This window comes from Nocardiopsis suaedae, assembly GCF_027706745.1.
Lineage (GTDB): Bacteria > Actinomycetota > Actinomycetes > Streptosporangiales > Streptosporangiaceae > Nocardiopsis_A > Nocardiopsis_A suaedae.
Genome location: NZ_JAQFWP010000049.1, coordinates 1 through 53,172 on the forward strand (window position 1 = coordinate 1; position 53,172 = coordinate 53,172).

Genomic DNA, 53,172 nt, shown 5'->3' on the forward strand with positions numbered 1-53,172 from the left:
CCCGGCAAGCAGGCCCGGGGAACCGCCCCGCTCACGCCGTCGCCGCCAACCACCCGACCACGCACACGCCCCACGTCCGACAGCGCTGCCGGAAGTGCCGCTGACCTTCGTCGTCGCCGCTGCTCTCCACCTGGCGCCCTGGAGGCCAGTCGCCGGGCCGGAGACCGTAAGCGGGGGACCTGCTCAGCCGCCGCCCGCACGGACCGTGAGAAGCCTGCCGCCCGGCTGGCAGCGCTGGGGAACCACCCCGCTCTTGCCGTCACCACCGCCCCCGGACACGCCCGCGGCCCGCTCCTTGTGGTGGCGGTGCACCACGGGGAGCGGGCCGTGACGGTCGTGTCCGGGGACTGCCCGTGCCCCGTCCTGCCGTGCGGCCGGGACGGTCCCGGGCGGTCCGGGGTCCCTCGGAAGGGCTCGGGGACCGGAAGGGGCCGCGGCTACTTGGCGCCCGCGGTGGCGGGCTCCTTGTCGTCGTCGCCCTTGCCGTCCGCCTTCCCGGCCTCGTCCGCCTTCTTGGCGGCCTTGGCGGCCTTGGCGTCCCCGGCGCGCTCGGACTCCCACTGCTCGCGCGTCGGCGGCACCGGGCGCGGCTCCTTGCGGCCCAGACCGGCCTTCTTCATGACCCCGGCGACGACCGCCAGCACGACGCTGGCGCCCAGGCCGACCGCGGTCCAGACGATGATGTCCCCGCCGAGGATGATGGCGGCGCCGGCCACGGTCCACGCCGCGATCCAGGAGATGGTGAGGAACCACGCGGCGACGGTGTTGCCGTGGTCCTCGTGCTCCTCGTGGTGTGCGTCGGCCATCAGGGCTCCTTCTGTGCTGCCGGTGCGCCCGCCGGTCGGGCGCGGTCGCGGTCGGGATCGTCGTTGTCGGGGGCGCCGTCCCCGGCGGACGCACCGCCCTGGGCCGGGTCGGCGGTGGGGTCCTCTCCGTGGTCCAGCGACCGCCACAGGTCGGCGGGGTCGGCCGGGCCGTTCCGGGAGGTCGCGGCGGAGGCGCCGTGGCGATCGTACCTGCTGCCCATGGCGGGCCAGGCAGGCCCCCGCCACGCGGCGGCGCCCCCGGCGGCCAGCAGGACGGCCCCGCCGAACGCGGCCAGGGCCGGCCAGCCCCACTCCACGTGCAGGCCGCCCAGCTCCCCCTGTGCGGTGGTGGCCTGGAGGGCGGCGGCGGCCAGGGCGGACCCGCGGGTCCCGGTCCACACGCCCGCCAGGGCCCCGGCCCCGAAGAGGACCATCAGGACACCCGCGGCGGTGCGCGCCCGGCCGCGGGTGGCGATCAGGGCGGCGACCGCGGCGAGCCCGGCCCAGCCCATGGCCGCCACGGCCGGGGCGGCGGTGGCGCCGTCCACCTGGACGGGGGCGGCGGCCAGCGGGCCGGACACCTCCACGTCGCCGCTGGCCCAGGTCTGCCCGGCGGCGGTGATCAGGGCGGCGGCGCCGACCGCGGTGGCGGCCAGGGCGGAGGTGTACTCGCGCTTGGCGCGCGCCCGGTCCGTGCCGGTCACGGCCCGCCCTCCACCGGCAGGGCACCGGCGTCGAAGCAGGTGCGGTCGCCGGTGTGGCAGGCGGCGCCGGTCTGGTCCACCTGGACCAGCAGCGTGTCCCCGTCGCAGTCGAGGGCGACCGAGACGACCCGCTGCACGTTGCCGGAGGTGGCGCCCTTGACCCAGTACTCGCCGCGGCTGCGCGACCAGTAGGTGGCGCTGCGGGTGGTCAGGGTGCGGTGCAGGGCCTCGTCGTCCATCCACGCGAGCATGAGCACCTCGCCGGTGTCGTGCTGCTGCACGACGGCCGGGAGGAGGCCGTCGGGGGTGCGCTTGAGGCGGGCGGCGACCTCGGGGGCGAGCCCGCTGGCGGGCGCGCCTGCCGGGCCGCCCTCGGATGGGCGGGCGGTCATGGTGACAGCCTATGTGCGGGTCGGCGCCTCCCGCGGCCGGGGCGGCCTTAGGGCGTGTTGTGTTGATCATGCTCTGCCGAGCACGGCCGCCGACGGTCGGGGCGCTTCAGGTCACAGAGGGCGGGCCGGGCCCACCGTCGTGGTGGTGGCGCTGAACCGGGCGGACGGAGATCACACCACGCCCAAGGAGGCGATCCTGCCCTGAGCCGTCATGTTCCTTGCCGGAGCAGCCGGACAGGAGCCGCTCCACTCCGGCGGAGCACGTCACCGCCCCTCCCCCGCTCTCCGCCCCGACACGGGCGGCGCCACCGCGGGCGACCGGCACGGCCCGCACACCGCGGACCCACGCCTGCGCAGTGAGAATGGCCATGCGGCGGGCCGAGGGCGTGCGGCGAGTATCGTCGGTGGCGTTCCGCAGGACCCGAGAAGGAGCCGTGTGACCGCGCAGTTGCTCTCCGCCGACCTCGCGGGCGTGCCCGCGGCGCTCAACGCGCTCGCCGACCGCCTGGCCCGCAAGGACCCCTATGAGGCGCTGCCCGCGCTGGTGGACGACGAGCCCGCGGGGATACTGCTGCTGGGCACGGGGTCGGCGCGGCACGCGTGCGAGGCGGCGGCGCACCGGCTGCGGCGGGCCGGGCTCGGGGCGACGGCCGAGCACCCCTCGGCCGAGGGGTCGCTTCCGGCGGGCCCGGCGACTCTGGTGGTCGCGGTCGCGGTCGGGGGCGGCCTGCGGGAGCTGTGCACGGCGCTGGACCGGTACGTCGCGGACTCGGCGATCATCGTGATCACCGACGACACCACCTCCCCGGCCGCCCGCTACGCCGACATCCTGGTGCCGCTGAGCGGCGAGCCGGACAAGAGCGGCCTGAACTGCCGGGGCCACCGGCTCGCACTGGCGCAGCTGCTGCACCTGGGGCACCGGCTGGGGGCGCGGCCGCTGGGCGGATCGGCCGACCTGGTGCCGACCCTGAGGCGGGCGTCCAACGCCTCGGCCGACCTGCTGGAGCGGGCCCGCGCGTGGGTCCCGGAGGCGGCGTCCGTGCTGGACGGCGGGGGGCCGGTGCACACGGCGGCCCCGGCGGAGCGGGAGGCCTCGGCCGAGCAGGCGAGCCTGGTCCTGCGCCAGGGGCCGGTGCTGGCGTCGTTCGCGTTCGAGACGGCCGAGTGGTCGCACACCGGCCGGTACCTGGCGGCGGTGAGCGACTACCGGGCGCTGCTGTTCGCCGGGTCGCACTACGACGAGCGGTTCTCCGAGCACCTGCTGCAGCTGCGGGGCCGGTTCGTGGCGGTGGGCGGCCGGGTGGAGGGCGCGGCGGCGACCGTGCGGTACCTGGGCGACACCGACCCGGACGTGGCGCTGCTGACCGAGCCGCTGGTCGCCGAGATCCTCGCGGCCCACTGGTGGGCGGCCCGGGGCGTGTGACGACGGTGGGACCCTGCCGCCCCGGTGGCGGCCCCGACCGGTGGTCCGCCCCGGGGCGTGACCCCGTCGGTCACCGTCGGCGGGCGGGGGCCGGTCACGGATCCGAGGGCGGACCGGGTGCGGCCCAGGAGCATCAGGACGGCGCCGAGCCGGGCAGACAGGGCCTGCACCGGTCGCGCCCTCCGGGCAGGCGCGGCCGGGCATGGCCGGCCGCCGCCCCGCTCCGCCTCCCCTCCCTGCGCGCCCGGTGGCCCCGGCCGGCCGCCGCCTCAGGCCGAGCTGCGGACCCAGGAGGCGTACAGGTCGGCGTAGACCCCTTCCTGCTCGGCGAGGTGCTTGTGCGGGCCGCGCTGGACGACCTCGCCCGCGTCGAACACCAGGACCTCGTCGGCGGCCTCCGCGGTCGACATCCGGTGCGCGATGGCCACCGACGTGCGCCCGGCGGTGATCCGGTCCAGGGCCCGCTGGATGCGGGTCTCGGTGTGCGGGTCGACCGCCGAGGTGGCCTCGTCCAGCACCAGCAGGTCGGGGTCGGCGACGAAGGCCCGCACCAGCGCCACGAGCTGGCGCTCCCCCGCCGACAGGGACTCGCCGCGCTGCCCGACCGGGGTGTCCAGGCCGTGCGCCAGGCCCGCCAGCCAGTCGCCCAGGCCCAGGTCGGCCACGGCCCGCTCCAGGTCGGCGTCGGTGGCCCCGGGCCGGGCGAAGCGGATGTTGTCGGCCAGGGTGCCGTCGAACAGGAAGCCCTCCTGGGGCACCATCACGACCCGGCTGCGCAGCGAGGAGAAGGCGACCTCCCGCAGGTCGGCCCCGTCCAGCCGGACCCGCCCCCCGGAGGGGTCCATCAGGCGGGTGAGGAGCTTGACGAAGGTGGTCTTGCCCGACCCGGTCTCGCCCACCACGGCGACCCTGGTGCCCGGGGCGATCTCCAGGTCCACGCCGTCGAGCACGGTGGGCCCGCCCGGGTAGGCGTAGGAGACCCGGTCGAAGCGGACCCCGACCGGCCCACGGGGCAGCTCCCGCCCGCCGTCGCCCGGGTCGGCGACGTCGGGCTCGGTGTCGAGCACGCCCAGTACGCGGCGCCACCCGGCGATGGCGTTCTGCGCCTCGTTGAAGATCTCCGTGGCCATCATCATCGGCTGCACGAACAGGGTGACCAGGAACAGGAAGGCGACGAGCTGGCCGGGCGTGATGTGGCCGCCCACGCCCAGCAGCACGCCGGTGACGACCACGGCGGCGTTGCCGACGGCGGCGACGAGCTCGGCGAACGGCGAGACCGACATGGACAGCCGCTGCGCCTTCACCTGCGCCCTGCGGGTGGCCAGCACGCGCTCGTCGATGCGGCGGGCGGTGCGGTCCTCGGTGCCGTGGGCGCGGATGACGGCGGCGCCGACCACGGTCTCGCCGATGACGCCGAGCATGTCGCCGGTGCGCTCGCGCACCGTCAGGTAGGCCTTGGACAGCAGCCGCTGCAGCCAGCGGGCGCCGAACAGCAGCGGCAGGAAGCACACCCACACCACCAGGGTGAGCTGCCAGGAGTAGACGGCCATCAGCACGGTGGCCACCAGCAGCTGGCCCGAGCTGACGATGAGCAGGATGCCGCCCCACTGCATGAAGGTGCTGATCTGGTCGACGTCGGAGGTGACGCGGGAGACCAGGGCGCCCTTGCGCTCGCTGTTCTGGGTGAGCACCGACAGGTCGTGCACGTGCCGGAAGGCCTTGCGGCGCAGCGTGGCCAGGCCCGACTCGGTGGCCCGGTACAGGCGCACGTTCATCACGTAGGAGCACGCGGTGGTGAGGGCCAGCACGGCGGCGCTCACGGCGACGGCCAGGACGGTGAAGTCCAGGTCGGGGCCGCCCTCCACGGCGATGCCGTTGTCGATGGTCTGCTGGACGGCCAGCGGCACCACGACCTTCCCGGCGGTGGCCACGAGGGCGAACGCCACGGTCCAGCCCAGGCCGCGGGTGAACTCCGGGGACAGGGCCAGGCCGCGGCGGATGGTGGCGATGGCGCCGAGGCTGGAGCGGCTCAGCGCCGGGGCGGCCGGATCGGCGCTCGGCGCCCCCTCCTCGGCCGGGCGGTCGCGGGTGGCGGCGGGCGCGCTCATCGCAGGGCCTCCTCTTCGGCGGCGGGGCCGCCCTCGGCGGACGGGTCGGCGGCGCCGGCGGCCGCGGCCCGTTCGGCGGCCGCGCGCTCCTCGGCGGCCGCGCGCTCCTCGGCGGCCGCGCGCTCCTCGGCGGCGCGTTCGTAGGCGGTGACCAGGCGCTCGTAGCCGGGCGAGCGGAGCAGCAGCTCGGTGTGCGGCCCCCGGTCGGCGACGGTGCCGTCCTCCATGTAGACGACCTCGTCGGCGAGTTCGATGGTGGCCCTGCGGTAGGCGACGACGACCACGGTGGCGGCCAGGTCGGTCTCCCGGAGCCCGGCGAGGATCTGCGCCTCCACCTGCGGGTCGACGGCGGAGGTGGCGTCGTCCAGGACGAGCAGGCGGGGGCGGCGCACGACGGCGCGGGCCAGGGCCAGGCGCTGGCGCTGGCCTCCGGAGAGGCTGGCGCCGCGCTCGCCCAGGCGGGTGTCGAGGCCGTCGGGCAGGGCGGCGACGAAGGAGTCGGCGCGGGCCAGGCGCAGGGCGGCCCACACGTCGGCGTCGGTGGCGCCGGTGTCCAGCGCCACGTTGTCGCGGACGGTGTCCTCGAAGACGAAGGTGGACTGGGGTACCAGGGCGGCCGCGGCGGGGATCTGGCCGGGGGCCAGGTCGCGCACGTCGGTGCCGTCGTAGGCGACGGTGCCGGTGTCGGGGTCGACCAGCCGCAGCAGCAGGGTGGTCAGGGTGGACTTGCCCGAGCCGGTGGCGCCGACGACGGCGACGGTGCGGCCGGGGGCGATGTCCAGGTCGACGCCGTGCAGGACGGTGGTGCGCCCGCCCCGGCCGCCGTCCGCGGCGGCGGTGGCGGCCGCGGGGGCGGCGGCGCGGGCCGCGTCGTCGGCCAGGTCGCGGTCGGCGCCGCCGTCCTCGTAGGAGAAGTCCAGGCCGCGCACGCTCACCCCGATGCCGCCCTCGCCGTCGAGGCGGGCCGTGCCGTGCTCCATGGCGCCGTCGGCGCCGAGCACGGTGGAGACGCGATCCCAGCCGACGACGCTGCGGGGCATGTCGCCCAGCAGCCACCCGAAGGACCGGATGGGCAGCGCCAGCAGGGTGAACAGGTAGGACATCTGCACCAGGTCGCCGACGGCGATGGCGTCGGAGGACAGCCGCCAGGCGCCGACCAGCAGCACGCCGAGGACCCCGAGGTTGGGCAGGGCCTCCATGACGGGGTCGAACAGGCCGCGCATGCGGCCCACCCGGATCTGGGCGTCGCGCAGCCGGTGGGCGGCGGCGGTGAAGCGCTCGGTCTCGGTGTCCTCCCGGCCCAGGGTCTTGACGACCAGGGCGCCGTCGAAGGACTCGTGGGCGACCTCGCTGACCTCGGCGCGCAGGGCCTGGGCGCGGGTGGCCACGGGGGCGGCCTTGCGCTGGAAGACCACGTTGACGGCGAAGAGCAGCGGGAAGACGACGAACCCGACCAGGGCGAGCACGGGGTCGGTGAAGACCATCGCGACGGCGGCGATGACCAGCATGAACAGGCTGCCGACGACCATGGGCAGGGGGGCGAGCGGCTGCCAGGCGGCCTCGACGTCGGCGTTGGCGTTGGACAGCAGCTGCCCGGCGGGGTGGCGGTGGTGCCAGGCCAGGGGCAGGCGCAGGTACTTGCGGGCGACCCGGCGCCGGTAGCGGGCCTGCATGCGGAACTGCATGAGCCCGGCGTACAGGCGGCGCAGGCCCAGGCCGACGGCCTTGAGCACGCCGACGGCCAGCAGGGCGGCCGCGGCGGCGGTCAGGGCGGCGGCGGTGGTGCGCCCGTCCTGGAAGGCGGGCAGGATGACCTGGTCGGTGACGCGGCCGAGGACTTCTGCGGAGGCGACGGTGACGGCGGCGTGCAGGGAGGCGCCGAAGACCGCGACGAGGAAGACGGCGGGTTCGGTGCGCATGGCCACCCACAGCACCCGCAGGCCGCGGACGAAGATCCGCCGATCGCGGCTCCCGGGGGCGCCGCGGGTTCCGCCCGCCCCGTCGCCGTTCGCGGTTGACTGCGCCATGCGGCCCCCTGTTCGTCCACGGTGTCCGTCGGCTCTCGGTCGCGTCGCGCCGGTGGGCGCCCGCAAAAAGCACATGCCATCCGATCAGGGGACGGCATGTGCCGGACCAACCTACTGTGCGGCGAGGCACCGAGAGTATCGATTCTGTTCAGCACCGCCCGGATGCGGCCTATTCCACCCGATGGCGGTGACAATGCGTGGCCCCGCTCCTCGGAGGCCGGTGCGCGGGCACGGCCGCCGAAGGTTCCACCGCTCCGCGGACACCATCCGAGGGGCGGGGCCCTCGGCGGGCCCGGCCGCCCCGTGGGCGTCCGACTCCCCCTCCGCACACCGAGGCGGGCCCGGGCGCCGCTGTCGCGCCCGGGCCCGCCCGCCCCTCCCGGGGCGGCCCTGCTAGTCGGTCAGGCCGAGCTCCTGGCAGGCTCCGCCGGTGACGAGGGCCCGGAAGGTGATCGGGCCGACGATCCCGTCGGCGTCGATCCCCACGATCCCCTGGAATTCGCGCACGGCCCCCTCGGTGGCCGGGCCGTAGTACCCGTCGACCGCCAGGTCGTAGCCGTATCCCGCGGCCAGTGCGTACTGCACGGCCCGCACGAGGTCGCCGGGCTCGGACTGCGTCCCCGGGCCCACCTCGCCGAAGTCGGCGCGCGCGTGCTCCCACGTGGCGGTGTCGAACTCGCCGCTCCGCGGGACGTCCGCGGACGACTGGTACTCCTCGACCGCCGCCGTGAAGTCCTCGCCGTAGACGTCGTCCACCGCGTCGGAGTCGTAGGCGCCGAGGCCGTTGAGCACGTGCTTGGCGTACCCGACCTCCCAGCGCCCGTCACCGGGCTTGAGGACGGTCCACTCGCACGCCTCCACCCGCTGCTCGACCTCGGGCGGCGTATGCGGCCCGTCGGCGAGCGCGGCCGGTGCGGCGGCCAGGCCCGTGCCGAGCACCAGCGCCCCCGAGGCGGCCACCGCGGCGATCCTGTTCCCCATGGACATGAGAGAGCCCCCCTTGTTCTCTCCGGGTCACGTCCGTTCACTCCGGGGAGATGGGAACCGCGGGACGCGGGTTCGGGTGCAGGCGGTAAACATCTCTCGACCGCCAGTGTTCGTATGCTTTGCTCCGTGCAGGTCAACCGGAACGCGGGGGTGCGCGTCGCCCCTCCCCTCGCCGCGAACGCACGGTGAACGGCGGCGTTCGGTCCAGGGAATTCCTCGCCCGGACTCCGCCGAGCGGCGCACGGCGCCCCGGAACGGCACCAGACTCGTAAGGGTGTCCGACACGTCTTCCCCCACTTTCGGTCCTCCCGCGGCCGCGCCCTCTCCGCCGCGCGCGTCGCTTCTCGACGGCTTTCGCGATTCCGCCGCCCGGACCGCGCTGCGGTGGGCGCGCTCCCTCTCCGAGAAGGCGAGGGCGTCCGCCCTGTCCACCACCGACCCGCACGGGCCGCCCGCCGGGGCGGGCAAGGCGTCCGGCGCCGACGCCCCGCCGCCCCGGTTCCCGGCCACGCACCTGCTCCTTCTGGCCGCCGCGGAGCGGGTCGACGACGCCCGCGGCGACATGGGGCGCATCGCCGCGAACGCCGCGGAGGAGACGGCGCGCGGCCGACGGGCCGCGCGGCGCCTGGCGTCGGTCCTGGCGGCCGCCGAGCGCCCGCGTCTGACGGAGGTCGCCCTGCGCCACCTCCCCGACCTGCCGGAGCACTACACCGCCTCCCTGGGCGGGGCCGTGGCGGCGCGCAAGGCCCGGCTGATGTTCGAGCAGGGACGCCTGTCCGACGCCATCGACGCCGTGGAGCCCTATACCGGCGGGCACGAGGTGTGCGCGCGGATGCACGACCGGCTGCTGGGCGAGCGCCGCGCCCTCGGGCCGCTGCCGGAGCCGCCCGCCCGGGACGACGCGGGGTTCGAACCGGTCCCGGGGCGCGTACTGCACGTGGTGTCCAACGCGCTGCCCTACACCGGCGCCGGGTACACGGTGCGCACGCACCGGATCGTCACCGCGCAGAAGGACGCCGGGCTGGAGCCGAGCGTGGTCACCTTCCCCGGGTGGCCGCTGGACCGGCCCGGGGTGGAGGAGAGCGCGGAGCTGGACGGGGTGGGCCACCACCGGCTGCACCCGGGCGTGGAGCTGCCGGGCGGGCTCGCCGCGCAGATCGAGGCGGGGGTCGACGGTGTGGCGGCGCTGGCGCGGCGGCTGCGCCCGGCGGTGCTGCACGCCGCCACCGACCACCGGAACGGCTCCATCGCCGCGGCGGCGGCCGCCCGGCTGGGGCTGCCGTTCGTATACGAGGTGCGGGGCTTCCGGGAGGAGAGCTGGCTGTCGGGGGCCGTGCCGCAGGCGCAGGGCAGTGAGCGGCACCGGGCGGTGGTCGAGCGCGAGTCGGCGCTCATGCGCACCGCCGACGCGGTGGTGACGCTCTCGGAGACCATGCGCGAGGAGATCGTGGCGCGCGGGGCCGACCCCGCGCGGATCGTGCTGGCGCCGAACGCGGTGGAGCCGTGGCTGCTGGACGCCCGGCCCGACGGGGCGGGCTTCCGGCGCGAGCACGGCCTGGAGGACGACGACTTCGTGGTGGGGTCGGTCTCCAGCGTGGTGGGCTACGAGGGGTTCACCGTGCTCGCCGAGGCGGTGGCGCTGTTGCGCGGGCGCGGGGTGCCCGCGCGGATGCTGCTGGTCGGCGACGGCGAGGCGCTGGGCGGGGTGCGGGCGGCGGTCCGCCGCCTGGGCATCGGCGAGGCGTGCGTCCTGCCCGGCCGCGTGGACCCGGCCGACGCGCTGCGGGCGCACGCGGCGCTGGACGCCTTCGCCGCCCCGCGTGCGGACGACCGGGTGTGCCGCCTGGTGACGCCGCTCAAGCCGGTGGAGGCGATGGCGCTGGGCACCCCCGTCGTGGCGAGCGACCTTCCGGCGCTGCGCGAGCTGCTGGGCGGCGGTGGGGCGGGCCTGATGGTGGAGCCGGGGGACGCGGAGGCGCTGGCGGACGCGCTGGAGCGGCTGCACGGTGACCCCGGCCTGCGGTCCGAGCTCTCCGCGGCGGGCCGTGAAGAGGTGACCGCCAACCGGACGTGGCCCCGCGTGGCGGAGGTGTACCGGGGGCTGTACGCGCGCCTGGGGGCGGTGTAAGGGCCCCTGTGCCGTTGACCTTGGATGAGGAAGGCTGGAACCGGCCCCCTGACGTTTCGGGTTCTCACGGTGCGGGCGAGTGGGGCGGTCGAACAGGCGGGCGGCCCGGCCCGCCCCTCGGCGATGATCTCGACGGAAGTGCTGTCATTCCGGCGGTTTTGACAGCACCCTTGTCGAGATCATCGCCGGGCGGCGGCGCGCCTCAGCCGACGGGGCGGACCGGGTGGCCCTGCCTGGCCAGTTCGGCCTTCACGTCCCCGATGGTGAAGTCCCCGAAGTGGAACACCGACGCCGCCAGCACCGCGTCGGCGCCCGCGTCGACCGCCGGCGGGAAGTGGGGCACCTCGCCCGCCCCTCCGCTGGCGATGACCGGGATGTCCACGCGCGCACGCACGGCGCGGATCAGGTCCAGGTCGAACCCGGCCTTCGTCCCGTCGGCGTCCATCGAGTTCAGCAGGATCTCCCCGGCGCCCAGCTCCGCAGCGCGCTCGGTCCACTCCACCGCGTCGATGCCGGTCCCCCGGCGCCCGCCGTGCGTGGTGACCTCGAACCCGCTGGGCAGCGGCGCCTCCGGGGCGCCCTCGGCACGGCGCACGTCCGCCGACAGCACCAGCACCTGGTTGCCGAACCGCTCGGCGATCTCCCGGATCAGGTCCGGCCGGGCGATCGCCGCCGTGTTCACGCCCACCTTGTCGGCCCCGGCGCGCAGCAGCCGGTCGACGTCGTCGGGGGTGCGCACGCCCCCGCCCACCGTCAGCGGGATGAAGACCTGCTCGGCGGTGCGGCGCACCACGTCGTAGGTGGTCTCCCGGTCGCCGCTGGAGGCGGTGACGTCCAGGAAGGTCAGCTCGTCGGCCCCGGCCGCGTCGTAGCGGGCCGCCAGCTCCACCGGGTCCCCGGCGTCGCGCAGGTTCTGGAAGTTCACGCCCTTGACCACGCGCCCGGCGTCCACGTCCAGGCACGGGATGACGCGCACGGCGAGGGTCACGACCGCTTCACCGCCTCAAGGGCCTCCTGCAGGGTGAACGCCCCCTCGTACAGCGCGGTCCCCATGATGGCGCCCTCCACCCCTTCGGGCACCAGGGACGCGATGGCCTCGAGGTCGGCCAGGGCGGACACGCCGCCGCTGGCCACGACCGGCTTGTCGGTGCGCGCGCACACCGCGCTGAGCAGCTCCAGGTTGGGGCCCTTGAGGGTGCCGTCCTTGTTGACGTCGGTCACGACGTAGCGGGCGCACCCCTCGGCCTCCAGGCGGTCCAGGGTGGCGTACAGGTCGCCGCCGTCGCGGGTCCACCCGCGCGCGGCCAGGGTGGTGCCGCGCACGTCGAGGCCGATGGCGATGCGGTCGCCGTGCTCGGCGATGATGCGCGCGCACCAGTCCGGGTTCTCCAGGGCGGCGGTGCCGATGTTGACCCGCGTGCACCCGGTGGCCAGGGCCGCGGCCAGCGACGCGTCGTCGCGGATGCCGCCGGACAGCTCGACCTGCACGTCCAGGCGCCCCACGATCGAGGACAGCAGCTCGCGGTTGTGCCCGCGGCCGAAGGCGGCGTCCAGGTCGACCAGGTGGATCCACTCGGCGCCGGCCTCCTGCCAGGCGCGGGCGGCCTCCAGCGGGTCGCCGTACCGCCCGCCGGACCCGGCCTTGCCCTGGACGAGCTGGACCGCGGTCCCGTCGGCCACGTCCACGGCCGGGAGGAGTTCGAGGGTGGAGGACATCGGTTGGCAGACCCTGCTTTCCGGTTTCGGTCCGCTGCGCGGATCGGGGACGGGTTCGGCGGCGCCGCTCACAGCGACGCCACCCAGTTGGCCAGCACCTTGGCCCCGGCGTCGCCGGACTTCTCGGGGTGGAACTGGGTGGCCCACAGCGGGCCGTTCTCCACCGCGGCCACGAACGGGCGGCCGTGGGTCGACCAGGTCACCCGGGGCGCGGCGATGTGCTCCGAGGTCGCCTCCAGCGTCCAGTCCAGCACGCCGTAGGAGTGCACGAAGTAGAAGCGCTCCTCGGGGCCGACCCCGGCGAACAGGCGGCTGCCCCCGGGGGCGTCGACGGTGTTCCAGCCCATGTGCGGGATGACGGGGGCTTGCAGGCGCTCCACGGTTCCGGGCCACTCGCCGCAGCCTTCGGTGGCCACCCCGTGCTCCACGCCGCGGTCGAAGAGGACCTGCATGCCCACGCAGATGCCGAGCACGGGGCGGCCCCCGGCCAGGCGCTTGCCGATGACCTGGTGGCCGTGGACCGAGCGCAGGCCCGCCATGCAGGCGGCGAACGCGCCGACGCCGGGGACGAGCAGGCCGTCGGCCTCCATCGCGGCATGGGGGTCGGCGGTGACCTCCACGTCGGCGCCGGCGCGCTCGACGGCGCGCTGGGCGGACCGGAGGTTGCCGGATCCGTAGTCGAGGATGACGACGCGAGGCTGCACGGTCGACCGCGCCTTTCTTGGTTCGGCGGTGGAGGGGTGGGCGGGGCGGGCGGGGTTCACGGGCTCAGGGGGCTCAGCCCCCGAAGTACCCCAGGCGGAGCACCCCGGAGGCGACGGCCAGCACGGTGCAGACGCCCAGCGCCACGGACAGCGCGCGCTGCTGCTTCCAGGTGGCGATCGCTCCCCCGGCGAGCAGCCCGCCGAGCCCGATGAGCAGCACGCCCCACAGGTCCTGCATCAGAGGGCGCCCTTGGTGGAGGGCACGCCGCTGACGCGCGGGTCCTTCTCGCAGGCGAAGCGCAGGGCGCGGGCCAGGGCCTTGAACTGGCACTCCACGATGTGGTGGGCGTTGCGGCCGTAGGGCACGTGGACGTGCATGGCCACACGCGCCTGGGCGACGAACGACTCGAAGATGTGCCGGGTCATGGTGGTGTCGTAGTCGCGGCCGATCACCGGGGCCATGCCCTCGGGCTCGCTGTGCACCAGGTAGGGGCGGCCGGACACGTCGACGGTGACCTCGGCCAGGGCCTCGTCGAGCGGCACCTTGGCGTCGGCGAAGCGGCGGATGCCCGCCTTGTCCCCGAGGGCCTCGCGGAAGGCGGCGCCCAGGGCCAGGGCGGTGTCCTCCATGGTGTGGTGGGAGTCGATGTGCAGGTCGCCCTCGGTGCGCACGGTCAGGTCGAACAGGCCGTGCTTGGCGAGCTGGTCGAGCATGTGGTCGTAGAACCCGACGCCGGTGGAGACGTCGGACACGCCGGTCCCGTCGAGGTCGATCTCGACGCTGACCTTGGTCTCCTTGGTGGCGCGTTCGATGCGGCCGATGCGGCTCATGGTGGTGGGACTCTCCTGGTCTCGGGCCTGGTCACGGGCCTGGTATCGGGGCGGCCGGCGTCGGCGGTCAGGCCGTCACCCGCAGCAACGCCTCCCGGAAGGCGGACATTTCCTCGGGGGTGCCGATGGTGGCGCGCAGCCAGCGCGGCGGGCCGACCTCGCGGATGAGCACGCCGCGCTCCAGCATTCCGCGGAACACCGCGCCGCGGTCCTCGAACTCCCCGAACAGCACGAAGTTGGCGTCGGAGTCGGCGACGGCGAAGCCCTGGGCGCGCAGCCACCCGACGAGGGCGTCGCGCTCCTCGCGCAGCTGTTTGACCCCGGCCAGCAGCTCGTCGGAGAACTCCAGGGCGGTGAGGGCGACGGCCTGGGTGACCGCGGACAGGTGGTAGGGCAGCCGCACCAGCTGCAGCGCCTGCACCACGGCCGGGTGCGCGGCCAGGTAGCCCAGGCGGGCGCCGGCCAGGGCGAACGCCTTGGACATGGTGCGCGAGACGATCAGCCGCGGGTGGTCGGGCAGCAGCGTCAGCGCGCTGGGGGTGCCCTCGCGGCGGAACTCGGCGTAGGCCTCGTCCACGACGACCATGCCGGGCGCGGCGGCGGCCAGGCGGGCGACGGTCTCCAGCGGCAGGGCGGTGCCGGTGGGGTTGTTGGGCGAGGTCAGGAAGAGCACGTCGGGGCGGTGCTCGGCGATGAGCTCCTCGGCCCGGTCGGGGTCGATGCCGAAGTCGGGGCCGCGCTCGGCGGTGATCCAGCGGGTGCCGGTGACCTCGGTGATGACCGGGTGCATGGAGTAGGACGGCTCGAAGCCCATGGCGGTGCGCCCGGGGCCGCCGAAGACCTGCAGGATCTGCTGCAGGACCTCGTTGGAGCCGTTGGCCGCCCACACCCGGTCGGCGTCCAGGCCGTGGCCGAGGTAGCGGGCGAGCGCCCCGCGCAGCCGGACGGCGTCGCGGTCGGGGTAGCGGTTGAGGCCGCGGGCGGCGTCGGAGACGGCGCTGCCGAGGGCCTCGACCAGGCGCTCCGAGGGCGGGAAGGGGTTCTCGTTGGTGTTCAGGGCGACCGGCACGTCCAGCTGGGGGGCGCCGTAGGGGGCGCGCCCGCGCAGGTCGTCGCGGATCGGCAGGTCGTCGGGGCCGAAGTCGCTCACGGTGTCAGGTGTCCCGTCCGGGGAGTCGGTGCGGCGGTGCGGTGGGGTGTGGGCCCTCAGGCGCCGGTGCGGCCGACGCGCGCGGTGACGGCCTCGCCGTGCGCGGGCAGGTCCTCGGCCTCGGCGAGGGCGACGACGTGCCCGGCGACCTCGGCCAGGGCGTCGCGGTCGTAGTCGACCACGTGGATGCCGCGCAGGAAGGTCTGCACGCTCAGGCCGGAGGAGTGGCAGGCGCACCCGCCGGTGGGCAGCACGTGGTTGGACCCGGCGAGGTAGTCGCCCAGGGACACCGGTGCGTGGGGGCCGACGAAGACCGCGCCGGCGTTGCGGACCCGGTCGGCGGTGGCGCGCGGGTCGCGGACCATGATCTCCAGGTGCTCGGCGGCGTAGGCGTCGACCACGCGCAGGCCGTGCTCGATGTCGTCGACGAGCACGGTGCCCGACTGGGGGCCGGTGAGCGCCTGGGTGATGCGGTCGGAGTGCTTGGTGGCGGCCACCCGGCGCTCCAGCTCGGCGTCGACGGCGTCGGCGAGCCCGGTGGAGGGGGTGACCAGGACCGAGGCGGCGACGGTGTCGTGCTCGGCCTGGCTGATCAGGTCGGCGGCGACGTACCCGGGGTCGGCGGTGTCGTCGGCCAGGACGGCGATCTCGGTGGGCCCGGCCTCGGCGTCGATGCCGATGGTGCCCTTGAGCAGGCGCTTGGCGGCGGCCACCCAGATGTTGCCGGGGCCGGTGACCATGTCGGCGCGGGCGCACTCGCCGGCGCCGTAGGCGAACATGGCCACGGCCTGGGCGCCGCCGACGGCGTAGACCTCGTCGACGCCGAGCAGGGCGCAGGCGGCCAGGACGGTGGGGTGCGGCAGGCCGCCGAACTCGGCCTGCGGCGGGGAGGCGACGGCCAGCGAGGCCACCCCGGCCTCCTGGGCGGGCACGGTGTTCATCACGACGCTGGAGGGGTAGACCGCGCGGCCGCCCGGCACGTACAGGCCGACGCGGCCGACCGGCACCCAGCGCTCGGTGACGGTGCCGCCGGGGGCGACGCGGGTGGTGGTGTCGGTGCGGCGCTGGTCGCGGTGGACCAGGCGGGCGCGGCGGATGGACTCCTCCAGGGCGGCGCGCACCGACGGGTCGAGGGTGCGCAGCGCGGCGGCGATCTCCTCCTCGGGCACCTTGACGCCGGTGAGGCGGACCCCGTCGAAGCGCTCGGCGAGCTCGATCAGCGCGTCGGTGCCGCGATGACGGACGTCCTCGACGATGGGGCGGACCTTGGCCACGGCCGCCTCGACGTCGGTCTCGGCGCGGGGCAGCAGGTCGCGCGGGTCGCCGGTGGTGCCTCGGAGGTCGATTCGGGAGATCACGGCCCCATTCTAGGGGCCGGGCGCCGCACGCGCCCCGGGAGCGCCCTGGTCGAGCGGGGTGACCGCGGTCACGGGCCGCCCGGTCCGACCCGCCGGGTCCAGGCGCGCGAGCCCCTTCCCCTTTCGTCCGCCGCACCCGTTCGCCCCCTGTTCGACACCGTTCAGGCAAGCCTCACCATAAAAGCGCACAATAAGCCTGGCCTAACTTTGGGAGGGCTAACCTAATGATTCGCAAGAAAGGCTTCCCTGTGTGGCGAAAATTGCCGCGTATTTGTTCGACCCGGCTTTTGGCGAGCGTTATCGTGGAGGCATGGCTTCCACACCGCAGAGCACCGAGCACGGCCTTTCCAAGTTCCACCGCCTCCTGCTGGACCAGGTGCGGCACGAATTCACCGCCTCGCACCAGTACGTGGCGCTGGCGGCCTGGTTCGACGACCGCCACCTGCCCCAGCTCGCGCGGATCTTCTACCGCCAGTCGCTGGAGGAGCGCGACCACGCGATGATGATCGTGCGCTACCTGCTCGACCGGGACGTCCCCACCTCCATCCCCCGGGTCGACGAAATCCAGAACGATTTCGACGCCCCGCGCGACCTGGTGGCCCTGGCGCTGGCCCAGGAGCAGCGCGTGACCGAGCAGTTCCACGTGCTCCAGCGGGTCGCCCGCGAGGAGAACGACTACACCGGCGAGCAGTTCCTCCAGTGGTTCCTCTCCGAGCAGGTGGAGGAGGAGCACAAGATGTCGACCATCCTGGCGGTGCTGGACCGCGCCGCGGGCGGGTCGATGTTCGAGGTGGAGACCTGGCTGGCGCGCGAGATGCCCGACGAGACGGGGGGCGACGCCGACGCCCCGGAGACGGCGGGGCCGGCGCTGACCGTGTGACGGGCGCCGCCGCGGCGCCCACGGGGGCGCGCGCCGCGGCGGCACTAGGCTGGCCGCGTGAGCGGCAAGGGGACCCCGGCGACGATCGCGGCGAGCCGGGCGAAGATCGAGACGACACTGCACACCTACACGGCCTCGGGCGACGGCGGCTCCTCCTACGGCGAGGAGGCCGCCGACGCGCTCGGCGTCCCGCGCGAGCGCGTGTTCAAGACGCTGGTGGCCGAGGTCGACGGGGTGCTGACGGTGGGCGTGGTGCCGGTGTCGGCCACGCTGGACCTGAAGGCGCTGGCCGCGTCGGCGGGCGGGAAGAAGGCCGTGATGGCCGACCCGAAGGACGCCGAGCGCGCCACCGGGTACGTGCGCGGGGGCATCAGCCCGCTGGGCCAGCGCAAGAGGCTGCGCACGGTGGTGGACGCGTCGGTGGGCGACCACGAGACGGTGTACGTCTCGGCGGGCCGCCGGGGCCTGCAGATGGAATTGTCCCCGAGGGACTTGCTGGACCTGACCCGCGGGACGACCGGCCCCATCGCCGCGTACTAGGAGGGCGAGTCCGCCGCCTTGCCGGGGGGGCAGCCACCGTCCGCCCGTTCATCCTGAACCCGAGCCGCTGCGGCGGCGCAGCAGGTGCCCCGCTCACGGAACCGGCCGTCCGGCGGGCTGCCGGGGTATGGGGCGACGGCGAGAGCGGAGCGGTTCTCCGGCCCTGCCTGCCGCCCGTCGGGCCCTTCGCCGTCCAGGCGGACGGCGCGGCCGGGAGGCGTGTGGCCGCTCGCGGGGCACATTCCAGGCATATCGGGAACAGCACACCCGTTCGCTCGTCCAGCCCGGTGAGGGAACCGTCCCGGGGCAGATCATGTGGTGAAACCACCGCCCTCGGCCCCCGGGGCACCACCCCCTCCCACCGTCGCCGCCCTCAGCGGTGACCGCGCACACGCCGGGTGGCCGACAACGCTGCAGGCAGGCCCGCCCGACTTCATCGTCCGCCGTACCTCGCACCCGTCGGCGCGGTTCGGCGACGAGCGGCCGCCGACCTGTCCTCGCCGCCCTGCCGTCCGATTCGTACTCCGGGCGACTCATCTCCCCCAGGGTGTCTAGCGCAGGGTACTTTTCACCGGACCGTCGCCGTCTTACGGTGGTCTGCATCACATAAAAGGCGGGACGCGTCAGGGAGGCACGATGGTCCCGGCGGTCGTGCTCGGCACGGTCATGCTCCACGTGCTGACCGCGCTCTGCCTCCTGCTCTCACGCTGGGGATACGCCCGCGCCCGCTCCGCCGGGCCCCGGCTCCCCGCCGTCGACGCCGACGAACTCGAGCCCACCGACCTCGGCATGCTCGCGGGCGGCCGGACCCGGCTGGGCGAGGTGGCCCTCGCCGAGCTGTACCTGTCCGCCAAGGTGATCGCACGCGGAAACGGCGCGGTGTCACCACCCGAGCAGCCCCCTTCCGGCACGGCCCCGCTCCCCCGCCCGCCGTCCCCCTTCGGACGGATCATGGGGGCCTCTCTGGAGCCCGGCCGCTGCATCCCGGCCGAACGGCTGGTCGAGTCCGCGACGCGCGGGGACGCGACCACGGCGGTCCTATGGCGCCTGCGCCGCCTCGGCCTGTTCTCCGCACCGGAATCGCTGCGGCGGGTCCGGCGGCTGCGCCGCGCCGCCTGGGCCGTCCACGCGGGCGTGGGTGCGGGCGCGGCCGTGCTCGGCGCCGTACTGCTCCTGGCGGGCATGCGGCCGGGGCCCGACCCCGTGCACGCGCTGTTCCCGGCGGCCTTCGCCCTGCTGCTGATGGCCTACCCGTTCTTGCTGCACGTGGCCCGGCGACTGCTGGGCGGGCTGCCCGGCGCGGTGGCGTGCGGCGCGGGAGCGGCCGCGCTCGCGCTGGCCGCCGCCCCGCTGCCGCGCGTGGCGGTCGCCGCCCCGGTGCTGTGCGGGTGCTGGTTCGGGGTCCACTGGGTGTACCGGGCGACCGGGGGCCGCTTGGGCCCGCGCACGCTCGCGGGGGACGCTCTGCTGGCCGAGGCCCGGGCGGCGGGGGCGGCCCCGGGCCCCGTCGGCGCGCTGCGCACGACCGCTCTGGAGGGCTTTCCCGAGTTGCGTCGGCGATGCCCGGGGAACGGTGCGCCACCGCGGCCCCGGGAAGAGGCCCTCGTCCGCTCCTTCGCCGTCGCCTGCGGGCGCGGGCTGGGCCGTGTGGACACGGGCCTGGGCGGGGACTTCGCGGGCGACGGCGGCCGCGGCATGTGGCGCGGCGACGGAGACGCCCTCAAGGTCGAGCGGCACCGCCGCTGGTAGCCGTCTGCGGAACGCCTGCCGTGGAGGCCCATGGGTACGGCGGCGCCTCAGTCCGCGTCTTCTCCCCGCGCATCGGCCCCCGGACCACGGGACGCGGGGGCACACCCCCGGGCGGGCCTACTGTGAGGCCTTCTCGGTCTCCTCCGGATCGGCGGCCGGGGCGGCGTCGGCCTCTCCTGACCGCTCGGCCGCCGCGGATTCGACGGGGACGTCCCCGCGCCACGTGCTCACCGCGTCGAACAGGCCGTACTGCAGCACCGCCACGAAAGGCCAGATGACCAGGGCCGCGGTGGCGTCCAGACGGAGGCGGTCGGTGATCACGTCTCGGGGCTCGGCGGCGGCGAGGGCCCGGGCGAAGGCGTCCCCCTCCAGCAGCACCCCCGTGCGCCACATCAGCACGGCGCCCAGCGCCGCGCCCACCACCAGGCCGAGCAGGCACACCATGCGCACGTCCAGCGGCGGACGGCCCTGGCCCGCCCGGCGGCGGGCCATCCGGTACTGGACGAGGAAGGCGCCGTACCCGGTGGCCATCCCCGCCCCGGCGGCGATGAGGGCGTAGTGGCCCTGCACCGCGAACGCGGTCTCGCTGACCGGGTAGGGCAGGGGCTGCCCGTCGAGGCCGACGGTGACCTCCGGCCTCGGCGCCAGCCACCACCACAGCACGCCCAAGGGGACCCCCAGGAGCGCGACCGCCCCGAGCACCGTGCCGCCCGCGGCCAACCGCCCTCGCACCATCCGGGCGCCCCCTTCCGTTTCCGCTCACACGAATCTATCCCGCTGCGCGGGCCGGAAAACCAGTGGTCCGCCTCAGGGGCGCCGGTGACAATGAGCGCATGGACACCACTTGCGACGGACGACCCGCGCTCGCCGGCCCCGGGGCCTGCCGCCCGGCGCCTCCCCCGGTGTGGGCCGACGAGACCACGATGCTCAGCGCCTTCCTGGACCGGCACCGCGCGTCGGTGCGCCGTGCCTGTGCCGGGCTGTCACCCGCCGCGTCCGCCGCCGCCCCGGTGCCGGGCTCGCCGCATCTGACGGTGCGCGGCGTGGTGTCCCACCTGACGTGGTCGGAGCACCACTGGTTCGAGGCGGTCCTGCTCGGCCGCCCGGAGCGGGTGGCCGACCCGCCGGAGGGGGCGCCCGCGGCCGGGCCCGGCGCCGTCCGGCGGCCCGCCCCCGGTTCGGGGCTCGCGGACCTCATCGCCGGTTATGAGGCGCAGTGCGAGCGTTCCCGGACGGTCACCGCCCGTCTGGAGCCCCGGTCGGGCGCGCGCCGGTCCCGGGTGGGCGAACCGCCGGTGACCCTGCGCTGGGTGCTGATCCACATGGTGGAGGAGACCGCGGCCCATGTCGGCCAATTGGAGATGCTGCGGGGGCTGGTCGAGGCGGACCCCCTTCGCCGCCTCCCCTGACACGGAGCCGCGTCCTCGTGACGCGGTGCCGCGCCCTCGGGAGCGCTGGCACCTTCGCCGGTCGTGGCCGCCGTCCCGCCTGCGGCCTTCGGCCGTCCACCGACGGGCGGGCCGCCGGTCAGGGCGCTCAGAGCGGGCCGGGCCCGCCCCAAGCGTCGTGCCGACCGCGCTGAAACGGGCCGAGGGAAAAGACACCTCACTTCAGCCCTGGGCCGACCCCGGAGAGGTGTCCTCCGGAGACACGGCCGCGGGGCGGGGGCGCACCCGTGCGGCCCCGCCCCGCTCATCCGGACTCGGGGACCCCCGCCCCCGTGCGGACTACTCCTCCTCGTCCTCGTCCGACTCCTCCGCGGGCGCGGTCTCGTCCTCGGCGAGGATCCGGTACAGCTCGCGCCGGGTCTCCGACAGCATCCGCTTCGCGCGCTCCTGCTGTTCGGGGGTGCCGACCTGGGCCACCTGGGCGGCCGCGGCCATCAGCTGGTACGCCAGCGACTGCACCTCCATCTGGCCGGAGTGCGCGTCCTCGAACTCCTCGGCCGCCGCCTGCCACGGCGGGGTCAGGTCCGCGCCGCGCTCGTCCACGTACGCGCGGCCCTCCTCGGTCAGCTCGAAGGGGCGCCGCCGACCGCCGCCCTCGGTATCGACCGGGCGGACCAGCCCCTCGTCCTCCAGCTGCTGGAGCATCGGGTACACCGACCCGGGGCTGGGCCGCCAGGTGCCGGAGCTGCGCTCCTTGCCCTCGCGGATGATCTCGTAGCCGCTCAGCGGCCCCTCGGCCAGCAGCAGCAGGATGCCCGTGCGCACGTCGCCCCGGCGGGCCCGCTGGCCGCGGCGGCCGCCGCGCCCTCCGCCGAACGGGCCGCCCGGCCCGCCCGGCCCGCCGTACCCGAAGGGTGGGCCCCACGGGCCCGCGGGCGGCGCGGGCGGCCCCGGGGGGACCGACGGCATGTGCGGCCCGTGGCCTCCGCCGAAGGGGCCTTCGGGCGGGCGCCGGCCTCCCCTCCCGTGGCCGTGGGGGCGCCCTTCGCCCATCTTCATCCAGTGCTCGAGCGCCCGCCGGGGGTCGCGCCCGCCCCACGGCGCGGAGCGTTCACCGCCCTGGTCGAAGCGGTCGGCGCGCGGGCGCTCGGCCCGCGGATCACGCGCGTTCTCGTCGTCGCGGCCGCCCCAGGGCCACGGCATCGCCATCGCGGTCATGGTGTCCTCCTCGTTCCGGGACCGGAGAGCGCACCCGACCGGTCCCGATAGGTGATTTTCTATCTTGATAGATAACGATATATCGGTACTGATCGCTTGGCAACCATCATGGGTGTGACGCAAGACACACCCCTTGGGGCGGAGGGGTCCGGACACGACGAAGGCCCCGCCCTCCCCGAAGGGAGGGCGGGGCCCGATCGCGCGCGCCCCGGGCGGGGCCGGGGGCTAGGGTGTGTCCATTGGAGGCTTTTCGATCAGCGAGCGGCCGTCGCCCCTACTGCTTCGGCTTCGCCATGGTGGCGCAGCCGGCGCAGTAGGGGCGTGGTCGCGAGCCGAGAATGATCCAAGAAACACCCCCTAGACGCCGCCCAGGCAGTTGGAGCCCAGCAGCGCCTTCAGCTCGCCCATCAGCTCCGGCGACGGGCTCACCCGCAGCCCCTCGTCCAGCGCGAACACCGTCGTGCGGGGGCCGTTGTGCACCTGCAGGTGCACCTGGGTCTGGCCCTTGTTGCGGGACAGGATGTCGCGGAACTCGGAGATGGTGCCCTTCTGCACCCGGGACATCGGCATCGACACGACCACCGGCTGCTCCTTGCCCACCTGCGACAGGTCCGGCTGGATGACCTCCATCGCGATCAGCTTGGGCACGTCCTCGCGCCGGTCCAGCCGCCCCTTGATGAACAGCACCGCGTCCTCGGCCAGCACGTGCGAGCACAGCTGGTAGGTGTTGGGGAAGATCATGCAGTCGACGGCGCCGCCCAGGTCCTCCAGCTGGGCCATCGCCCAGCTGTTGCCCTGCTTGGTGATCTTGCGGGTGAGGCCCGACAGCAGTCCGCCCACCGTCATCATGGTGCCGTCGGGCCGGTCGGCCAGGTCGGCCACCGAGCAGTCGGCGTTGGAGGCCAGCAGGTTCTCCAGCCCCAGCAGCGGGTGGTCGGACACGTACAGGCCCAGCATCTCCCGCTCGAAGGCCAGCAGCGTGGTCTTGTCCCACTCGCCCTCGGGGATGTCCGGCACCACCTGGATGCCCGACTCCGGCTCGGCGATGCCGCCGAACAGCGAGTCCTGCCCGGCCGCCTCCGCGCGCTTGTGCCCGATGATGGCGTCGATGGCCTGCTCGTGCACGAGCACCAGGCCCTTGCGCGGCTCACCGAACTCGTCGAACCCGCCGGCCTTGATCAGCGACTCCACCACGCGCTTGTTGCAGACCTGCTGGGGCACCTTGTCCAGGAAGTCGGCGAAGGAGGTGAAGCGCCCCTTCTCCTTGCGCGCCTTGACGATGCCCTCGACGACGTTGGTGCCGACGTTGCGCACCGCCGACAGGCCGAAGCGGATCTCGCTCTCTCCGCGCGGGGTGAACGTGGCGTCGGACTCGTTGACGTCCGGCGGCAGCACGTTGATGCCCATGCGGCGGCACTCGTTCAGGTAGAGCGCGCTCTTGTCCTTGTCGTCGCCGACCGAGGTGAGCACCGCCGCCATGTACTCGGCCGGGTAGTTCGCCTTGAGGTAGGCGGTCCAGTACGACACCAGGCCGTAGGCGGCCGAGTGCGCCTTGTTGAAGGCGTAGTCGGAGAAGGGGACGAGGATGTCCCAGAGGGTCTTGATCGCCTCGTCGGAGTAGCCGTTCTTCTTCATCCCCTCGCTGAACGGCTTGAACTCGCGGTCGAGGACCTCCTTCTTCTTCTTGCCCATGGCGCGGCGGAGCAGGTCCGCTTCGCCGAGCGTGTACCCCGCGAGCTTCTGGGCGATCTGCATGACCTGCTCCTGATACACGATCAGGCCGTAGGTCGTGCCGAGGATCTCTTCGAGCGCGTCGGCCAGCTCCGGGTGGATCGGGGTGATCTCCTGCTGGCCGTTCTTGCGCAGGGCGTAGTTGATGTGCGAGTTGGCGCCCATGGGGCCGGGCCGGTACAGGGCGCCGACGGCGGAGATGTCCTCGAAGTGGTCGGGCTTCATCTGCCGCAGCAGCGCGCGCATGGGGCCGCCGTCGAACTGGAAGACCGCCAGGGTGTCGCCGCGCTGGAGCAGCTCGAACGTGGGTTCGTCGTCCAGGGTCAGGTCGAGCAGCTCGACCTTCTCCCCCCGGTTGGCCTCGATGTTCTTGATGCAGTCGTCCATGATGGTCAGGTTGCGCAGCCCGAGGAAGTCCATCTTCATCAGGCCGAGCGTCTCGCAGGTCGGGTAGTCGAACTGCGTGATGATGACCCCGTCGGAGTCGCGCATCATGACCGGGATGTGGTCGGTGATGGTCTCCGAGCTCATGATGACGCCCGCGGCGTGCACACCGGTCTGCCGGATCAGCCCTTCGAGGCCTTGGGCCAGGTCCATGACCTGCTTGACCTCGACGTCCTCCTCGTAGAGCTTGCGCAGCTCGCCCGCCTCGTTGTACCGGCCGTGGTTCTCGTCGAAGATGCCGGTCAGCGGGATGTCCTTGCCCATGACCGCCGGGGGGAACGCCTTGGAGACGCGGTCGCCCAGCGCGTAGGGGAAGCCCAGGACGCGCGAGGCGTCCTTGATGGCGGCCTTGGCCTTAATGGTGCCGAAGGTCGCGATCATGGCGACCTTGTCCTCGCCGTACTTCTCGGTGACGTACCGGATGACGTCGCCGCGCCGGCGCTCGTCGAAGTCGATGTCGATGTCGGGCGGGGACTCGCGCTCGGGGTTGAGGAACCGCTCGAAGATCAGGCTGTGCGGGATGGGGTCGAGGTCGGTGATGCCGAGCGCGTAGGCCAGCAGCGACCCCGCGGCCGACCCCCGGCCCGGGCCGACGGCGATGCCGTTCTCCTTGGCCCAGTTGATGAAGTCGGCGACCACGAGGAAGTAGGACGGGTAGCGCTTCTGGACGATGACGTCGATCTCGTACTCGGCCTGCTCGACGTAGCCGTCGGGGATGCCCTTGGGGAAGCGCCGCTCCAGCCCCAGCATGACCTCCTTGCGGAAGAAGCTCTCCTCGGTCTCGCCCTCGGGCCAGGGGAGCTTGGGCATCAGGTCGTAGTAGTCGAACATCCCGTCGGTTTCGACCATCTCGGCGATGGCCAGGGTGTTCTTGCACCCCTCCAGCCAGGCCTCGGAGGTGTCGACCGCCCGCATCTGCTCGGCGGTCTTCAGGTAGTAGCCGGAGCCGCCGAACCGGAACCGGTTCTCGTCGGAGAGCTTGGAGCCGGTCTGGATGCACAGCAGCGCGTCGTGGGCGTCGCGCTCGTTCTCGTAGGTGTAGTGCGAGTCGTTGGTGACGACGAACCGCAGGTCGAGCTGCTTGGCGATGGTCAGCAGGCCCTCGCGGACGCGGCGCTCGATGTCGAGGCCGTGGTCCATCAGCTCGACGAAGAAGTTCTCCGGCCCGAAGATGTCCCGGTAGTCCGAGGCGGCCTGCAGCGCCTCGTCGAACTGGCCCAGCCGCAGGCGGGTCTGCACGGCGCCGGAGGGGCAGCCGGTGGTGGCGATGATGCCGCCGGCGTGCTCGGAGATCAGCTCCTTGTCCATGCGGGGCTTGCGGAAGAAGCCCTCGGTGGAGGCGCGGGAGTTGAGCTTGAAGAGGTTGTGCAGCCCTTCCTTGTTCCGCGCCCACATGGTCATGTGGTTGAAGGCGCCGCCGCCGGAGACGTCGTCGCTCTTCTGGCTGGGATCGCCCCAGCGGACCGGCTTCTTGTGGTACCGCGACTCCGGTGCGACGTAGGCCTCCACGCCGATCACCGGGGTGATCCCCGCCGCCTGCGCCTGTGTGTAGAAGTCGTAGGCGCCGTGCATGTTCCCGTGGTCGGTCATGGCGACCGCGGGCATCTTCTCCTGCTGGGCGACCTCGAAGAGGTTCTTCAGCTTCGCCGCACCGTCCAGCATCGAGTACTCGGTGTGGACGTGCAGGTGGACGAAGGGATCGGCCATGGCGCGGGGTTCCCCTCAAGCGAGTCGGTGGGACGGCGGACGACTCCTGAGCCTACGGCCATCACACGGGTGCCGGGGCGCCTCCGCGCCGCGTCGGCGGTGTCCCGAGGGACACACCTTCCGGGGGCGCGGCGGTGTCCCCGGCCCGACCTGGGCGGGCGCCCGCGGGGCGGCCCGGGCGGATCGCCGGGCGGTCGGACCGGTTCTCCCGTTCCGGTCCCCCTCGACCTCGCGCTCCCCCCGAGGTTACGCCGGGACCGGGGCGCCCCCCGCGCTCCGGAAGGCACAGCAGCGGGCCGACCGGTGCCCCGCTTCCGGACCCCGACCGGGCGGCAGGCCGGGTCGACTCCCATCGATAACAGGTTTCAGCAATCGATCTCCAGAGCCCATCTAGCCTTCCCCTCAACCGGAATGCAGACTGAAACCTGTTCTGCATACCCAGGGAGGCGTGATGAGGACGCACGACCGGCTCTACATCGGGGGAGAGTGGACCGCGCCCGCCGGCGGCGGGGTGCTGGAGGTCGCCAGCCCGCATGACGGCACGGCCGTCGGGTCGGCCCCCGAAGGCACCCCCGCCGACATCGTCCTGGCCGTGGACGCCGCCCGCCGGGCCGCCGACTCCGGGCCCTGGCAGCGGACCTCCCCCGCCGAGCGGGCCGCGGCGCTCGGGCGGCTGGCCGAGGCGTTCGGCCGGCGCACCGGCGACCTCGCCGCGCTCATCACCGCGGAGATGGGCAGCCCCCTGTCCTTCTCCCAGCTCGCCCAGGCCCCGCTCGCCCACTCGGTGCTGGAGTACTACGCGGGGCTGGCCGACCAGGTCGACTGGCACCAGATACGGCCGGGCCTGCTCGGGCCGGTCCACGTCGAGCGCGAGCCCGCAGGGGTGGCCGCCGCGATCGTGCCGTGGAACGTACCGCAGTTCCTGATCGCCGCCAAGATCGCCCCGGCGCTGCTGGCCGGGTGCGCGGTGGTGGTCAAACCCGCGCCGGAGACGCCCCTGGACCCCTACCTCCTGGCCGAGGCCGCCGAGGAGGCGGGGCTTCCGCCGGGCGTGCTCAGCATCGTGGCGGGCGGGCGCGAGACGGGTGAGCACCTGGTGGCCCACCCGGGCGTGGACCACGTCGCCTTCACCGGATCGACCGCCGCGGGACGCCGCATCGGCGCGCTGTGCGGCGAGCACCTCAAGGGCTGCAGCCTGGAACTGGGCGGCAAATCTGCCGCGGTGCTCCTGGACGACGCCGACCTCGACGCCTACCTGGCGATGCTGCCGCTCACCGCACTGCTCAACAACGGGGAGGCGTGCATCGCCCAAGCGCGCGTGCTGGCGCCCCGCTCACGCTACGAGGAGGTGGTGGAGGCGATCTCGGAGAAGGCGGCCGCGCTCCGCGTCGGCGACCCGTCCGACCCCGCGACGGAGGTGGGGCCGCTGGTCTCGGAGCGCCAGCGCGAACGCGTCGAGGGCTACATCGCGCTCGGCCTCAAGGAGGGCGCCCGCATCACCACGGGCGGGGGACGCCCGAAGGGCGAGGGGCGGGACCGCGGGTTCTACGTCGAGCCGACCGTCTTCGCCGACGCGCGGAACGACATGCGCATCGCGCGCGAGGAGATCTTCGGGCCGGTCGTCGTGGTCGTCCCCTACGACGGCGAGGGGCCGGAGGGGGACGAGGAGGCGGTGCGCCTGGCCGACGACAGCGAGTACGGGCTGGCCGGGTCGGTGTGGACGTCCGACCCCGAGCGGGGTCTGGCCGTGGCCCGCAGGGTGCGCGCGGGGACGTTCGGGGTCAACGCCTACAACATCGATGTGAACACGCCGTTCGGCGGCCGCAAGGCGAGCGGGGTCGGAAGCGAGTTCGGCCCGGAAGGGCTCGACGAGTACCTGCGGTGGAAGTCGGTCCCGACCCTCGGGTGACGCGTTCGGCCGCACTTCCGCCGCACCGACGCCGCACTCGCCCCACTGCCGCACTGCCGCCGCCGAACGGCGGTACCGGGAACGGCATGGAGGGACTCCGCTTCCTCGGAATTCCGAGCGAATACGAATCGACGACAGAAAAGCGCACGTCGGCCGAGGGGGCCTCCCCCCTCGGCCGTTACCGGGCTCGTTCCGCATTGCGCCGACGGCACCACACCGGCCGCACGCCGCCGACCGCCGCGAGGCGCACCTGAGCCCGAGGCCCCCGGGCGAACACCCTCTGGACCGGGGGGCGGTCGTCGCGTCGCTTTCCCCGAGATCAGCGCGGTTCCGGGCCCCGCACCGGCGCCCCGCCGCCGGCGGCGGCCGCCTCACCGCTCCGGCCGCCTCCCCGCGACGGCGCCCCCGTGCTCCCCCGCCGCGGTTCCGCGATGGGCCCACCAGCCCGCAAGGGCCCAGGTGAACCGCCATTCTGGTCGCGGTGGTCGAATGCCCTCCCCTCTCCCCCACTCCTCCCGTCGATAACCGCTCTGTAACGGCCCGACGGCGCCCTCCGTCCGCCCTCACCTCTCCCACCTGCGATTTTTCAGTAGCCGAATCCCTACATAGCGTATTCACGACCACGGCGGGAACAATAAGGAGCCAACCGAATCGCACACCTCGGACAACCGCAGAAAGAGACCGCGCCACGGTGGCTTCTCCTTCTCACCCCTTCACCCCCGCACCCCTCTCCCTCCCCACGTGGCAGGTACGGATCCCCACCCTCCATGGTGCGGTCGCCGGAGGCGGCGTCGTCCTGCCCGGCGGCCGGATCCTCACCTGCGCCCACGTCGTCGACGCCGCGCTGGGGCGCCCCCGCGGGCAGGCGCCCCCGGCGCGGGCCGCCGCCGTGCCCGTCGAGGTGCCCGGCGCGGGCGGCTTCACCCCCCGCACGGCCCGGGTCGACCCCGACGCCTGGGACCCGGCCGGGGACACCGCGGTGCTGTGCCTGGACCCGGCCCCCGGCGCCGCCGACCCCGAGCCCGCGGTGCTGCGCGGCGTCATGGCCCGGATCCGGCGCACCCGGCGGCCCCGGGAAGTGTGCGTGCGCGGCCACCCCGCCCGGTACGCCGCCGACGCCCCGCTCGGGCTGAACGCCTTCGGCCGGGTGGTCGGCGACGGGGTGCGCGCGGGCGCCGCCCAGCTCGACCTGGACCCCCACGGGCCGATGGGGATCATGCCCGGCTTCAGCGGGTGCGGCGTGCTGGACGTGGAGGAGAACGCGGTGATGGGCATCGTCGGGCAGGCGCTGATCGGCCCGGGCGACCAGGGCGGCCGCCTGGCGGCGGTGGTGCCGGTCGAGACCGTGCCGTCGCTGTCCCCGCTGGCGGCCGACCCCGGGCGACAGGGGGTGGAGGGCGTTCTGGGGTCCCTGCCCTTCGCCGACGCGGCCCCCGCGTACCGGGCCGCGACGGCCTCCCGCGCCTTGGAGGGGGCGCCGTTCCGCACCGCCCTGGAGGCCTTCGACCACCTGAGCGGCCTGGCGCCGCGCGGGGACGGGCTCCCCCTCGAGGTGGTCTTCGCCGAGGAGGCGGCCCGGCTCGGTGTCGGCGACCCGGCGGTGCTGCGCGCCTACGCCGACTCGCGCGGGCCGGGCGAGGTGCCGCGGGAGGCGCTGCTGCGGCTGCGCGGCGGCCCGGCGCCGGTGCCGCGGTCCGGGGCCCGCCTGGAGGTCACCGCCGAGCCGCTGCCCGGTCCGCCCGGGCGGCCGCGCCGCTACGAGCTGCGCGCCCGGGTGCGCGCCGGGGGCACGGTGACCCCGCGCGGCGTGCTCCGGGTGGAGGCGGGCGGCCTGCGCCCCGCCGTTCTGGACATGGTCACCGACGTCGAGCGGATGCTCGAACAGCGCTCCCGCGCGCAGCCCCCGGAGCTGGCCCTGGATTTCGTCCTCCCTTTCGATCTGCTCATTTCCGGAGACGTGCCGCACTGGAGGATCCGGACCCCGATGAGTCCTTATGGGGAGCGCCTGGGCAGCGCGTATGAAATCGTGCTGCACTGCTACGAGCGGCAGCGGGCGCGGCAATGGAGCCGGGCACGGCGGCAGCGGCGGCGCCGCGTCGAACACGTGACCGGGAGCGGCCAGGGGCGGGTGCGGCGGATCGGGGCCCGGCACCGGGCCGCCGGGCCGCTGCACGACCGGTTCAGCGACCCCGCCGTCGCGGTGTGCCTGCTGGTCGAGGAGGGGGCGTACGGGCTCCGGGAGGCGCTGGCCGCGGCCTTGGAGTCGGGGGTCCCGGTGGTGGCCTGGCGCGCCTCCGCGGCCCGCCGGGCGGCGCCCGCGCGGCGCCCGGGAGAGGAGCGGGAGAACACGGCGGCCTTTCCTCCATTGGACAACGAGTACGCTTTCGATACCTTGATTTCCCAGGAGCGCCACCAGCTCACGCGAGAGGAGATCGCCGCCCTCCCGAAACGCCTGCTCGAATGGCGGATCGCCGCCACCGATACCGACATTTCCGACGCGACGACCACGAATACCGGCGACCCCTTCGACATCGCACTTCTCAGCGACCTCACCGGCCCCGCCGCCGAGGAGCGCGGGCCCGGGGCCATCGCCGCCCCCGAGGAGACCCCGGACAGCGAGTAGGGAGGCCACGCCGATGACGTCCGCCCCGGACCCCGGCCCCGGGCGGCCCGAGAGCGGCCCCGCGTTCCCTTCCTGGTGGATCTACCGGGGCACCGGAACGCCGAGCCCGTACGCGCCGCCGCTGGGGGAACGGCTTCCCCCGCCGCCGCCGTGGCGCCGGTTCCCCGGGGTTCCGGACGGGTCGGATCCCCCGGTCGACGAGGCCGAAATGGAGCGGGTGCTGGGTCCGGGGCACGGCGCGGGCGCGCGCCGCCTCACCGACGCCGAGACCGCGGTGGCCGACGCGGTCAACGCCGCCCTGCTGCTGCGCCGCCCGCTTCTGGTCACCGGGCGCCCCGGGGTGGGCAAGTCCAGCCTGGCCTACCGCGTCTCCCGCGAACTGGGCCTGGGCCGCGTGCTGCGCTGGTCGGTCACCAGCCGCACCACCCTGGCCGACGGGCTGTACTCCTATGACCCGCTGGCCCGCATCCACGACATCAGCGCCGACACCGCCGCGCTGGGGCCCGGCACCGCCGAGCGCGAGGTGCGCCGCCCGATCGGGGACTACCTGCGGCTCGGGCCGCTGGGCACGGCGCTGCTCCCGGCCGAGCTGCCGCGGGTGCTGGTCATCGACGAGTTCGACAAGGGCGACGCCGACCTGGCCGACGACCTGCTGGACGTGCTGGAGAACGGCCGGTTCCGCATCCCCGAGCTGGCCCGGCTGCGCTCCTCCCAGCCGGAGGTGGCGGTGCCCACCGACGACCCCGGCCGCACCGCGACCGTGCGCGGCGGCGAGGTGGTCTGCCGCGAGTTCCCGTTCATCGCCATCACCAGCAACTCCGAGCGCCCCTTCCCGGCCGCCTTCCGCCGCCGCTGCCTGCCGGTGGAGCTGCCCCCGCCCACGCAGGAGCAGCTCGCGGAGATCGTCGCCGCGCACTTCGCCGGCAACGAGGCCGCCGCCGACCGGGAGTTGATCCGCGCGTTCGTGGAGCGCTCGGCGGGCAAGGGCGGCCTGTCCATCGACCAGCTACTCAACTCGGTCCATCTCGTTAGTTCCGATGTCCGCGCGCGTGCCACATCCTGGGATCCGAACGCCTGGCAGCACGTCCTCGACGTGATCTGGCAACGCCTGACCGAAACGGGCCCTGATTGAGCGCGCGAGGCGAGCGACCCCAGCCGCGACCCCAGCCGCGGGCCGAGGGGGCGGAGCGGGAGCCGTCCCCTGATGAGGCGTACCCGCAGGAGACCGCGGAGGGGCCCCTGTGGTGGGAGGTCGCCGACGCCGTGTGGCTGGCGGCGCGCAGCGGCACCGCCCCGGACGCCGCCGGGGGCCCACCCCCGCCCGCGCCGCACGGCGCACCGGCCCGGCACGGGGCGGAGCCGGGCGCCCCGGACGACGGCCCCGGCGGGGACGCCGAACCGCTCGCCCCGCCCGGCCTTCCCGGACCGCCCGCCGTCCCCGGGACCGGCCCCGCGCCCGGCGGCGCCCCGCCCGGGGAGGGCCCGGCCTGGTCCGGCGGAGCCCCGCCCGAGGCGGGTGCGCCCTTCCCGCCCGTGCGCCCCGGCCCCGGCGGACAGGACGACTTCGCCTCCCCGGGCCCAGCCGTCGGACCCGCCCCCGACCTGAACGACCCGCAGGGCCTGGTGCGCGCGCTGCTCCGGCTGCGCCGCACCCGCCTGCACCCCGGCGCCGGGCCGCTGGACGAGCGGGCCACCGCCGAGGGGTACGCCGAGCGCGCGCTGGCCCAGCCCTCCGGCCCGGGAACGCGCGGCGTCCCGCTGCTGCCCCGCTTCTCCGGGGAGTCCGCCTCCCCCGACTCCCTCACCGTGCTCGTCGACGCGGGCCTGTCCATGCTGGTGCACGAGCCGCGGGTGAAGCGGTTCCTGGAGCTGCTGGCGCCGCTGAGGGTGTGCGCCCGCACCCGCGTGCTGCGCCTGGACTCCGACAAGGCCTGGCACGACGACCTGGTGCTGCGCTCCGAGCACGGCCCCGCCCCCTCCCCCCGCCGGCTCTTCGCCGACGGCGGGAGCCATATCGTGCTCGTGCTCACCGACGGCGTCGGAGAGGGCTGGCACCGGGGGGCGGTACCGGCGTGGCTGGCCCGCTGGGGGCGGAGCGCCGCGGTCGGCGTCGTCCACCTCCTGGACCGGGCCCAGTGGCCGCGCACCGGCACCCGCCCCCGGCTCGCGGTGCTGCGCCCGCCCGAGGCCCCCGGGCCCGCGGTGACCCCCAACGCCCGCTACCGGACCGTGCCCGCCGCACCGGTCGACGGCCTCGCCGAGCCCTTCGGCCCGGGGCGGCCCGAAGGCACCGGCCCACCTCCCGAGGGCGCCGTGCCGGTGCCCGTCGTCCCGCTCGACCCCGAGGAGCTGAGCGCCTGGGCCGGGTTCGTGTCGCAGCGCCCGGAGGCCCCCGAGCTGAACGCGTCGGTGCTCTACGCCCAGGACGCGCCCGGAGTCCCGCTCCCGTCGGCGCTCCCCCTCCCCCTGGTGCGGCACGGCGCCGGGCCCGGAGCCGAGGACGCCGCCGAGCTGGTGGCGCGGTTCCGGGAGTCCGCCTCCGCACCGGCGGTGGAGCTGGCCGTGTGCCTGGCGGCGGTGCCGCTGAACCTGCCGACGGCGCACGCGGTGCGGGCGCGCTTCGTGCCCGGCGCCACCGCCTCCGACCTGGCCGAGGCGCTGTGGTCGGGGCTGGTGGTACGGCGCCCCGGCGGCATCCCCATCACCCGCACCGACCAGGTGTCGCTGGGGTTCCGCCCCGGCGTGCGCGCCGCCCTGTTGGCGTCCGGCGGCACCCGCGAGCGGATCCGGGCCCTGCTCGCGCTGGCCGCCGAGCGCTTCTCCGGGGCCGCCCCGTGGATGGGGGCGTTCGCGGCGCTGCTGCACGGGCGGACCTTCGACCCGGCGCTGCCGCCCGTCCACGACGAGACCGCGCCGATCGCCCGCGCGCTCCGCCCGGCCATGCGCGCCCTGCCCGGGGTGATGCGCACGGCGGCCGACCTGTGGGACGTGGCGCCCGCGGGCGGTGCGGGGCCGACGGGGCCCGAGCACGAGCGGGCGCGCGAGGCGGCGCCCGCGGACCACCAGGGACGACCAGAACAGAGGGACGACGTGGCTGCTGGAGAATCCGTGTTCCGTGGAACCGGCCGGGCGGGCGCCCCCGCGGCGCAGCGCCCGGAGGTGCCCGCCGAGGAGGCGCACCGGGACCTCCCGCACGGGGGCGGTGCCGCGCGGGAGCCGCAGCGGCCGCCGAGCGCCCGCTCCCGCCCGGCCGTGTGGGGCAGGATCCCGCCGCGCAACCCGTCCTTCGTGGGCCGCCTCGAGCTGCTGGACGAGCTGTCCCGGCGGCTGGCCTCGGGCGACACGCACATCCTGCCGCAGGCGCTGCGCGGCATGGGCGGTGTGGGCAAGACCCAGCTGGCCACCGAGTTCGCCTGGCGCCACCGCGACGAGTACGAGCTGGTGTGGTGGATCCCCGCGGACACCCCCACCCAGATCCAGCAGTCGCTGATCGACCTGGCCCCCCGGCTGGGCGTGGGCACCGACCGCGACCCGTCGAGCATCTCCCGGTCGGTCCTGGAGGCGCTGCGCTCCGGCGAGCCTTACAGCGACTGGCTGCTGGTGTACGACAACGCCGCCGATCCGGAGGACGTGCGGCCGCAGCTGCCCAGCGGCGGGCCGGGGCAGGTGCTCATCACCTCCCGGTCCTCGCAGTGGCGCAACGCCGGCGGGAACCTGCTGGAGGTGGACGTCTTCCGGCGGGAGGAGAGCATCGAGCTGCTGCGCAAACGCGGCCCGGAGGCGCTGACCCAGCCCGACGCCGACCTGATCGCCGACAAGCTGGGCGACCTGCCGCTGGCGGTGGAACAGACGGCGGTGTGGCTGTACGAGACCATGATGGACCCGCGGGACTGGCTGGAGGTGTTCGACGAGAAGCAGGAGGAGCTGCTGACCAGCGTCGCGCCGTCGCCGGACTACCCGTGGACCGTCGGGGCCACCATGAACATGGCGCTGGACCGGCTCTACCAGACCGACCCGGCGGCCCTGCGCCTGCTCCAGGTGTGCGCGTTTCTGGCGCCCCACCCCATCCCCCGCAGACTGTTCAACGGCGCGCGCAACATCGAGGGGCCGCGGGAGCTGACGGAGATCCTGGCGGATCCGACGGTGCGGCTGGGCCGGGTGCTGCGCAGCATCGACCGCTACGCCCTGGCGCGGATGGACTACCGCAACGGCACCTTCCAACTGCACAAGCTGGTGCAGGAGACGCTGAAGCTGCCGCTGACCGACGACCAGCGCTCGGAGTACCGGCACTGCGCGCACCAGCTGCTGGCCAACTTCGAGCCGGGGGACCCCGAGTCGGTGCTGGACTGGCCGCGCTACGCCGAGCTGCAGCCGCACATCTGGGAGACCGAGCAGTGGGACTGCCAGAGCGGCTGGTGCCGCCAGCTGGTCTGCAACCAGATCAGGTTCCTCCACCTGTGGGGGCGGCCGCGGGCGGCCCGGACCCTGGCCGAGACCGCCATCGGGCACTGGACCCACAACCTGGGCGCCGAGCACCCCCACACCCTGCGCGCCCAGGCCGCCTACGCGCTGCTGCTGTCGACCTTCGGGCACTTCGAGGACTCGCACGAGCTGACCCTGCACGTGGTGGAGACCCTCACCCGGCTGAACGGCCCCGACGACCCCGAGACGCTGGACGTCAGCATCGATCTGCCTTCGGACCTGCGCAAGCTGGGCCGGTTCGACGAGGCCATCGAGGTCAGCGCCAACGTGCTGGAGCGCCAGGAGCGGCTGATGGGCCGCGACGACCCGGAGGCCATGTTCGCCGCCCACGTGCACGCGGTGGGGCTGCGCCTGCTGGGCCGGTTCGACGAGGCGATGGAGATCGACCGGTACAACCTGGAGCGGCGCACCGAGCTGCTCGGGCCGGAGAACCTGCGGACGCTGTCGAGCGAGTACATGCTGGCGCTGGGCCACATGGAGTCGGGCGACTACTGGCAGGCGCTGGACATCATGGAGAACTCGCGGGTCGTCATCGAGCGCGTGTATCCGGTCGACAACCAGTTCCGCCTGGGGTCGCTGCTGCTCCTGTCGACGATCCTGCGCCGGATCGGGCGGCTGGAGGAGGCCCTGGAGATCTCCGACGAGGTCTACCGGCTCCATGTCGAGCGCGACGGGCCGGACGCGCTGTACAGCCTGCAGGCCGGGGGCTGCCACTCGGTGGTGCTGCGCGTGGTGGGCGAGCACGACCAGGCCCTGGCCCTGTCCCAGCACGTGCTGGACGGGCTGCGCTCGGCCTACGGCTCCGACCACCCGCTCTACGCCGACGCCGCCGTGAACCACTCGGTGGTGCTGCGCCACCTGGGCCGCCTCGACGAGGCGCGGCGCCTTAATGAGGAGGCGCTGGAGGTGCACCGTGACCGGCTGGGCGAAGAGCACCCCAGCACGGTGGCCAATGCGGTGAACCTGGCGAGCGACCTGTTCGCGCTGGGCGCCCCCCAGCGCGCGCTGGAACTGGACCGGCGGACCTTCGCGCTCATCCACAGGCGTATGGGCCCCGACCACCCGCTGACCCTCGTCGTGGAGCGGAACCTCCTGCTGGACCGGGTGGCGGTGGAGGGGGCGGTGCCCGAGGCGGAACGTGAGGAGATGTTGGACCGCTACCGGCACATCTTCGGCCCCGACCATCCGGCGACGCGGTCGGCGGCGCGGGACGTTCGGGGCAACTGCGACCTGTTCCTCAACCTGTTGTGAGGGCGTCGGCGGCCGGGCGGCGCCGCCCCGGACCGCTGCGGGCCTCCAGGGCGAGGAAGGCGGCCCATTCGCCGGGGCCGAAGCTCAGGGCGAGGGCGGGGTGGTGCGAGTCCCGGACGCGCGCCGCACCGCTCCCCCCTGGTGCCGCCTCCACACACGTTTGCGCCTGGTCGGTCCTCGTGGACGTGCGCCAGCCCTGGCCGTCGTACAGTCCGGGGCGGACGGGGGAGGGCCGGTGCGCGGTGCGCCCGCCGCCCCCCTCGACCGACGGAGTCGGCTCAGCGCTCATCTGCACCTCGCGGCCATGCGGTGGGGACACGCTCGGGTACGCCACGTAGGGGCGGCACACACATCTGCTCCCATGACGAAGTTCGCGACTCGGCGCCAGTCGGCCTGTATATCCCCGACGCTTTTACCTTCATGTCGGCCGATCCCGGACATTTCCCTTACGCGCAAGGGCATTCCGCGCTGAGATGGTCTCCCGTCCGGACCGGGCGGGGCCGCGTGCGAAGGGCGGAGGCGATGGCGGAGATCGTGCGGTTCCCCGACGAACAGGGCGGTGAGGACGCCTACGTGCTGATCGAGGCGGCGGGCAGCTCGCCGCAGATGCGCGATGTGAGCGGGCGGGACATCCTGCGCAGCGCCGACGAGACGGCGCAGAAGGTGTTCGGCCGCATCCGGGACATGTCCGCCCTGGTGGTGAGGGAGCTGCGGGATCTGCCGGGCGACCCGGACGAGGTGACGGTGGAGCTGGGGATGAACGTGAGCGCCGAGGCGGACGTGTTCCTGGCCAAGACCGCCGCCCAGGGCGCCGTGAAGGTGACGCTGACCTGGAGGTCCGGCCCGGCGCCGGAGGAGGGCGGCCGGGCCGGGTGAGGGCGGCCGCCCCGCAGGGGCGCGTCCTCGGGAGCGGGGCGGTCGTTCATCCCTCGGAACCGGCCCGGACGGCACGGCGTTGAGGGCGGGCCCGGCCGGGTCGGCGCCCTGACCGGCGTCCCGCCCGTCGGCATGCGCCCGAAGGGCGCCCGCCGACGGCGGCCACGGCCGCCGGAGGCCCCACCACGCCGGCGCACGCCGCCCCCGCAGGGCGTCAGCGCTTGGCGTCAGCGCTTGGCGTACATCCGCTCGACCGTCTCGGCCTCGCGCTCCATGATGCGGGCGCGGCGCAGTTTCAGCGTCGGGGTGAGGGTGGCGTCCTCGACCCCGAAGGGGCGCGGCACGATGGAGAACGCCCGGACCGACTCGGCGCGGGAGACGGCGGCGTTCCCTGCGTCGACGGCCTTCTGCACCTCGGCGCGCAGGTCGGGGTCGTCGGCCAGGGCGTCCGCGCCGGCGTCGGCGGGTCGGCCCGCCGAGGCCTTCCACGCCTCGAACTCCTCGGGGTCCAGGGTGATGAGCGCGGTGACGAAGGGGCGGCCGTCGCCGATGAGCATGCACTGGTCGACCAGCGGGGACGCGCACACGCGCTCCTCGATGGGGACCGGGGCCACGTTCTTGCCCCCGGCGGTCACCAGGATCTCCTTCTTGCGGCCGGTGACGCGCACGTACCCGTCGCCGTCGGCGGCGCCCAGGTCGCCGGTGGCGAACCAGCCGTCCCGGAAGGCCTCCTCGGTGGCGTCGGGGCGGTTCCAGTACCGCTCGAAGACGGGGCCGCCCCTGACGAGGATCTCCCCGTCGTCGTCGATGCGCACGTCGACGCCGGGCAGCGGGCCGCCGATGGTCCCGGCACGGGAGCGGCCGGGCAGGTTGGCCAGCACGGCGGCGGTGGTCTCGGTGAGGCCGTAGCCCTCGATGACCTCCACGCCCACGCCCCGGTAGAAGTGGAAGAGCCGAACGTCGAGGGCGCCGCCGCCGGAGATGACGCGGGTGCAGCGGCCGCCGAGGGCACCGGTGAGCGGCCGGTAGACGATGGGCTCGAACAGGCGGCGGCGCAGCTTCAGCAGCGGGCCGGGGCCGCCGGGGGCGTCCAGGGCCTTGCTGTAGGCGACCGCGGTGTCGGTGGCGGCGTCGAAGATCCGGCGTTTGAGCCCGGAGGTGCGCTTGCGCGCGGTGGTGTGGATCTTCTCGAAGACGTAGGGCACGGCCAGCAGGAAGGTTGGCCGGAAGGTGCCCAGGTCGGCGATGAGCTCGCGGACGCCGGGGGCATGGCCCAGCCGGGCCCCGGCGTGGACGGCGGCGACCTGCACCATGCGGCCGAACACGTGCGCCAGCGGCAGGAAGAGCAGCGTGGAGGGGGCGGCGTCGGGGTCGCCGCCGTCGTCGAAGAGGGCGGACAGCGCCGTGGTGGCGGCCTCGACCTCGGCGAAGAAGTTGGCGTGGGTGAGCACGCAGCCCTTGGGGGTGCCGGTGGTCCCGGAGGTGTAGACGATGGTGGCCGGGTCGCCGGGGCGCACGGCGGCGCGGCGCTCCTCGACCGCGGAGTCGGGCACCTCGGCGCCGGCGGCGGAGAGGGCCTCCAGCGCGCCCGGCTCGCCGCGCAGCGGGTCCATGGTCCACAGGTGGCGCAGGTCGGGCACGGAGGCGCGGACGCCCTCCACGGTGGCGGTGTTGTCCTCGCCGTCGACGACGCAGGCGCTCGCGCCGGAGTCGGAGAGGACCATGGCGATCTGCTCGGGCGAGGAGGAGGGGTAGACCGGCACGGTCACCGCGCCGGCCGCCCAGATCGCGAAGTCGGCGACGGTCCACTCGTAGCGGTTGGCGGCGAGCAGGCCGACCCGGTCGCCGGGGGCGATGCCGGCGGCGATGAGCCCCTTGGCCACGGCGGTGACCCGGGCGGCGACGTCGGCGCCGGAGAGGTCGCGCCAGCCGGGGGAGCCGCCGTCCTTCGCGCTGAGCATCGCGGCGCCGGGGTGCGCGGCGGCGCGTTCGTACAGGAGCTCGGCCAGGCCGCCGTGCTCGCGGGGCCGACCGGTCGCGGGGGTCGAGATGTGGGTCACGCTTCCGTGTCTATCCGACATTCGCAACAAATCCGAACATCACACCTCAGACAGGGACATGAGAAAGGCCATACCGGCGAGTAACCTCCTTCACGCCCGGCGCCGCGCACCGGTCGCCCCCACGACCCGCGGGGCTCACTCCGGCAGTTCGAGGCGGACCATGATGGCGGTGCCCTCGGCGGTGACCTCGCCGCCGTGGCGGATCTCCCCGGAGACGAAGACCTTGCGCCGCTCGGTTCCGGTCACCCGGGCGCGGACCTCGAGGGGGACGTTGAGCGGGGTGGGCCTGCGGTAGTCCACGTCGAGGTTGGCGGTCAGGCCCGGCATCCCGGCCGCGCTGGCGGCGGACCCCAGGGCCTGGTCCAGCACGGCGGCGAGCCAGCCCCCGTGCACGAGCCCGGGCGGGCCCTCGTACAGGCCGTTGAGGGTGAAGTCCGCGCGCAGGCCCTCGCCGTCCTTGTCCAGGGCGATCGGCGGGGCGAGGGGGTTGACCGGCCCGGAGACGCCGTTGGTGATGGTGCCGTACTCGGTGCCGCCGTCGGAGTAGGTGGAGCGGACCATGGTGCCGATGGGACGGCGGTCGCCGCGGAGCATCTCCTCGGCCTTGGCCACCGCGTCGGCGGCCGCGGACAGCGCCTCGGGGGCGGCCTCGGTGTGGGCGGCCGTGTCCATCAGCGAGCGCACCCGGTCCACGAGCGCGGAGAGCTCCGCGGGGATCTGCTCCTCGGGGACCACGGTGAACCCGTACTCGGCGGGGTCCGGCTTTTCCGCTACCGGCTGTGCGTCGACCGTCATGGCTTCCTTCGTCGGCTCGTCGTCCCGCACCGGTCGGCGCGGGCGGTCGGGCGCCGGTCCGGCGCCACTGAAACCGAATATTACTCGGTAGTAGTTTTCGGGGCCGCCACCTGGGGGCGGGACCCGTCCCACCAGCAGAGAACAACCCGGACACATCGGGCGGTATTTCGTGAATCGCGCCACCCGGACCGCCCGGCGCCGCCCTACGCTGACAGGATGAGCACGCCTCCCCGCGACACCGCGCGCTATTGGCGCCACCCCGGGCTGCCCGGCGTCGACCTGCTCAAGGCGCACTACGTCCGGCACGCCTTCACCCCGCACACGCACGACGCCTACACCCTCGCGGTGATCGAGTCCGGGATCGAGGTCTACGACTACAAGGGCACCACCCACCGGGTCGGCGCGGACGGGATCGCCCTGGTGGAGCCGGGGGTGGTGCACACCGGGCACGCGGGGGTGCCGGAGGGGTGGCGGTACCGGGTGCTGTACCCGGACGCGGAGGTCGTCGCCGACGCGGCCCGCGACATCGGGATGGCGGGGGCGCCGCTGTTCACCGACTCCTCGGCGCACGCCCCCGCGACCGCGGAGGTGCTCCGCGCCGCCCACCGGGCCGCCGAGCGGGGCGACAGGCTCAGCGCCTCGACACTGACCCGCCAGGCCCTGTACCGGCTGCTCGCCGCGCACGCCACCGACTCCGCGCGCGCGGCCGCCACCCCGGCGCCGCGCCGTACGGTCGCCGAGGCGAGGGAGATCCTGCGATCCGCCATGGCCGACCCGCCGTCCCTTGAGGAGCTGGCCGAGCAGGTGGGGGTGTCGGCGTTCGCCCTGCTCCGCGCATTCCGCCGTGACCTGGGGCTGCCGCCGCACGCCTACCTGAACAGCGCGCGCGTGGAACGGGCCCGCCGCCTGCTGGCCGACGGGACTCCGCCCTCGGAGGTGGCGCCCGCCGTGGGCTTCGCAGACCAGCCGCACCTGACCCGCCACTTCAAACGCAGGACCGGGGTACCACCGGGCGAGTTCCAGAAGGGCATCCTGGGAGCGGTGCCGGGGCCCCCGGACGCTGCTCCCGCGCCCTGAGCAGCCCCACCGGCCCACTGCCCGTTCGGACCTCCCCCACCCGAAGGAGCGGACATGGCATCTCCCGCCCCCGTACGCGCCCGGCACCACCCCTGGCCGACGGTCCCCTACACCGTCACGGGCGTTCTCGTGCTGCTCTGGGGGACCATCGGGCTGGGGCTCCACGGGACCATCGATTACGCGTTGCTCATCGGCGCCGGCGCGGTCCAGACCGCCTCGTCCCTTGTGACCGCCGGAATGCCCGCCTGCGAATACGTGCCGACGACCAACAGCCTGACCCGCCGGTCCCCCCTCAGACGCCGGGCCCGGGGGCCCTTCACCCCCAGTCCGGGCCAACGGTTCGCCGTCCATGAGAACGCCGTCGTGCTCGCCCCTGAGGGGGCGTCCCACGGCCCGGCGATCGTGCGCCGGAACCGCGTCCACCCGAACGACTGGGGCGCGCTGGCCGCCGCCGTCTCCCGGGCGAACGCGCGCACCGCGGCCGGACCGACCGCATTCGGAGACGGTGCCGCCCTGGCGGAGCACTACCGCCATGAGTGGCGGCCGTGAAGGGACCTCGAACCTGCTCCCGCGGGAACCGCAACGTCGCACCGGCACCGAAGCGCAATAACGTTCAAGACCGCCCCGGGGGCCGCTCCGTAGCGTTCCTCGTGTGAACACGTCAGCATTCGCACCCTCTCCCCCGGTGCGCGACGCGCTGGGGATCGGGCTGGCCGTCGGCGTCTCCGGTGTGGCCTTCGGCACCGCGTCGGTCGCGGCGGGCCTCACCGTCGCCCAGACCTGCGCCTTGAGCCTCTTCGCCTTCACCGGGGCCTCGCAGTTCGCCCTCATCGGTGTCGTCGCCGGGGGCGGGAACGTCATCGCCGGGGCCGCCGGCGCCCTGCTCCTCGGCGCACGCAACACCCTCTACGGGCTGCGCCTGGCCGACATCCTCGGCGTGCGGGGCGTCCGCAAGGCCGTCGCCGCCCACGGCGTGATCGACGAGACCGCCGCCGCCGCGCTCGCCCAGCCGACGCCCGCCGCCGCCCGGACCGCCTTCACGGCGACCTTCGCCGCGCTGTTCATCTTCTGGAACGCCACCACCCTGCTGGGCGCGGCGGCCACCGAGCGGGTCGGCGACACCTCGGCATTCGGACTGGACGCGGTGGGTCCGGCGATCTTCCTGGCCCTGGTCTGGCCCCGGCTGCGCGAAGGGCGCAGGATCGTGCTGGTCGCGGCCGTCGGCGCGGGCCTGGCCCTCGCCGCCGTCCCCGTGCTGCCGCCCGGCGTCCCGGTCCTCGTCGCCGCCGCGGCCGCGCTGCTGGGGCCCGCACCGGCCGCCGCGGAAGGGGGAGCCGGTGGGGCCGACGGCCCCGACGCCCCGGGCCCAGACACCCCCGCCGCCGACGCCGACCGCCCCCGGGAGGTGCGGCCATGACCGTCTGGATCGCGATCGCCGTCACCGCCGCGGGCTGCTACGCCCTCAAGTACGCCGGGCTGGCCGCCCCGCGCCGCCTGCTCGACCACCCCGCCGTGCGCCGGTTCGCCATGACCGTCCCCGTCGCGCTGCTCGCGGCCCTGGTGGCCGTGCAGACCTTCTCCGACGGCGGCTCCGCGCTCACCGCCGACACCGCGCGCCTGGCCGGGGTCGGGGCGGCCGCCACCGCACTCCTGCTCCGCGCGCCGTTCCTGGTCGTGGTCGCCGCGGCGGCGGGAACCACCGCCCTGCTGCGCGCCCTGGGCCTCGGCTGAAACGCCCCATCCGCGCCCGCGGCCGCGTGACGGACCCGCTCCCCTCGGGCAGGATGGCGGTGACCGGCGGGGGCGGCATACCGCCCCCGCCCACGTGTGCCTTGCGACGACGGAAGGACGACCGTGCCCCCCGAGACCCCCCTGCCCAGTGGGCCCACCGCCGCCGAGGCGGTCGCGGAACTGCTCGCCGCCGCCCATGTGCGGCGCTGCTACACCGTCCCCGGCGAGAGCTTCTTGGAACTGGCCGACGCGATCGACCGGCGCAGCGACATGCAGCTGGTGTCGACCCGCCACGAGGGCGGAGCCGGGTTCATGGCCGAGGCCGAGGGCAAGCTCATCGGCTTCCCCGCCGCCGCGGCCGCCACCCGCGGCCCCGGCGCTTCCAACCTGGCGGTGGCGGTGCACACGGCCATGCAGGACTCCACCCCGATGATCGTGTTCCTCGGCCAGGTGGAGACCGACCGCCTGGGCCGGGAGGCGTTCCAGGAGGTGGACCTGACCGCCTTCTACGCCCCGATCACCAAGTGGTCGACGACGGTGACGCGCGCCGACCGGCTGGTGGAGGCGACCTCGCGCGGGCTGCGGATCGCCACCTCGGGCCGCCCGGGCCCAGTGGCGATCGCCGTCCCGGGCGATCTGTGGGGGCAGGCGGCCGGGGTGCTGGGCCCCCTGCCGGGGACGTTCCCGCCCCGCCCCTCGCTCGCCGAGGAGGAGCGGGACCGCCTGGCGCGGTGGCTGGCCGGGGCCGAGCGGCCGGTGATCATCGCCGGGGGCGGGGCGCGCGCCGCGCGCGAGGAGCTGGTGCGGGTCGCCGAGCGGTTCCAGGCCGGGGTGTACGCCGCCTGGCGGCGCCAGGACGTGTTCCCCAACGACCACCCGCTCTACCTGGGCCATCTGGGGCTGGGGTGCCCGCCGCAGGTGCTGGGCGCCCTGGAGGAGGCGGACGCGGTGCTGGTGGTCGGCTCCCGGCTGAGCGAGGTCACCACCCAGGCCTACCGGTTCCCCGCGCCCGGGGTGCGGGTCGTCGACTCCCGCGTCGCGCAGATCGACATCGACCCCGACCAGGTGGGGGCGGTCGCCGGGGTGTGGATGGGCGCGGTCGCCGACGCCCGGCGGGCGCTGGAGGCGCTGGCCGCGTCGCCGACCACGGCCATGTACCGCGACTTCGCCCCGGCGCACGCCGCGTGGGAGGGGACGACGGTCCCGGACCCGGCCGCCGCCTCCCACCCGGGCGGACGGCTGCACCCGTGGGCGGTGGTGGAGGGCATGCGCGCGGTGCTGCCCCGGGACACGGTGATCACCAACGACGCGGGCAACTTCGCGGCGTTCCTGCACCGGGGGTGGCGCTTCAACGAGCCGCGCACCCAGCTCGCGCCCACCAGCGGCGCGATGGGGTACGCGGTCCCCGCGGCGGTCGCGGCGAAGCTGGTGGAACCGCACCGGACCGTGGTGGCGGCCGTGGGCGACGGCGGCGCGCTGATGACCGGGCAGGAGCTGGAGACGGCGGTTCGGCTGCGCGTGCCGGTGGTCGTGGTGGTGTTCCAGAACGGGCTGTACGGCACCATCGCCATGCACCAGGCCAAAGAGATGGGCCGCACGGCCGCGGTCGACATCAGCGGCCCGCTCGACCTGGCGGGTTACGCCCGCTCCCTGGGGGCGCGCGGGGCGACGGCGCACACGCCCGAGGAGTTCGGGAAGGCCCTGTCCGAGGCGCTCGATTCGGACCTGCCCACCCTGATCGACGCCCGGACCGACCCGGACGTGATCAGTCCCGGCACGACCCTGTCGGGCCTGCTGGGCGAGGACTGAGGCCCACCCGCTGGGCCGCCCCCGGCCGGTTCCGGGAGCGGCCCACCAGAGCACAAGGCGGTTTCATCGGTCGCGACCGCCCTCGGCGGGCGGGCGCCGGGGGCCGCCTCGCGGAAGGGCGGGTCGCCGGTCACGACCGTGGAGCGCGGTCACACCGTTCCGACGGGCGTGCGGACCTGTCCGGCCGAGGAGCCGCCAGGTCATCATCGCGTCCGAGGTTGACGACCCCGTCCGCAGGGGGCCGCCGCGCGGACGGCGTCCGCCGGAGCGGTGGCGTCTTCGACAGCCGAGGCCGCGGTCTCCGGCCGCCCGCCGGCCGCGGGGAGCGGCGGTCGGCACCCCGTACGCGGTCCAGGCGCGCTCCCGGACCTCCTCCGGGCCGCGCCCCGCCCCGGGCGGGCGGCGTGCACACCGCTCCGGCGCGTTCTCAGGCGCGCACCGCCGCCGCGGCCGCCTCCGGGTTCATCGCCGCCTCACGGAGGGCCCGGACGGTCGCGCTGATGGCGGGCCTACGTGCCGCGTCCGCGTTCCAGAACACGTACACCTGCCGGACCAGCGCCGGCTGCACCTGCACCAAGCGCACCCCCTCGGGCACCGGCCCCCGGCCCAGGCGCGGCATCACCGCCGCCCCCAGCCCGGCCGCGACCAGCGCCAGCTTGGTCTGGTGCTCCTCGGCGGTGTGCACGATCCGCGGCTCGTTCCCCTGCTCGCTGATCATCCGGTGCAGCCACTCGCCGCACGCGCCCCCGCGCGGCCAGCTGATCCAGGGCAGGTCCAGCACCTCGTCCAGCGCGACCAGCCCGCGGTGCGCCAGCGGGTGCCCGGAGGGCAGCGCCAGGTCGGCGATGTCCTCCATCAGCGGGGTGCGCTCCATCCCGCGCGGCAGCGGGAGCGGTGCCCCCGTCCAGTCCACGACGACCGCCATGTCGGCGTCGCCCCTGCTCACCGCCGGGATGCTGTCGTCCGGCTCCTGCTCGACCAGTTCCACGGCGAGCCGGGGGTGGCTCTCCCGCAGCGACACCAGGGCGTGCGGCACCAGGCCGCGCGCGGCGGTCGCGATCGACGCCAGGCGCAGGTGCCCGATGACCGCGTCGCGGTGCGCCTCCAGGTCGGCCTCGGCCTGGCGGACCAGCGAGAGGATCTGCCCGGTGTGCTCGACCAGTACCTCGGCGGCCTCGGTGAGCCGGATCCCGCGCCCGTTGCGCTCGACGAGGGGCTGGCCGACCTCCCGTTCCAGCTTGCTCAGCTGTTGGGAGACGGCCGAGTTGGTGACCCGGAGCTCCTCTGCGGCCCCGGTGAGCGATCCGTTGGCGGCGATGGCGTGCAGGACGCGCATTCGATCCACGCTCAGCATGAAGTGATGCTAACGCCGCGAACGCCGCATTCGAAGCTGTTGTGAGCGGTCCGACGTCCAAGGGGTGAGATGTCCGGCGCCGGGCCGCCGTGGCGGCCCGGCGGTCCCGGCTGCGAGGGCCCCGGCGGCCTCACCTCCGCGCCCCGGGGCACGGGGCCCAGGCACGGGGCACGGAGCGCAGGGCCCCGGCCGCTGGGCCCATCCGCCTAATCCTCGCGCAGCTTCTCGACCGCCGCGGCCAGGTCGTCCGGGTAGGGGCTCTCGAACTCCACCGGCCGCCCCTCGGTCGGGTGGTCGAAGCCCAGCCGCACGGCGTGCAGCCACTGGCGGGCCACCCCCAGCCGCTCGGCCAGGGTCGGGTCGGCCCCGTACAGCCGGTCCCCCACGCAGGGGTGGCGCAGCGCCGACATGTGCACGCGGATCTGGTGGGTGCGGCCGGTCTCCAGCTTGATCTCCAGCAGGCTGGCCGCGCGGAACGCCTCGATGGTGTCGTAGTGGGTCACCGACGGGCGGCCGCCCGCGACCACGGCGAAGCGCCCGTCGCCGGAGGGGTGGCGGTCGATCGGGGCGTCCACGGTGCCGCGCAGCGGGTCCGGGTGGCCCTGCACCAGCGTGTGGTAGCGCTTGTCGACCGTGCGCTCCTTGAAGGCGCGCTTGAGCACCGAGTACGCGCCCTCGCTCTTGGCGAGCACCATCAGGCCGGTGGTGTTGGCGTCCAGCCGGTGCACGATGCCCTGCCGCTCGGCGGCGCCGCTCGTGGTGAGCTGCACGCCCATGGCCAGCAGGCCCTCCAGCACCGAGGGGCCGGTCCAGCCCACGGTGGGGTGGGCGACCACGCCGATCGGCTTGTCGACGACGACGATGTCGGCGTCCTCGTGCACGATGCGCAGGCCCGGCACCGGTTCGGGCCGGGGCGTCGGCGCCGACGGCGGCGGGGGGAGGGTGACCTCCAGCCAGGACCCGGCGGCGACCCGGTCCGACTTGGCCGCGTCGGTCCCGTCGACGCGCACGTTGCCGTCGGCGATGAGCTCGGCGGCGCGGGTGCGGGACAGGCCGAACAGCCGCGCCATGGCCGCGTCGAGGCGGTCGCCTTCCAGTCCGTCCGGCACCGGCATGCTGCGGTGGTCGGTCACGCCGTTCCCCCCTCTCCCGCGTCGCGGCCGGCGGTTCCGCCGGTCCTCCGGTCCCGGCCGGCCCCGCCGGTCTCCCCGGTCCCGTCCCCGGCGCCCGTGTCGGCGCCGTCGGCGCCCGCGTCGGCACCGTCCTCGGCGCCCGTGGCGGCGTCCGTGGCGGCGCCCGTGTCGGCGTCCTCGTCCTCGTCGCCCTCGCGGGTGCCGTCGATGTTCACCCCGCGGAAGGCCAGCACCACCGCCAGGGCGCTGCCCACCACCAGGCTGGAGTCGGCCAGGTTGAACACCGGCCAGTTCGGGAGCTGGATCCAGTCGACCACGTGCCCGTGCAGTGGGCCCGGCGGCCGGAAGAGGCGGTCCATCAGGTTCCCGGCGGCGCCCCCCAGGATCAGCCCCAGCGACATCGCCCAGGCCAGGCTGCGCAGGCGCCGGGCGATGACCGCGATGTAGACGACCACCCCGATCGAGATCAGGCTGAACACCCACGTCATGCCGGTGCCGATGGAGAAGGCCGCCCCCGGGTTGAACACCAGGGTGAACCGGAGCAGGTCCCCCACGACCGGGACGCTCTCGCCGGGGGCGAAGCGCGCCAGCACGATCTCCTTGGTGGCGAAGTCCAGGGCCAGCGCGACCGCGGCCACCACCGCCACAAGAACGAACCGCCGCGGCTTGGTCGCGGCGGGTCCGTTCACCGTCCTTTGTCCGTCCCCGGAGGGCTCAACGTCAGTCAGCGACGCTCCTCGCGTTGTTTGCACGCCACGCACAGGAGGGCGCGCGGGTATGCCTGGAGGCGGGCCTTGCCGATCGCCTGGCCGCAGGAGCCGCACACCCCATAGGTGCCCGCGTCCATCCGTTCGATCGCCCGCTCGCTCTGCGCGAGCAGGTCACGGCTATTGTAGGCCAGTGCCAGGTCGTGCTCGCGCTGGTACGCCTTCGCACCGGTATCGGTGGGGTCGTCCCCGGCGTTGGACACCGCGTCCGTCAGCTGTTCGGCCAGCTCCGACTCGGTGTCGGCGATCTTCTCGCGCAGCAGCGCGATCTCCTCTTCCAGCGACCCGCGGACCTCGGCGAGCTCCCGGGTGGTCCAGGGCTCCTCCCCGGTGCGCGCCGGCGGCAGCTTCGCTGCGCTCACGTCGCCCTCCTCGCGCCGTCCTCCGCGGCCCCCGCGGTCCGTCCCGCCGATCGATCGCTCCGCCGATGTGGACGTCATTCCCAGCCCCCGTTCCGATCCGGGCGGCCACCCCGGGCCGCCCCGCCGAACACCCCCGTCGACGTGCGAAAACACCGCCGAATCAGGGGATTGCCGCACAATGCCGGGTAGCTTAGGCGGCCGGGGTCGGCGAAGCAATGAACCACGGCGTTCCACGGAATCACCGCCTCTTTCCCCTTTGTTGTTCCCCCGTTCCCCTCGTCCGATTCGCTCGGGCGATCCGCCGGGGGCGCGGGGGCCAAGGCGCAGGGGCCGGAGCGCGGGTGCCGGACGCGGGGGCCGGGCGCGGCGGGGCTGCGCGCGGGGCCGCGGGCGGGTGGGCCCCGCTAATCGGCGGCGGCGAAGCCCCCGTAGTCCTCGGCCAGGCGGGACAGGTGCGGCTCGTCGAACACGGCCGGGCCTCCGTGCGGCCCCACCTCCACCACGATCACCCAGTCGACGTCCTCGGCGTCGTCTTCGCCCGCGAGCATGTCCCGGTGCACCGCACACGGCTCGTAGCCCTGGTCCTGGAGCTGCTCGGCCAGCTCCTCGGCGTCCTCCCGGTCGGGCAGCGTGACCAGCACCCGCCCCTTCGACGTCGCGCCGCTCTGCGTGTCGGCCATCCGGTTCCTCTCCTCGGTCGTGTCGTCCGTCGTCTCGTCCGCCGGTGGTGTCGCCCGCCGGTCGTGTGGTGCGCCGTGCGCCCGGCCGTGCCCGGCGGGCGGCCCCTGCGCACGGCCGTGCGCCAGTATGCCCCGCTCCCCCTCGGCCGCCGCGCGCTCCCCCTGCCCGGCGCGCCCGGGCGCGCCCGCGGAAATCGCGTCGGAGCGGCGGACCGGTTGCGTTATCCTCGACTTCACAAGCAGGGCGATGACGGGGACGAGTACCGCGCGGAGCACAGCCCAGAGCGACCCGGGGACGGTGGGAGCCCGGGGGCATGACCGGCGGGAACATCACCCCTGAGCCGCCGGAGGAACGGCCCCAGGGGCTCAGTAGAACCGGCACCGCATGAACGAAGCGGGGAGCGCACGCGCTCCCAAGGAGGGTGGTACCGCGGGGCCCCGCGCCTCGTCCCTCCATCAGGACCGCACCCCTGATGGAAAGGGCAGCCACGTGACAGCGTCAGCAGAAGAACCCGCCGCCCCCCGGCCCTTCCCCGCCCTCCCCGCGCAGATCGACCTGCCCGCGGTGGAGCACGAGGTGCTGAAGCGCTGGTCGGAGCAGAAGGTCTTCGAGCGCTCTCTCGACAAGACCAAGGACGGCCCGAACTGGGTCTTCTACGAGGGTCCGCCCACCGGCAACGGCAAGCCCGGCGTGCACCACGTCGAGGCCCGCGTCTTCAAGGACGTCTTCCCCCGGTTCAAGACCATGAAGGGTTACCGGGTCGACCGCAAGGCCGGCTGGGACTGCCACGGCCTGCCGGTCGAGGTGGCCGTGGAGAAGGAGCTGGGACTCAGCGGCAAGAAGGACATCGAGGAGTACGGTGTCGCCGAGTTCAACGCGCGCTGCCGTGAGTCGGTGCTCCGGCACGTGGGCGCCTTCACCGAGATGACCGAGCGCATGGGCTACTGGGTCGACCTGGAGAACCCGTACCGCACCATGGACTCGCAGTACGTGGAGTCGGTCTGGTGGGCGCTCAAGCGGATCCACGAGAAGGGCCTGCTGGTCCGCGACTACCGGATCAGCCCCTACTGCCCGCGCTGCGGCACCACACTGTCCGACCACGAGCTGGCCCAGGGGTACGAGACGGTCACCGACCCGTCGGTGTACGTGCGCTTCCCCATCACCTCGGGTCCGCTCGCCTCGCCCGAGCGCCCCACCTCGATGCTGGTGTGGACCACCACCCCGTGGACGCTGGTGTCCAACACGGCGGTGGCGGTGCACCCGGACGTGCCCTACGTGGTGGCCACCGACGGGACCGAGCGGCTGCTGGTCGCCGAGCCGCTGTTCGAGAAGGTCCTGGGCGAGGGCTGGACGCTCACCGGGGAGCGCTTCGAGGGCGGGGAGATGGAGCGCTGGACCTACCAGCGCCCCTTCGAGCTGGTGGACTTCGACGCCCCGGCGCACTACGTGGCGCTGGCCGACTACGTCACGGTCGAGGACGGCACCGGCATGGTGCACCAGGCGCCCGCGTTCGGCGCCGACGACATGGCGGTCGCGCGCGCCTACGGCCTGCCGGTGGTCAACCCGGTGCGCGCCGACGGCACCTTCGAGGACGGGCTGGACCTGGTCGGCGGGGTGTTCTTCAAGACGGCCGACGCGGCCCTGGTGGAGGACCTGACCGGGCGCGGCCTGATGTTCCGGGTGCAGGGGTACGAGCACAGCTACCCGCACTGCTGGCGGTGCCACACCGCGCTGCTGTACTACGCGGTCCCGTCCTGGTACGTGCGCACCACCGAGATCAAGGACGAGCTGCTCGCCCAGAACGCGGCCACCAACTGGTACCCGGAGAACGTCAAGGAGGGGCGCTTCGGGGAGTGGCTGCGCAACAACATCGACTGGGCGCTGTCCCGGAGCCGGTACTGGGGCACGCCGCTGCCGGTGTGGCAGTGCGCCGACGAGCACACCACGGTGGTCGGGTCGCTGGCCGAGCTGAGCGGGCTCGCCGGGCGCGACCTGAGCGCGCTGGACCCGCACCGGCCCTACGTGGACGACGTGGTGGTGGACTGCCCGCAGTGCGGCGCCGAGGCCCACCGGGTGCCGGAGGTGATCGACGCCTGGTTCGACTCGGGGTCGATGCCGTTCGCCCAGTGGGGGGCGCCGCACCGCAACGAGGAGGTCTTCGAGGAGAACTTCCCGGCCCAGTACATCTGCGAGGCCATCGACCAGACCCGCGGGTGGTTCTACTCGCTGATGGCCGTCAGCACCCTGGTGTTCGGGCGGTCCTCCTACGAGAGCGTGGTCTGCCTGGGGCACATCCTGGCCGAGGACGGCCGGAAGATGAGCAAGCACCTGGGCAACGTGCTGGAGCCGATCCCGGTGATGGACCGGCACGGCGCCGACGCGCTGCGCTGGTTCATGGCGGCGAGCGGCTCGCCGTGGGCGGCCCGCAGGGTGGGGCACGCCGCGCTGGAGGAGATCGTCCGCAAGGTCCTGCTGACCTACTACAACACGGCGTCGTTCTTCACCCTGTACGCCAACGCCGGGGAGGGCTGGTCGCCGGAGCGCCTGGCCGAGGCCCCGGCACCGGCCGACCGGCCGCTGCTGGACCGGTGGCTGCTGTCGGAGCTGAACCAGGTGGTGGCCGACGTGGACGCCGCGCTGGAGGACTTCGACACCGCGGGGGCGGGGCGCCGCCTGACCGCGTTCATCGACGACCTGTCCAACTGGTACGTGCGCCGGTCCCGCCGCCGCTTCTGGGCGGGCGCCTCGACCCCGGAGGGCGCGGCGGCGTTCGCGACGCTCTACGAGACGCTGGAGACGCTGACCAAGCTGCTGGCGCCGGTGGTCCCGTTCCTGACCGACCACGTGTGGGCGGCGCTGCGCCGCCCGGACGCCCCGGAGTCGGTGCACCTCGCCGACTGGCCCGAGTCCGACCCGGCGCTGGTCGACGAGGGGCTGTCCCGGGACATGGCGCTGGTGCGGCGCCTGGTCGAGCTGGGCCGCGCGGCGCGCGTGGACTCGGCGGTGCGCACCCGCCAGCCGCTGGGGCGCGCACTGGTGGGGGCGCGCGACTTCGACGGGCTGCCCGAGCAGCTCCGCGCGCAGATCACCGAGGAGCTCAACGTGGGGTCGCTGGAGGCGCTGTCCTCGGTCGGCGGCGACCTGGTGGAGTACACGGTCAAGCCGAACTTCCGGGCGCTGGGCAAGCGGTTCGCGAAGCGGACCCCGCTGGTGGCCCAGGCGATCGGCGCCGCCGACGCCAAGGGGCTGGTCGAGCAGGTGCGCGGGACCGGCTGGGCGCACGTACAGGTCGAGGGTGAGCCGGTGGAGATCAGCGCCGACGAGCTGCTGGTGACCGAGCAGCCGCGCGAGGGGTGGGCGGTGTCCACCGAGAACGGTGAGACGGTGGCCCTGGACCTTGAGCTGACCCCGGAGCTGCAGCGGGCGGGCCTGGCCCGCGAGGTGGTCCGGCTGGTACAGGACGCCCGCAAGAGCAGCGGCCTGGACATCTCCGACCGGATCGGGCTGGCCTGGTCGGCGACCGACCCGCAGACGGAGCGCGCGCTGGACGAGCACGCCGAGTCCATCGCGGGCGAGGTGCTGGCCACGACGTTCACCCAGGTGGAAAAGGCCCCGGAGGAGGAGGGCCACTACTCGGTCACCTCCGACGAGTTCGGCGTGACCATCTGGATCCGCAAGGCCTGACCACAGGCGCTGCGGGGGCCGCGGGCGCCGCGGTGGTGCGGTGGTGCGGTGGTGCGGTGGTGCGGTGGTGCGGTGGTGCGGTAGCGGCGGGCCGGCCCGGCCGGCCTGGTCGCCCCGGTCGTAGGAGACCGGTGCGGGCCCATGCACGGCAAAGCCGTGCATGGGCCCGCTCTTCTGGGAGGGGACCGATGGCCCCCACTACTGCCGACGCCCGCCCGCCAGGCCACCGGAGTGCCAGGTGGGGCGGCAACGACCCAGGTCGGCGGCCCTACCTGCAACGCTGTCGGCCGCGCGGTGCATGCGTGGTCCCGGTGATGGGCGACGACGGCGCGAGCGAGGCGGTTCCCCGGGCCTGCTTGCCGGGCGGCGGGTTCCTCGCGGTGCGGGTGGGCGGGTCGGCAGGTGCCCCACTGACGGGCCCCGGCCGGGCGCCGGGTCTCTCGACCCAGGGAGGCGGCGCCGTGGGGTGGGCGGGGTGCTCGCCCGCGCCGGTGGCGGGGTGCCTGGGCGCCGCATTCCGGGCGTCCCGGGAACGGGGCGGGCTGTCGGGCATCGAGTGTGCAGAAGAGTGCACTCCGGGCGCGTGG

General features: G+C 74.6%; 41 protein-coding genes. 17 read left to right on the forward strand and 24 right to left on the reverse strand.

Features of this window, described 5'->3' with window-relative positions:
• Positions 1–437: 437 nt before the first annotated feature.
• Genes O4U47_RS21990 through hisI form a run of 3 tightly spaced genes read right to left on the reverse strand, consistent with a single transcriptional unit; the run spans position 438 to position 1,902 of the window.
• Positions 438–806: an HGxxPAAW family protein gene (locus O4U47_RS21990; protein WP_270679825.1), complete on the reverse strand. Its 369-nt coding sequence runs from the start codon at positions 804–806 to the stop codon at positions 438–440.
• A complete protein-coding gene (locus O4U47_RS21995; protein ID WP_270679826.1) occupies positions 806–1,510 on the reverse strand; it encodes a Trp biosynthesis-associated membrane protein in 705 nt (234 codons plus the stop codon). Before O4U47_RS21995 ends, O4U47_RS21990 begins: the two co-directional genes overlap by 1 nt.
• Positions 1,507–1,902, reverse strand: a complete 396-nt coding sequence (gene hisI, locus O4U47_RS22000) for a phosphoribosyl-AMP cyclohydrolase (RefSeq protein ID WP_270679827.1) — start codon at positions 1,900–1,902, stop codon at positions 1,507–1,509. The genes O4U47_RS21995 and hisI overlap by 4 nt, the downstream gene beginning before the upstream one ends.
• Positions 1,903–2,338: 436 nt before the next feature.
• On the opposite strand from hisI, the gene O4U47_RS22005 reads away from it, so the two are divergent.
• Positions 2,339–3,325 (forward strand): SIS domain-containing protein, encoded by a 987-nt coding sequence (locus tag O4U47_RS22005; protein WP_270679828.1) that lies wholly within the window; start codon positions 2,339–2,341, stop codon positions 3,323–3,325.
• Between the two features lie 269 nt (positions 3,326–3,594).
• Here O4U47_RS22005 and O4U47_RS22010 read toward each other — a convergent pair whose 3' ends face one another.
• The 3 genes from O4U47_RS22010 to O4U47_RS22020 form a co-directional block, all read right to left on the reverse strand.
• Positions 3,595–5,433 (reverse strand): ABC transporter ATP-binding protein, encoded by a 1,839-nt coding sequence (locus O4U47_RS22010; protein WP_270679829.1) that lies wholly within the window; start codon positions 5,431–5,433, stop codon positions 3,595–3,597.
• Positions 5,430–7,460: an ABC transporter ATP-binding protein gene (locus O4U47_RS22015; RefSeq protein WP_270679830.1), complete on the reverse strand. Its 2,031-nt coding sequence runs from the start codon at positions 7,458–7,460 to the stop codon at positions 5,430–5,432. The genes O4U47_RS22010 and O4U47_RS22015 overlap by 4 nt, the downstream gene beginning before the upstream one ends.
• Positions 7,461–7,853: 393 nt before the next feature.
• Complete coding sequence (locus O4U47_RS22020; protein ID WP_270679831.1) at positions 7,854–8,447, reverse strand: peptidoglycan-binding domain-containing protein; 594 nt, start codon at positions 8,445–8,447, stop codon at positions 7,854–7,856.
• 274 nt (positions 8,448–8,721) lie between these two features.
• Here O4U47_RS22020 and O4U47_RS22025 point away from each other — a divergent pair, with 274 nt between their 5' ends.
• The gene (locus tag O4U47_RS22025; RefSeq protein WP_270679832.1) at positions 8,722–10,575 is read left to right on the forward strand and encodes a glycosyltransferase; all 1,854 of its coding nucleotides are present in this window, start codon (positions 8,722–8,724) and stop codon (positions 10,573–10,575) included.
• Positions 10,576–10,777: 202 nt separating this feature from the next.
• Here the strand turns inward: O4U47_RS22025 and hisF are convergent, their stop codons facing one another.
• The 7 genes from hisF to hisD form a co-directional block, all read right to left on the reverse strand.
• Entirely contained in the window at positions 10,778–11,563 is a 786-nt protein-coding gene (hisF, locus tag O4U47_RS22030) for an imidazole glycerol phosphate synthase subunit HisF (protein ID WP_270679833.1), read from the reverse strand.
• Positions 11,560–12,291 carry a bifunctional 1-(5-phosphoribosyl)-5-((5-phosphoribosylamino)methylideneamino)imidazole-4-carboxamide isomerase/phosphoribosylanthranilate isomerase PriA gene (gene priA / locus O4U47_RS22035; RefSeq protein ID WP_270679834.1) on the reverse strand — a complete coding sequence of 244 codons (732 nt, stop codon included), beginning with the start codon at positions 12,289–12,291 and terminating at the stop codon, positions 11,560–11,562. Before priA ends, hisF begins: the two co-directional genes overlap by 4 nt.
• A 68-nt stretch (positions 12,292–12,359) precedes the next feature.
• Positions 12,360–12,995, reverse strand: coding sequence for an imidazole glycerol phosphate synthase subunit HisH (hisH, locus tag O4U47_RS22040; protein WP_270679835.1), 636 nt, complete (start codon positions 12,993–12,995; stop codon positions 12,360–12,362).
• A gap of 73 nt (positions 12,996–13,068) precedes the next feature.
• Positions 13,069–13,233, reverse strand: coding sequence for a hypothetical protein (locus tag O4U47_RS22045; protein ID WP_270679836.1), 165 nt, complete (start codon positions 13,231–13,233; stop codon positions 13,069–13,071).
• The gene (hisB, locus tag O4U47_RS22050) at positions 13,233–13,826 is read right to left on the reverse strand and encodes an imidazoleglycerol-phosphate dehydratase HisB (protein ID WP_017622172.1); all 594 of its coding nucleotides are present in this window, start codon (positions 13,824–13,826) and stop codon (positions 13,233–13,235) included. The genes O4U47_RS22045 and hisB overlap by 1 nt, the downstream gene beginning before the upstream one ends.
• 67 nt (positions 13,827–13,893) lie before the next feature.
• The gene (locus O4U47_RS22055; RefSeq protein WP_270679837.1) at positions 13,894–14,976 is read right to left on the reverse strand and encodes a histidinol-phosphate transaminase; all 1,083 of its coding nucleotides are present in this window, start codon (positions 14,974–14,976) and stop codon (positions 13,894–13,896) included.
• A gap of 56 nt (positions 14,977–15,032) precedes the next feature.
• The gene (gene hisD / locus O4U47_RS22060) at positions 15,033–16,334 is read right to left on the reverse strand and encodes a histidinol dehydrogenase (protein ID WP_270679838.1); all 1,302 of its coding nucleotides are present in this window, start codon (positions 16,332–16,334) and stop codon (positions 15,033–15,035) included.
• Positions 16,335–16,644: 310 nt separating this feature from the next.
• On the opposite strand from hisD, the gene O4U47_RS22065 reads away from it, so the two are divergent.
• The 3 genes from O4U47_RS22065 to O4U47_RS22075 all read left to right on the forward strand — a co-directional run bounded on the left by O4U47_RS22065 (position 16,645) and on the right by O4U47_RS22075 (position 19,503).
• Positions 16,645–17,214: a ferritin gene (locus O4U47_RS22065; RefSeq protein WP_270679839.1), complete on the forward strand. Its 570-nt coding sequence runs from the start codon at positions 16,645–16,647 to the stop codon at positions 17,212–17,214.
• Positions 17,215–17,271: 57 nt separating this feature from the next.
• Positions 17,272–17,754 carry a Cys-tRNA(Pro) deacylase gene (gene ybaK, locus O4U47_RS22070; protein ID WP_270679840.1) on the forward strand — a complete coding sequence of 161 codons (483 nt, stop codon included), beginning with the start codon at positions 17,272–17,274 and terminating at the stop codon, positions 17,752–17,754.
• Between the two features lie 636 nt (positions 17,755–18,390).
• Positions 18,391–19,503, forward strand: a complete 1,113-nt coding sequence (locus tag O4U47_RS22075; RefSeq protein ID WP_270679841.1) for a TIGR04222 domain-containing membrane protein — start codon at positions 18,391–18,393, stop codon at positions 19,501–19,503.
• 117 nt (positions 19,504–19,620) lie between these two features.
• Here O4U47_RS22075 and O4U47_RS22080 read toward each other — a convergent pair whose 3' ends face one another.
• Positions 19,621–20,238 (reverse strand): hypothetical protein, encoded by a 618-nt coding sequence (locus O4U47_RS22080; protein ID WP_270679842.1) that lies wholly within the window; start codon positions 20,236–20,238, stop codon positions 19,621–19,623.
• A gap of 188 nt (positions 20,239–20,426) precedes the next feature.
• Between O4U47_RS22080 and O4U47_RS22085 the strand changes: the two genes are divergently transcribed.
• Complete coding sequence (locus O4U47_RS22085) at positions 20,427–20,912, forward strand: mycothiol transferase (RefSeq protein ID WP_270679863.1); 486 nt, start codon at positions 20,427–20,429, stop codon at positions 20,910–20,912.
• A 318-nt stretch (positions 20,913–21,230) separates the two neighbouring features.
• On the opposite strand, the gene O4U47_RS22090 is transcribed toward O4U47_RS22085, so the two are convergent.
• Entirely contained in the window at positions 21,231–22,109 is an 879-nt protein-coding gene (locus tag O4U47_RS22090) for a PadR family transcriptional regulator (RefSeq protein ID WP_270679843.1), read from the reverse strand.
• 357 nt (positions 22,110–22,466) lie between these two features.
• Positions 22,467–25,991, reverse strand: a complete 3,525-nt coding sequence (dnaE, locus tag O4U47_RS22095; RefSeq protein WP_270679844.1) for a DNA polymerase III subunit alpha — start codon at positions 25,989–25,991, stop codon at positions 22,467–22,469.
• A 451-nt stretch (positions 25,992–26,442) separates the two neighbouring features.
• On the opposite strand from dnaE, the gene O4U47_RS22100 reads away from it, so the two are divergent.
• The 4 genes from O4U47_RS22100 (at position 26,443) to fxsT (ending at position 36,256) form a co-directional block, all read left to right on the forward strand.
• Positions 26,443–27,900 (forward strand): aldehyde dehydrogenase, encoded by a 1,458-nt coding sequence (locus O4U47_RS22100; RefSeq protein ID WP_270679845.1) that lies wholly within the window; start codon positions 26,443–26,445, stop codon positions 27,898–27,900.
• Between the two features lie 691 nt (positions 27,901–28,591).
• Positions 28,592–30,523 carry a VMAP-C domain-containing protein gene (locus O4U47_RS22105; protein WP_270679846.1) on the forward strand — a complete coding sequence of 644 codons (1,932 nt, stop codon included), beginning with the start codon at positions 28,592–28,594 and terminating at the stop codon, positions 30,521–30,523.
• Positions 30,524–30,536: 13 nt separating this feature from the next.
• Positions 30,537–31,655 (forward strand): AAA family ATPase, encoded by a 1,119-nt coding sequence (locus O4U47_RS22110; protein WP_270679847.1) that lies wholly within the window; start codon positions 30,537–30,539, stop codon positions 31,653–31,655.
• Positions 31,652–36,256, forward strand: a complete 4,605-nt coding sequence (gene fxsT / locus O4U47_RS22115; RefSeq protein WP_270679848.1) for an FxSxx-COOH system tetratricopeptide repeat protein — start codon at positions 31,652–31,654, stop codon at positions 36,254–36,256. Before O4U47_RS22110 ends, fxsT begins: the two co-directional genes overlap by 4 nt.
• On the opposite strand, the gene O4U47_RS22120 is transcribed toward fxsT, so the two are convergent.
• Positions 36,243–36,545 carry a DUF397 domain-containing protein gene (locus tag O4U47_RS22120; protein ID WP_270679849.1) on the reverse strand — a complete coding sequence of 101 codons (303 nt, stop codon included), beginning with the start codon at positions 36,543–36,545 and terminating at the stop codon, positions 36,243–36,245. The genes fxsT and O4U47_RS22120 overlap by 14 nt on opposite strands.
• A gap of 233 nt (positions 36,546–36,778) precedes the next feature.
• Here O4U47_RS22120 and O4U47_RS22125 point away from each other — a divergent pair, with 233 nt between their 5' ends.
• Complete coding sequence (locus tag O4U47_RS22125; RefSeq protein WP_270679850.1) at positions 36,779–37,132, forward strand: CU044_2847 family protein; 354 nt, start codon at positions 36,779–36,781, stop codon at positions 37,130–37,132.
• A gap of 227 nt (positions 37,133–37,359) precedes the next feature.
• On the opposite strand, the gene O4U47_RS22130 is transcribed toward O4U47_RS22125, so the two are convergent.
• Together O4U47_RS22130 and O4U47_RS22135 are read right to left on the reverse strand one after the other, a co-directional pair.
• Positions 37,360–39,192 carry an AMP-dependent synthetase/ligase gene (locus O4U47_RS22130; protein ID WP_270679851.1) on the reverse strand — a complete coding sequence of 611 codons (1,833 nt, stop codon included), beginning with the start codon at positions 39,190–39,192 and terminating at the stop codon, positions 37,360–37,362.
• Positions 39,193–39,327: 135 nt separating this feature from the next.
• On the reverse strand, positions 39,328–39,987 hold the full coding sequence (locus O4U47_RS22135; protein ID WP_270679852.1) for a PaaI family thioesterase: 660 nt from the start codon (positions 39,985–39,987) through the stop codon (positions 39,328–39,330).
• Positions 39,988–40,203: 216 nt separating this feature from the next.
• On the opposite strand from O4U47_RS22135, the gene O4U47_RS22140 reads away from it, so the two are divergent.
• From O4U47_RS22140 to O4U47_RS22160, 5 genes are all read left to right on the forward strand, one after another.
• On the forward strand, positions 40,204–41,064 hold the full coding sequence (locus O4U47_RS22140; protein WP_270679853.1) for a helix-turn-helix transcriptional regulator: 861 nt from the start codon (positions 40,204–40,206) through the stop codon (positions 41,062–41,064).
• A gap of 54 nt (positions 41,065–41,118) precedes the next feature.
• A complete protein-coding gene (locus tag O4U47_RS22145; RefSeq protein ID WP_270679854.1) occupies positions 41,119–41,613 on the forward strand; it encodes a hypothetical protein in 495 nt (164 codons plus the stop codon).
• Between the two features lie 136 nt (positions 41,614–41,749).
• Positions 41,750–42,481: an AzlC family ABC transporter permease gene (locus tag O4U47_RS22150; RefSeq protein ID WP_270679864.1), complete on the forward strand. Its 732-nt coding sequence runs from the start codon at positions 41,750–41,752 to the stop codon at positions 42,479–42,481.
• Positions 42,478–42,795: an AzlD domain-containing protein gene (locus O4U47_RS22155; protein ID WP_270679855.1), complete on the forward strand. Its 318-nt coding sequence runs from the start codon at positions 42,478–42,480 to the stop codon at positions 42,793–42,795. Before O4U47_RS22150 ends, O4U47_RS22155 begins: the two co-directional genes overlap by 4 nt.
• 123 nt (positions 42,796–42,918) lie before the next feature.
• Positions 42,919–44,604 carry a thiamine pyrophosphate-dependent enzyme gene (locus O4U47_RS22160; protein WP_270679856.1) on the forward strand — a complete coding sequence of 562 codons (1,686 nt, stop codon included), beginning with the start codon at positions 42,919–42,921 and terminating at the stop codon, positions 44,602–44,604.
• 427 nt (positions 44,605–45,031) lie between these two features.
• Here the strand turns inward: O4U47_RS22160 and O4U47_RS22165 are convergent, their stop codons facing one another.
• The 5 genes from O4U47_RS22165 to O4U47_RS22185 form a co-directional block, all read right to left on the reverse strand.
• Positions 45,032–45,958 (reverse strand): LysR family transcriptional regulator, encoded by a 927-nt coding sequence (locus tag O4U47_RS22165; RefSeq protein ID WP_270679857.1) that lies wholly within the window; start codon positions 45,956–45,958, stop codon positions 45,032–45,034.
• 206 nt (positions 45,959–46,164) lie between these two features.
• Positions 46,165–47,091, reverse strand: a complete 927-nt coding sequence (locus O4U47_RS22170) for an RluA family pseudouridine synthase (RefSeq protein WP_270679858.1) — start codon at positions 47,089–47,091, stop codon at positions 46,165–46,167.
• Positions 47,088–47,780: a signal peptidase II gene (gene lspA / locus O4U47_RS22175; RefSeq protein ID WP_270679859.1), complete on the reverse strand. Its 693-nt coding sequence runs from the start codon at positions 47,778–47,780 to the stop codon at positions 47,088–47,090. Before lspA ends, O4U47_RS22170 begins: the two co-directional genes overlap by 4 nt.
• A gap of 35 nt (positions 47,781–47,815) precedes the next feature.
• Complete coding sequence (locus O4U47_RS22180; RefSeq protein WP_270679860.1) at positions 47,816–48,220, reverse strand: TraR/DksA family transcriptional regulator; 405 nt, start codon at positions 48,218–48,220, stop codon at positions 47,816–47,818.
• A gap of 404 nt (positions 48,221–48,624) precedes the next feature.
• Positions 48,625–48,900: a hypothetical protein gene (locus O4U47_RS22185; RefSeq protein ID WP_270679861.1), complete on the reverse strand. Its 276-nt coding sequence runs from the start codon at positions 48,898–48,900 to the stop codon at positions 48,625–48,627.
• 490 nt (positions 48,901–49,390) lie between these two features.
• Between O4U47_RS22185 and ileS the strand changes: the two genes are divergently transcribed.
• A complete protein-coding gene (gene ileS / locus O4U47_RS22190) occupies positions 49,391–52,585 on the forward strand; it encodes an isoleucine--tRNA ligase (protein ID WP_270679862.1) in 3,195 nt (1,064 codons plus the stop codon).
• Positions 52,586–53,172 lie beyond the last annotated feature (587 nt).

Coding starts and splice junctions, on each gene's coding strand:
- O4U47_RS21990 (WP_270679825.1), bottom strand. CDS start 806: ATGGCCGACGCACACCACGAGGAGCACGAGGACCACGGCAACACCGTC.
- hisI (WP_270679827.1), bottom strand. CDS start 1,902: ATGACCGCCCGCCCATCCGAGGGCGGCCCGGCAGGCGCGCCCGCCAGC.
- O4U47_RS22010 (WP_270679829.1), bottom strand. CDS start 5,433: ATGAGCGCGCCCGCCGCCACCCGCGACCGCCCGGCCGAGGAGGGGGCG.
- O4U47_RS22015 (WP_270679830.1), bottom strand. CDS start 7,460: ATGGCGCAGTCAACCGCGAACGGCGACGGGGCGGGCGGAACCCGCGGC.
- O4U47_RS22020 (WP_270679831.1), bottom strand. CDS start 8,447: ATGTCCATGGGGAACAGGATCGCCGCGGTGGCCGCCTCGGGGGCGCTG.
- priA (WP_270679834.1), bottom strand. CDS start 12,291: ATGTCCTCCACCCTCGAACTCCTCCCGGCCGTGGACGTGGCCGACGGG.
- O4U47_RS22045 (WP_270679836.1), bottom strand. CDS start 13,233: ATGCAGGACCTGTGGGGCGTGCTGCTCATCGGGCTCGGCGGGCTGCTC.
- hisB (WP_017622172.1), bottom strand. CDS start 13,826: ATGAGCCGCATCGGCCGCATCGAACGCGCCACCAAGGAGACCAAGGTC.
- O4U47_RS22065 (WP_270679839.1), top strand. CDS start 16,645: ATGGCTTCCACACCGCAGAGCACCGAGCACGGCCTTTCCAAGTTCCAC.
- O4U47_RS22075 (WP_270679841.1), top strand. CDS start 18,391: ATGGTCCCGGCGGTCGTGCTCGGCACGGTCATGCTCCACGTGCTGACC.
- O4U47_RS22080 (WP_270679842.1), bottom strand. CDS start 20,238: ATGGTGCGAGGGCGGTTGGCCGCGGGCGGCACGGTGCTCGGGGCGGTC.
- O4U47_RS22085 (WP_270679863.1), top strand. CDS start 20,427: ATGCTCAGCGCCTTCCTGGACCGGCACCGCGCGTCGGTGCGCCGTGCC.
- O4U47_RS22090 (WP_270679843.1), bottom strand. CDS start 22,109: ATGACCGCGATGGCGATGCCGTGGCCCTGGGGCGGCCGCGACGACGAG.
- dnaE (WP_270679844.1), bottom strand. CDS start 25,991: ATGGCCGATCCCTTCGTCCACCTGCACGTCCACACCGAGTACTCGATG.
- O4U47_RS22100 (WP_270679845.1), top strand. CDS start 26,443: ATGAGGACGCACGACCGGCTCTACATCGGGGGAGAGTGGACCGCGCCC.
- O4U47_RS22110 (WP_270679847.1), top strand. CDS start 30,537: ATGACGTCCGCCCCGGACCCCGGCCCCGGGCGGCCCGAGAGCGGCCCC.
- O4U47_RS22120 (WP_270679849.1), bottom strand. CDS start 36,545: ATGAGCGCTGAGCCGACTCCGTCGGTCGAGGGGGGCGGCGGGCGCACC.
- O4U47_RS22125 (WP_270679850.1), top strand. CDS start 36,779: ATGGCGGAGATCGTGCGGTTCCCCGACGAACAGGGCGGTGAGGACGCC.
- O4U47_RS22135 (WP_270679852.1), bottom strand. CDS start 39,987: ATGACGGTCGACGCACAGCCGGTAGCGGAAAAGCCGGACCCCGCCGAG.
- O4U47_RS22140 (WP_270679853.1), top strand. CDS start 40,204: ATGAGCACGCCTCCCCGCGACACCGCGCGCTATTGGCGCCACCCCGGG.
- O4U47_RS22145 (WP_270679854.1), top strand. CDS start 41,119: ATGGCATCTCCCGCCCCCGTACGCGCCCGGCACCACCCCTGGCCGACG.
- O4U47_RS22155 (WP_270679855.1), top strand. CDS start 42,478: ATGACCGTCTGGATCGCGATCGCCGTCACCGCCGCGGGCTGCTACGCC.
- O4U47_RS22165 (WP_270679857.1), bottom strand. CDS start 45,958: ATGCTGAGCGTGGATCGAATGCGCGTCCTGCACGCCATCGCCGCCAAC.
- O4U47_RS22185 (WP_270679861.1), bottom strand. CDS start 48,900: ATGGCCGACACGCAGAGCGGCGCGACGTCGAAGGGGCGGGTGCTGGTC.